At 41.3% G+C, this 57,671-nt stretch carries 60 protein-coding genes (1 of these 60 only partly in view); 38 read left to right on the top strand and 22 right to left on the bottom strand.

Annotated features, from left to right (window positions below; translation table 11 throughout):
- On the bottom strand, positions 1–43 hold the start of the coding sequence (locus R0K30_RS13680) for a cation:proton antiporter (protein ID WP_230030966.1). 1,181 nt of this gene lie to the left of the window's left edge; only the first 43 of its 1,224 coding nucleotides appear in the window; it begins with the start codon at positions 41–43; the stop codon falls past the left edge of the window.
- 3 nt (positions 44–46) lie between these two features.
- On the bottom strand, positions 47–544 hold the full coding sequence (locus tag R0K30_RS13675) for a cation:proton antiporter regulatory subunit (protein ID WP_099728552.1): 498 nt from the start codon (positions 542–544) through the stop codon (positions 47–49).
- Positions 545–897: 353 nt separating this feature from the next.
- Here R0K30_RS13675 and R0K30_RS13670 point away from each other — a divergent pair, with 353 nt between their 5' ends.
- Positions 898–1,092 (top strand): hypothetical protein, encoded by a 195-nt coding sequence (locus tag R0K30_RS13670; RefSeq protein ID WP_410611232.1) that lies wholly within the window; start codon positions 898–900, stop codon positions 1,090–1,092.
- A 23-nt stretch (positions 1,093–1,115) separates the two neighbouring features.
- Complete coding sequence (locus R0K30_RS13665; protein WP_410611230.1) at positions 1,116–1,889, top strand: enoyl-CoA hydratase; 774 nt, start codon at positions 1,116–1,118, stop codon at positions 1,887–1,889.
- 211 nt (positions 1,890–2,100) lie between these two features.
- Here R0K30_RS13665 and R0K30_RS13660 read toward each other — a convergent pair whose 3' ends face one another.
- Positions 2,101–2,289, bottom strand: coding sequence for a YhzD family protein (locus R0K30_RS13660; protein WP_099728548.1), 189 nt, complete (start codon positions 2,287–2,289; stop codon positions 2,101–2,103).
- Positions 2,290–2,460: 171 nt separating this feature from the next.
- Here R0K30_RS13660 and R0K30_RS13655 point away from each other — a divergent pair, with 171 nt between their 5' ends.
- The 4 genes from R0K30_RS13655 (at position 2,461) to R0K30_RS13640 (ending at position 7,834) form a co-directional block, all read left to right on the top strand.
- Positions 2,461–3,675 (top strand): metallophosphoesterase family protein, encoded by a 1,215-nt coding sequence (locus R0K30_RS13655; RefSeq protein WP_410611227.1) that lies wholly within the window; start codon positions 2,461–2,463, stop codon positions 3,673–3,675.
- A gap of 16 nt (positions 3,676–3,691) precedes the next feature.
- Positions 3,692–6,478 carry an ATP-binding protein gene (locus R0K30_RS13650; protein WP_410611225.1) on the top strand — a complete coding sequence of 929 codons (2,787 nt, stop codon included), beginning with the start codon at positions 3,692–3,694 and terminating at the stop codon, positions 6,476–6,478.
- Positions 6,479–6,540: 62 nt separating this feature from the next.
- Positions 6,541–7,488 carry a 3'-5' exoribonuclease YhaM gene (gene yhaM / locus R0K30_RS13645; RefSeq protein WP_099728545.1) on the top strand — a complete coding sequence of 316 codons (948 nt, stop codon included), beginning with the start codon at positions 6,541–6,543 and terminating at the stop codon, positions 7,486–7,488.
- Positions 7,489–7,603: 115 nt separating this feature from the next.
- Positions 7,604–7,834, top strand: coding sequence for a sporulation YhaL family protein (locus R0K30_RS13640; protein WP_041089925.1), 231 nt, complete (start codon positions 7,604–7,606; stop codon positions 7,832–7,834).
- A gap of 53 nt (positions 7,835–7,887) precedes the next feature.
- Here R0K30_RS13640 and R0K30_RS13635 read toward each other — a convergent pair whose 3' ends face one another.
- Positions 7,888–8,772, bottom strand: a complete 885-nt coding sequence (locus R0K30_RS13635) for a peptidylprolyl isomerase (protein WP_099728544.1) — start codon at positions 8,770–8,772, stop codon at positions 7,888–7,890.
- A gap of 161 nt (positions 8,773–8,933) precedes the next feature.
- Here R0K30_RS13635 and R0K30_RS13630 point away from each other — a divergent pair, with 161 nt between their 5' ends.
- Positions 8,934–9,020 (top strand): YjcZ family sporulation protein, encoded by an 87-nt coding sequence (locus R0K30_RS13630; protein WP_008361129.1) that lies wholly within the window; start codon positions 8,934–8,936, stop codon positions 9,018–9,020.
- A gap of 145 nt (positions 9,021–9,165) precedes the next feature.
- Positions 9,166–9,255: a YjcZ family sporulation protein gene (locus tag R0K30_RS13625; protein WP_017360317.1), complete on the top strand. Its 90-nt coding sequence runs from the start codon at positions 9,166–9,168 to the stop codon at positions 9,253–9,255.
- Positions 9,256–9,308: 53 nt separating this feature from the next.
- Here R0K30_RS13625 and R0K30_RS13620 read toward each other — a convergent pair whose 3' ends face one another.
- Both R0K30_RS13620 and R0K30_RS13615 read right to left on the bottom strand, forming a co-directional pair.
- On the bottom strand, positions 9,309–9,494 hold the full coding sequence (locus R0K30_RS13620) for a hypothetical protein (RefSeq protein ID WP_072368131.1): 186 nt from the start codon (positions 9,492–9,494) through the stop codon (positions 9,309–9,311).
- Between the two features lie 82 nt (positions 9,495–9,576).
- The gene (locus R0K30_RS13615; RefSeq protein WP_099728543.1) at positions 9,577–10,095 is read right to left on the bottom strand and encodes a DUF3267 domain-containing protein; all 519 of its coding nucleotides are present in this window, start codon (positions 10,093–10,095) and stop codon (positions 9,577–9,579) included.
- A gap of 230 nt (positions 10,096–10,325) precedes the next feature.
- Here R0K30_RS13615 and R0K30_RS13610 point away from each other — a divergent pair, with 230 nt between their 5' ends.
- Positions 10,326–10,670 carry a YhaI family protein gene (locus R0K30_RS13610; RefSeq protein ID WP_410611222.1) on the top strand — a complete coding sequence of 115 codons (345 nt, stop codon included), beginning with the start codon at positions 10,326–10,328 and terminating at the stop codon, positions 10,668–10,670.
- Here the strand turns inward: R0K30_RS13610 and R0K30_RS13605 are convergent.
- Both R0K30_RS13605 and R0K30_RS13600 read right to left on the bottom strand, forming a co-directional pair.
- Positions 10,648–11,268 (bottom strand): HTH-type transcriptional regulator Hpr, encoded by a 621-nt coding sequence (locus tag R0K30_RS13605; protein WP_099728541.1) that lies wholly within the window; start codon positions 11,266–11,268, stop codon positions 10,648–10,650. The genes R0K30_RS13610 and R0K30_RS13605 overlap by 23 nt on opposite strands.
- A 187-nt stretch (positions 11,269–11,455) precedes the next feature.
- Positions 11,456–11,812 (bottom strand): YtxH domain-containing protein, encoded by a 357-nt coding sequence (locus R0K30_RS13600; RefSeq protein WP_099728540.1) that lies wholly within the window; start codon positions 11,810–11,812, stop codon positions 11,456–11,458.
- Positions 11,813–11,940: 128 nt separating this feature from the next.
- Here R0K30_RS13600 and yhzF point away from each other — a divergent pair, with 128 nt between their 5' ends.
- Positions 11,941–12,132, top strand: a complete 192-nt coding sequence (yhzF, locus tag R0K30_RS13595) for a membrane protein YhzF (RefSeq protein ID WP_034321482.1) — start codon at positions 11,941–11,943, stop codon at positions 12,130–12,132.
- Between the two features lie 47 nt (positions 12,133–12,179).
- Here yhzF and R0K30_RS13590 read toward each other — a convergent pair whose 3' ends face one another.
- The 3 genes from R0K30_RS13590 to R0K30_RS13580 form a co-directional block, all read right to left on the bottom strand.
- Positions 12,180–12,698, bottom strand: a complete 519-nt coding sequence (locus R0K30_RS13590) for a tryptophan transporter (protein WP_230030961.1) — start codon at positions 12,696–12,698, stop codon at positions 12,180–12,182.
- A gap of 127 nt (positions 12,699–12,825) precedes the next feature.
- Positions 12,826–13,905, bottom strand: coding sequence for a 3-phosphoserine/phosphohydroxythreonine transaminase (gene serC, locus R0K30_RS13585; RefSeq protein WP_230030960.1), 1,080 nt, complete (start codon positions 13,903–13,905; stop codon positions 12,826–12,828).
- 159 nt (positions 13,906–14,064) lie between these two features.
- Complete coding sequence (locus R0K30_RS13580; RefSeq protein WP_410611218.1) at positions 14,065–14,493, bottom strand: HIT family protein; 429 nt, start codon at positions 14,491–14,493, stop codon at positions 14,065–14,067.
- Between the two features lie 467 nt (positions 14,494–14,960).
- Here R0K30_RS13580 and R0K30_RS13575 point away from each other — a divergent pair, with 467 nt between their 5' ends.
- Genes R0K30_RS13575 through R0K30_RS13565 form a run of 3 tightly spaced genes read left to right on the top strand, consistent with a single transcriptional unit; the run spans position 14,961 to position 17,669 of the window.
- On the top strand, positions 14,961–15,701 hold the full coding sequence (locus tag R0K30_RS13575) for an ABC transporter ATP-binding protein (protein WP_099728537.1): 741 nt from the start codon (positions 14,961–14,963) through the stop codon (positions 15,699–15,701).
- Entirely contained in the window at positions 15,694–16,914 is a 1,221-nt protein-coding gene (locus R0K30_RS13570) for an ABC transporter permease (RefSeq protein ID WP_256499438.1), read from the top strand. Before R0K30_RS13575 ends, R0K30_RS13570 begins: the two co-directional genes overlap by 8 nt.
- A 53-nt stretch (positions 16,915–16,967) precedes the next feature.
- Entirely contained in the window at positions 16,968–17,669 is a 702-nt protein-coding gene (locus R0K30_RS13565) for an EcsC family protein (RefSeq protein WP_099728535.1), read from the top strand.
- 31 nt (positions 17,670–17,700) lie between these two features.
- On the opposite strand, the gene R0K30_RS13560 is transcribed toward R0K30_RS13565, so the two are convergent.
- Entirely contained in the window at positions 17,701–18,888 is a 1,188-nt protein-coding gene (locus tag R0K30_RS13560) for a M20 family metallopeptidase (RefSeq protein WP_410611214.1), read from the bottom strand.
- Between the two features lie 501 nt (positions 18,889–19,389).
- A complete protein-coding gene (locus R0K30_RS13555) occupies positions 19,390–19,875 on the bottom strand; it encodes an antibiotic biosynthesis monooxygenase family protein (protein ID WP_099728533.1) in 486 nt (161 codons plus the stop codon).
- Between the two features lie 127 nt (positions 19,876–20,002).
- Here R0K30_RS13555 and R0K30_RS13550 point away from each other — a divergent pair, with 127 nt between their 5' ends.
- The 7 genes from R0K30_RS13550 to R0K30_RS13520 all read left to right on the top strand — a co-directional run bounded on the left by R0K30_RS13550 (position 20,003) and on the right by R0K30_RS13520 (position 30,050).
- The gene (locus R0K30_RS13550) at positions 20,003–22,138 is read left to right on the top strand and encodes a transglycosylase domain-containing protein (RefSeq protein ID WP_367308139.1); all 2,136 of its coding nucleotides are present in this window, start codon (positions 20,003–20,005) and stop codon (positions 22,136–22,138) included.
- Positions 22,139–22,262: 124 nt separating this feature from the next.
- Positions 22,263–23,321: a uroporphyrinogen decarboxylase gene (gene hemE / locus R0K30_RS13545; RefSeq protein ID WP_099728531.1), complete on the top strand. Its 1,059-nt coding sequence runs from the start codon at positions 22,263–22,265 to the stop codon at positions 23,319–23,321.
- Positions 23,322–23,353: 32 nt separating this feature from the next.
- Complete coding sequence (gene hemH / locus R0K30_RS13540) at positions 23,354–24,292, top strand: ferrochelatase (RefSeq protein ID WP_230030958.1); 939 nt, start codon at positions 23,354–23,356, stop codon at positions 24,290–24,292.
- Between the two features lie 22 nt (positions 24,293–24,314).
- Positions 24,315–25,727 carry a protoporphyrinogen oxidase gene (gene hemY / locus R0K30_RS13535; protein ID WP_410611210.1) on the top strand — a complete coding sequence of 471 codons (1,413 nt, stop codon included), beginning with the start codon at positions 24,315–24,317 and terminating at the stop codon, positions 25,725–25,727.
- A gap of 175 nt (positions 25,728–25,902) precedes the next feature.
- On the top strand, positions 25,903–26,481 hold the full coding sequence (locus R0K30_RS13530; protein ID WP_410611208.1) for a TetR/AcrR family transcriptional regulator: 579 nt from the start codon (positions 25,903–25,905) through the stop codon (positions 26,479–26,481).
- 64 nt (positions 26,482–26,545) lie between these two features.
- Positions 26,546–28,855, top strand: a complete 2,310-nt coding sequence (locus tag R0K30_RS13525) for a YhgE/Pip family protein (RefSeq protein WP_410611206.1) — start codon at positions 26,546–26,548, stop codon at positions 28,853–28,855.
- A gap of 145 nt (positions 28,856–29,000) precedes the next feature.
- On the top strand, positions 29,001–30,050 hold the full coding sequence (locus R0K30_RS13520; protein WP_099728526.1) for a M42 family metallopeptidase: 1,050 nt from the start codon (positions 29,001–29,003) through the stop codon (positions 30,048–30,050).
- A gap of 219 nt (positions 30,051–30,269) precedes the next feature.
- On the opposite strand, the gene gltT is transcribed toward R0K30_RS13520, so the two are convergent.
- A complete protein-coding gene (gene gltT, locus R0K30_RS13515) occupies positions 30,270–31,559 on the bottom strand; it encodes a glutamate/proton symporter GltT (protein ID WP_099728525.1) in 1,290 nt (429 codons plus the stop codon).
- A gap of 339 nt (positions 31,560–31,898) precedes the next feature.
- Complete coding sequence (gene yhfH, locus R0K30_RS13510; RefSeq protein ID WP_008359029.1) at positions 31,899–32,036, bottom strand: protein YhfH; 138 nt, start codon at positions 32,034–32,036, stop codon at positions 31,899–31,901.
- Positions 32,037–32,192: 156 nt separating this feature from the next.
- Between yhfH and R0K30_RS13505 the strand changes: the two genes are divergently transcribed.
- From R0K30_RS13505 to R0K30_RS13495, 3 genes are all read left to right on the top strand, one after another.
- The gene (locus R0K30_RS13505; RefSeq protein WP_410611255.1) at positions 32,193–32,936 is read left to right on the top strand and encodes an MBL fold metallo-hydrolase; all 744 of its coding nucleotides are present in this window, start codon (positions 32,193–32,195) and stop codon (positions 32,934–32,936) included.
- A 2-nt stretch (positions 32,937–32,938) separates the two neighbouring features.
- On the top strand, positions 32,939–33,928 hold the full coding sequence (gene lplA / locus R0K30_RS13500) for a lipoate--protein ligase (RefSeq protein WP_099728523.1): 990 nt from the start codon (positions 32,939–32,941) through the stop codon (positions 33,926–33,928).
- A gap of 173 nt (positions 33,929–34,101) precedes the next feature.
- Positions 34,102–35,655, top strand: coding sequence for a fatty acid--CoA ligase family protein (locus R0K30_RS13495; protein WP_410611203.1), 1,554 nt, complete (start codon positions 34,102–34,104; stop codon positions 35,653–35,655).
- 214 nt (positions 35,656–35,869) lie between these two features.
- Here R0K30_RS13495 and R0K30_RS13490 read toward each other — a convergent pair whose 3' ends face one another.
- Positions 35,870–36,286 carry a YhfM domain-containing protein gene (locus tag R0K30_RS13490; RefSeq protein WP_230030953.1) on the bottom strand — a complete coding sequence of 139 codons (417 nt, stop codon included), beginning with the start codon at positions 36,284–36,286 and terminating at the stop codon, positions 35,870–35,872.
- A 177-nt stretch (positions 36,287–36,463) separates the two neighbouring features.
- On the opposite strand from R0K30_RS13490, the gene R0K30_RS13485 reads away from it, so the two are divergent.
- Complete coding sequence (locus R0K30_RS13485) at positions 36,464–37,750, top strand: M48 family metallopeptidase (protein ID WP_230030952.1); 1,287 nt, start codon at positions 36,464–36,466, stop codon at positions 37,748–37,750.
- 41 nt (positions 37,751–37,791) lie between these two features.
- Here R0K30_RS13485 and R0K30_RS13480 read toward each other — a convergent pair whose 3' ends face one another.
- The 4 genes from R0K30_RS13480 to R0K30_RS13465 form a co-directional block, all read right to left on the bottom strand.
- Positions 37,792–38,937: a serine alkaline protease SapB gene (locus tag R0K30_RS13480; protein WP_230030951.1), complete on the bottom strand. Its 1,146-nt coding sequence runs from the start codon at positions 38,935–38,937 to the stop codon at positions 37,792–37,794.
- A 389-nt stretch (positions 38,938–39,326) separates the two neighbouring features.
- On the bottom strand, positions 39,327–39,911 hold the full coding sequence (locus tag R0K30_RS13475; RefSeq protein WP_410611200.1) for a histidine phosphatase family protein: 585 nt from the start codon (positions 39,909–39,911) through the stop codon (positions 39,327–39,329).
- Between the two features lie 61 nt (positions 39,912–39,972).
- Positions 39,973–41,334 (bottom strand): globin-coupled sensor protein, encoded by a 1,362-nt coding sequence (locus tag R0K30_RS13470; protein ID WP_370461122.1) that lies wholly within the window; start codon positions 41,332–41,334, stop codon positions 39,973–39,975.
- Between the two features lie 25 nt (positions 41,335–41,359).
- The gene (locus R0K30_RS13465) at positions 41,360–42,892 is read right to left on the bottom strand and encodes an FAD-dependent oxidoreductase (RefSeq protein ID WP_410611198.1); all 1,533 of its coding nucleotides are present in this window, start codon (positions 42,890–42,892) and stop codon (positions 41,360–41,362) included.
- 141 nt (positions 42,893–43,033) lie between these two features.
- Between R0K30_RS13465 and R0K30_RS13460 the strand changes: the two genes are divergently transcribed.
- Entirely contained in the window at positions 43,034–43,894 is an 861-nt protein-coding gene (locus R0K30_RS13460) for an SDR family oxidoreductase (RefSeq protein ID WP_099728166.1), read from the top strand.
- A 62-nt stretch (positions 43,895–43,956) separates the two neighbouring features.
- Here the strand turns inward: R0K30_RS13460 and R0K30_RS13455 are convergent, their stop codons facing one another.
- Positions 43,957–44,187, bottom strand: coding sequence for an IDEAL domain-containing protein (locus tag R0K30_RS13455; RefSeq protein ID WP_003210924.1), 231 nt, complete (start codon positions 44,185–44,187; stop codon positions 43,957–43,959).
- Positions 44,188–44,476: 289 nt separating this feature from the next.
- On the opposite strand from R0K30_RS13455, the gene R0K30_RS13450 reads away from it, so the two are divergent.
- The 6 genes from R0K30_RS13450 to R0K30_RS13425 all read left to right on the top strand — a co-directional run bounded on the left by R0K30_RS13450 (position 44,477) and on the right by R0K30_RS13425 (position 49,332).
- Positions 44,477–45,055: a competence protein ComK gene (locus R0K30_RS13450; RefSeq protein ID WP_410611195.1), complete on the top strand. Its 579-nt coding sequence runs from the start codon at positions 44,477–44,479 to the stop codon at positions 45,053–45,055.
- A 171-nt stretch (positions 45,056–45,226) separates the two neighbouring features.
- Entirely contained in the window at positions 45,227–46,333 is a 1,107-nt protein-coding gene (locus tag R0K30_RS13445; RefSeq protein WP_410611193.1) for an alanine racemase, read from the top strand.
- A gap of 30 nt (positions 46,334–46,363) precedes the next feature.
- Entirely contained in the window at positions 46,364–47,035 is a 672-nt protein-coding gene (locus R0K30_RS13440) for a helix-turn-helix transcriptional regulator (protein ID WP_249705419.1), read from the top strand.
- Positions 47,036–47,062: 27 nt separating this feature from the next.
- A complete protein-coding gene (locus tag R0K30_RS13435; protein WP_099728123.1) occupies positions 47,063–48,172 on the top strand; it encodes a threonine synthase in 1,110 nt (369 codons plus the stop codon).
- 19 nt (positions 48,173–48,191) lie between these two features.
- Entirely contained in the window at positions 48,192–48,551 is a 360-nt protein-coding gene (locus R0K30_RS13430; RefSeq protein ID WP_230030949.1) for a cupin domain-containing protein, read from the top strand.
- Between the two features lie 301 nt (positions 48,552–48,852).
- Complete coding sequence (locus R0K30_RS13425) at positions 48,853–49,332, top strand: hypothetical protein (protein ID WP_099728124.1); 480 nt, start codon at positions 48,853–48,855, stop codon at positions 49,330–49,332.
- A gap of 233 nt (positions 49,333–49,565) precedes the next feature.
- Here the strand turns inward: R0K30_RS13425 and pdxR are convergent, their stop codons facing one another.
- Positions 49,566–51,005: a MocR-like pyridoxine biosynthesis transcription factor PdxR gene (gene pdxR / locus R0K30_RS13420; protein ID WP_410611189.1), complete on the bottom strand. Its 1,440-nt coding sequence runs from the start codon at positions 51,003–51,005 to the stop codon at positions 49,566–49,568.
- 146 nt (positions 51,006–51,151) lie between these two features.
- On the opposite strand from pdxR, the gene R0K30_RS13415 reads away from it, so the two are divergent.
- From R0K30_RS13415 to R0K30_RS13385, 7 genes are all read left to right on the top strand, one after another.
- On the top strand, positions 51,152–52,321 hold the full coding sequence (locus tag R0K30_RS13415; RefSeq protein ID WP_367308133.1) for an MFS transporter: 1,170 nt from the start codon (positions 51,152–51,154) through the stop codon (positions 52,319–52,321).
- 65 nt (positions 52,322–52,386) lie between these two features.
- Entirely contained in the window at positions 52,387–52,662 is a 276-nt protein-coding gene (locus R0K30_RS13410) for a barstar family protein (RefSeq protein ID WP_099728168.1), read from the top strand.
- A gap of 168 nt (positions 52,663–52,830) precedes the next feature.
- Positions 52,831–53,781: an ABC transporter permease gene (locus tag R0K30_RS13405; RefSeq protein WP_410611186.1), complete on the top strand. Its 951-nt coding sequence runs from the start codon at positions 52,831–52,833 to the stop codon at positions 53,779–53,781.
- Positions 53,774–54,724, top strand: a complete 951-nt coding sequence (locus R0K30_RS13400) for an iron chelate uptake ABC transporter family permease subunit (RefSeq protein ID WP_099728127.1) — start codon at positions 53,774–53,776, stop codon at positions 54,722–54,724. Before R0K30_RS13405 ends, R0K30_RS13400 begins: the two co-directional genes overlap by 8 nt.
- Positions 54,715–55,473 carry an iron ABC transporter ATP-binding protein gene (locus tag R0K30_RS13395; protein ID WP_099728128.1) on the top strand — a complete coding sequence of 253 codons (759 nt, stop codon included), beginning with the start codon at positions 54,715–54,717 and terminating at the stop codon, positions 55,471–55,473. Before R0K30_RS13400 ends, R0K30_RS13395 begins: the two co-directional genes overlap by 10 nt.
- Before the next feature lie 22 nt (positions 55,474–55,495).
- The gene (locus R0K30_RS13390; protein ID WP_099728129.1) at positions 55,496–56,440 is read left to right on the top strand and encodes a siderophore ABC transporter substrate-binding protein; all 945 of its coding nucleotides are present in this window, start codon (positions 55,496–55,498) and stop codon (positions 56,438–56,440) included.
- Between the two features lie 140 nt (positions 56,441–56,580).
- A complete protein-coding gene (locus R0K30_RS13385) occupies positions 56,581–57,537 on the top strand; it encodes an LCP family protein (protein WP_230030945.1) in 957 nt (318 codons plus the stop codon).
- Positions 57,538–57,671: the final 134 nt, after the last annotated feature.

Genomic DNA, 57,671 nt, shown 5'->3' with positions numbered 1-57,671 from the left:
TGAGAATCAGCGCCGTCCCAACTTCAAAGACTAAATGATCCATTCATCACTCTCCCCCTCTAGAAAGAAAATCACGTATCAATCGCTTCAAGTGTTTTCTTTCGCCTGAAATGACCATCGTATCATTTGCTTGAATAATCGAATCAGCGCCCGGGTTGAGTAATTTTTCATTTGTATGTTTAATGATTGCAATCACGGTTACTTCATAATTTTGTCTCACATCTAAATCACCGAGTGTATGTCCAACCGCTTTTGCGCCTTTTTCCACCTTAAACCATTCAATGATCAAGTCATTGAAGGCCATTTCAATGGTTTCAAGGGCCTGCGGCTTATACACCATACCGCCGATAATCGCAGCGATTTGCCGGGATTCAGCATCATCGAGAGAAATGGTGGACAGAACTTCCTCTGGATCATCATCGTCAAAGCGATAAATCTCCCGTCTGCCATCATCATGAATCACAATCGTCATCTTTTCTCTATTTCTCGTTTCAATTTCAAATTTCTTTCCGATCCCTGGAAGATCATTTTCTTTAATGTTCATTTTATCCCTCCGAATATGATAGGTTGTGTTTTTCATATAGTGAATACGGATGAAATAAAATGAATCAGTAGAGGTAATTTGATTGACACATAATGGGGATCGCACACTTCATTTCCAAAAAACATAGATCAATGGATAATGCTGTTGATGGAGCTCGCTTTAAAAGAAAAGCTTTTGGATCAACCATTGATAATCTGTGCTTTAACAGAATAGATTAGGCATGTTTTTTTGAAAATGGAGGTGTCTTCACTGCGTTTATTTCTTCATCATAGATGGATGGAGAAATAAAATGGGATGTGCTCGCTTCTGCCTGTGAAGCAAAAACGACATTTGAAAAGGGAGAAAACATGACGATGAAGCTAACCAATATGAGTATGGAACACCTTATCAATCATCCTCCCCCTTTCAAATCATTTTTTTTTCTCATTTTACTATATAAAAATATATTTCTTGTTTCAACAATTATGCTTATTTTAGTATCAATTGATCTTGAAATTTTTTATTCAGATGAAAAGGAATTACTCGATGGAAAGGGAAGTAAGTCATAAGCTGATAAGAAAGAGGGGAATGGATGATGACATATATCAATTGTCAGTTAGACGGGGATATTTTTGAAATCGTTTTCAATAGGCCTGAAGCTTATAATTCATTTCATGTTGACATGTTTGCTGAATTGAAGGAAGCATGTGATACAGCGGGGGAAAGCAGTGCAAAAATCGTTGTGATCAAGGGAATGGGAAAAGGGTTTTCGGCCGGCGGAGATATTGGAATGATGCTGAAGCAGGATCGTGAAGAAGATTTTCATCGTGTGATGGATTTGATCGAGGGAATTACACTATCTCTAGCCCGAATGAAAAAAGTGACGATTGCGCTTGTCCACGGGGCAGCGGCGGGCCTTGCTTTTAGCTTTGCTCTAAGCTGTGATTATTTGTTTATGCATCAGGATGCAAAACTCGCCATGAATTTTAATGGAATAGGCTTAATTCCAGATGGCGGAGGACATTTTTTCCTCACAAAAAGAGTAAGTGAACAAACTGCCAAACAATTGATTTGGAGCGGACAAAAGCTGTCGGCTCAAGAAGCGCTCGAGCTTCGTCTCGCAGATGGCGTGTTTCAGGATGAGGTCGATACGTATCAAAAAATGTGTGTGAAGCCGTTTATAAACATGCCGCTTCAAGCTTTTATTGAAACAAAGATGATCTATTTCCAGCAGTCAGAATCACAGCTGTTAGCAGTTCTTCAAAAGGAGCGGGCGGCACAGGCAAGATTGAGGCAAAGTCATGATCACAAGGAAGGCATCCAGGCCTTTTTAGAAAAAAGACGTCCTGTGTTTCAGAAAGTATAAACGAATGCCGGCTTCAGCGTGTAGACAAACCCTCGCATTCGGTGTCAGTCCTGCGTGCCGGTGCTCACGAATCTCAAATTCGCTCCGCTCCGGTACTCGTCCTTCCTAGACTGCAAAGGTTTTCTATCACGCTGAATAGAAGACAAAGGGCTAAAATAAAGATCATTTTAGCCCTTTGTCAACAATGTGAGGCCGGCGAATGCCGGCTTTTTTAACGTTCAAATAAAAGAAGTTTGCCTGCATCATCAACGAGACGATGAGAATGCTTCGTGTATTGCTGTTCGATTAAGCGATGACGCCCTAATTCCTTCGCCTTTTCATCACTATCTGTTGTGATTTTTTCATTTAATAAGGTCTCACCTGACCGATCAAATACGGTTAAAAAGTATGCTTTTTCCATTCTTCATCTTCCTTTCCTCTGTTTTTTAATGTAATTAAACAAGGGATAAGACAAAACCTCTTTTTTGCCTTTAAAAATGTGTTTTTTAGAAAGAGAGTGATAGAACGTGCATTCGCAAAAATGGCGTGATAAAATATGGACAACTACAGTATCGGACAAGGAGATAGACGTTTGACTAAGCTCACCTTTATTCATGCCGCAGATCTTCATTTAGACAGTCCATTTGCGGGAATGTCGCATATACCAAGCCAAATATTTAAGCGGCTCAAAGAAAGTACATTTCAAAGTGCCAAGAACATGTTTGAACTCGCTATTGATCGAGCAGTAGACTTTGTGCTGCTGAGCGGAGATTTATTTGATGAATCAAATCGCAGCCTGAAAGCACAGCTTTTTTTAAGACAGCAGTTTCTAAGGCTGCAAACACACGGGATTGAAGTCTTTATTATTTACGGTAACCATGATCATTTAGGCGGTGAATGGACACCGATTGAGTGGCCAGAGAATGTTCACGTTTTCTCGAGTCATACGCCAAGTGAGCAATCTTTTTATAGAGGGGATCAGCTTGTCGCAAGTATTTATGGGTTTAGCTACAAAGAGCGGGCTGTCTATGAAAATATGACATCTCATTACGTTAAAACGACAGATGCTGCCTATCACATCGCCATGCTTCACGGCACATTAGCGGGTCAAGAAGGACATGATGCGTATGCGCCATTTCAGCTTCAGCAGCTCCTTTCGCGGGATCTCGATTATTGGGCGCTTGGACATATTCATAAGAGAGCCCTTCTCCATGAAGACCCATTTATTATTTACCCTGGGAACATGCAGGGCAGACATATAAAAGAAACGGGAGAGAAAGGCTGTTACTTTGTTCACCTCTCCGAAGATTCTGAGACAGCGGAGTTTATTTGGTGTGCAGATGTCATCTTTGAGACATTGACAATAGACATCACAGAAACGGTTCATATGACGGACTTGGTGACGCTTGTAGAAAGAAAGATCAATGAACTGAAAGCGCAGGGTGTTCCTCATTTTGTGAAAATTGAATTGACTGGTGATGCGCCTGCTTACTTTGAGCACACGCAGCTTGAGGTGCTCGAGGAGCTGATGGCTGTTCTTCATGAGCAAGAAGAAGATGAAGACGTGTTCGTTTGGGTGATGTATATTGACTGCCGAACAAACGAGGATGTCGTCTATCCAGAAGATTTCTTTTTGAAAGAACTGACATCAGAAATTGCACAGTTTGAGGCATATGAAGAGCTGCTCTCACCGATCAAGCGTCACCCAACCTATAGGAAGTCAGGGAAAGTTCTCACAAAAGAGGACGAAGTGGATATAAAAGAAGAAGCACAAAGATTGCTGACAGAACAGCTGAAGCAATTATGAGAAAAGGAGAGGCATGATGAAAATACGTTCACTCCATATTGCGAATTTCGGGAAATTTTCAAATCGAACCTTTCACTTTTCTGGCGACGGTTTTCAGCTAGTTTATGGCCTGAATGAATCGGGGAAAACGACATTGAAGGCGTTTATTGAATCGATGTTATTTGGTTTTTCAAAAAGCAAGATGTATAAGCCGAAGCAGGGGTCTTTTTATGGTGGATCTCTCACTTGTGTAGATGAGGAGTTAGGTGTCATTCATATTGAGAGAACGTCCGATCAAGGCGGTCAAGCACAGGTGTTATTACCAAATGATGAAGTGAAAGGCGAAGCTTTTCTACGCACTATTTTAAAGGGAACGGACCGCAGATTATTCCAATCAATTTATTCATTTGATGTGTTTGGACTGCAAAATGTCCAAGCCTTAAGCCAAGATCAAATCGGTGAATTTCTACTCTTTTCAAGTTTATTTGGTTCAGATGCGGCCTCAAAGATGGATAGCAGGCTGCTAAAGCTGCAGGAGCAGCTATTTAAACCAAATGGACGCAAGCCGGAATTAAACCAGCAGCTTGATCGTTTAAAAGAGCTGACAGGCCAGCTGAAACAAGCCAAATTGGTAGAAGGCCGTTATGCCGAAAAGAAACGGGAGCATTCTGAATTAACGGAGAGTATAGAAAAGCTTCAAAATGAAATGAAACAGGTAGAAGAAAATATTCATCAACTGACGGAACACATTCGACTGTATCCCATGATAGAGAACAAGGTGGAGCTAAAAAAAGAATTGGGGCATTATCCAGAACGAGTCAAACGATTTAAACAAGAAACAGAGCATGAACTTGATAAACTAGAATCACACCTTCACCCGAAAAAAGCGCAATTGACGGCACTGAAGCAGAAATTAGATCAATTGCAAACCTCGCTGGCCCAAATGCAACCACTCTATGAAAATGATACGTTAATGGAGATGAAACGTGTCGTCGATGAATCGTCTGAGGCTGAGCTTGTGATGAAGCGCTTAGCAGAAGGTAAAGCAGAGCGTGATTCACTGAAACAAAAAATAGAAGAAGCGACAGCGAAGCTGAGGTGGCAGCGTCCAATTAAGCTGGATCAGATTGATGACTCACTTGATTTTGAGTGGGAATTAAAGGAGGCTGTCAGCCAATACGTTCGTTTAATGGATAGAAAAGGGCAGCTGGATGACCGATTTGATCAAGCAAGACATGAGCTAGAAGAAGCGGAAACCGCTCTAAAAGGATTAAAGGAACAGCAGGTCAGGCAGCAGGGCACAGAAGATGTCAGAGGAACAAGAACGAAAGAGAAACAGGTTCATTCCCGGGCGTGGTTACTCCCGGTCATGTTTATGTTTGATGCGGTGATCCTGCTCGTATTATTTTTTTTAGCAGAGTGGTGGGTGACATTCCTCTTTGCAGTGTTTTCTGTTTTTGTCTTCATTGCCATTTATCCATTCATTAAACTTTCTCAAATGAGGCGAGGAAGCGGCGGAGAGACCTCTGATTCCTTTCAGGTCCAAGCAGCTTCAGCTGAAACGCTTGTGAGGCAAAAGGAGCTTCTGTACGAAAGAATCATCCGGCAATATGAAGACTGGGAGCTAGAGCTGGAACCGGTCCAACAGCAAGTAGAGGAAATGAAAAGACAGCTGGGCTTGTCCTCAGAGCTTTCTTTCCTCGTAGAAGCCTTCCATATCCTGAAACAATTAAAAACGAACACAGCAGCATATGAGGAGCTTACTCGGGAAATAGACGTGCTCGCCGACCAGCATTCAATCTACGAGCGTAGAGTGTTAGCGTTAAGCAGCATACTTCAAAGAAATGAAGGAACCATTCAAAAGAACATCTCAGCCTTTCAAGAGATATTGAAAGATGAGGCGAAAAGAGAAAAAGAACGCCAGGCATTGAACGTATCCATTCAACATGTGGAGCAGCAGCTGACAACGCTAGAAGGGGAAATTCAATATTACGAAAAACAAATTGGCGAGCTTTTTCGTCAAGTAGAAGCGGAGTCAAAAGAAGATTACCAAGTACTTTCCCATCTATCTAAAGAATACCGGGAGCGGCTGTACAATTTGCAGCAGCTGAACCAAGAGCTGCATAGAAGCGGCAGTTTTAATGAGGAAGAATGGATTGCTCGGAAAGGATTACGCCTCCTTGAGGAGGAATGCGCAGAAGCGAAGCAGCATCTACATGACATTCAACTGAACTTGAGGAATATGGAAAAGCGCTTAGCAGAACTAGCAGTGGACATCCGGCAAATAGAAGCATCAGGTACGGTGTCTGATTTGACTCATCAGCTTGCAGCCGAGCAGGAACATGCAAAGCACCTTGCGAAAAAATGGGCAGCTATTCAGCTTGTCCGCTCCGTCATTCGAGAAAAATTGAATGAACATAAAGAAACAAGGCTGCCAGCGCTCCTTCAAAGAGCTTCCAGCTTTATTCAGCCGTTAACAAATGATCGATATGAAGCCATTTTATTTTCAACTGAAGATGACCGGCTGATTGTAAAAAGGGTGGATGGACGAATATTCCGCCCAGAGGAGCTTTCGCAGGCAACATGTGAACAAATCTATCTCGCGATTCGTTTTGCGCTCGCTTTGTCTCATCAGCAAGATTGTCAGCTCCCATTTATGATGGATGACAGCTTCGTTCATTTTGATCATGTTCGCCTAGGAAGAGTGCTGGAGATGATGAATAAAATGACTCGTTTTGAGACACAGCTGTTTTATTTCACCTGTCATCATCATATGAAGCAAGCAGCAGAAGAGAGCCAGATTACGAGTTTAGCAGTTGAATGATTGACAAATAATGACTTATGTTATACTTATATGAGCAGAAATATGGAAGGAGCTTTTATTGAATGGCTAAAGGGATCATGACCTATGATGTCGGCGAACAAGTTGACCTGCATTTATTAATTAAATCATCTACTAAAGGGATTGCAAGTAATGGCAAACCATTTTTAACATTAATTCTTCAAGATCAAAGTGGGGATATTGAGGCGAAGCTATGGGATGCAAAGCAGAATGATGAACTCACATATGCCGCGCAAACCATCGTGAAGGTAGTAGGTGACATTCATCATTATCGCGGGAGGAATCAGCTGAAGCTTAGGAATATACGCCCTGTTGCTGAAAACGAGCAAATTCGAATTGATGATTTTCTCGAAACAGCTCCTATTCCAAAACACGATATGATGGATACGATTATGCAATATATCTTTGATATGAAAAACCCTAATATTCAGCGTGTCACACGGCATTTGCTGAAGAAATACGGACAGGAATTTGCTGATTATCCAGCAGCGACAAAAAATCATCACGAATTTGTCTCAGGTCTCGCCTATCACGTGGTGTCCATGCTGCATTTAGCGAAATCAATTGTTGACCTATACCCATCACTTGATCGAGATCTTTTATATTCTGGCATCATTCTTCATGATTTAGGGAAAGTAAAAGAGCTTTCGGGTCCAGTCTCAACCACATATACAGTTGAAGGGAATTTAATTGGACATATTTCGATTATGGTGACAGAAATTGCGAAAGCTGCAGAAGAGCTTGGCATTGATTCAGAAGAAATTCTGATTTTACAGCACTTAGTACTGAGTCATCACGGAAAAGGAGAGTGGGGCAGCCCGAAACCACCAATGGTGAAGGAAGCCGAAATTCTCCACTATATTGATAATTTAGATGCGAAGATGAATATGATGGATCGTGCGCTTGAGCATGTGAAGCCAGGAGAATATACAGAACGTATTTTTGCTCTAGAGAATCGTTCATTTTATAAACCAACCTTTCATGATCAATAACAATGTCAAAACGTCCGTTTATGCGGGCGTTTTTTTCATAACTTGTCTTCTTCTCGCATAAGCATGTAACACAAAGGAAGAGAGAGCAGTTCTGAAAAAAGGAGGCGATGAAAAAATGTTGTTTTTTCCATGGTGGGTGTATGCATGTATCATTGGCATTATTTTCTGTGCGTATAAATTAATGACAACGGCCAAAGAGGAGCAAGAAATTGATCAATCCTTTATTGAAAAGGAAGGAGAAATTTTTATCGAGCGAATGGAACAAGAAAGAGAGCGCAGACGTCAAGATCAGCAAGTGAAAAGATCACAGGATACGGCGGCACATGAAGATCACTCGATTGCTTAATCAGGTCATATAAAAACCCCTCTGCACGATCACGGCAGAGGGGTTTTTTGTGATTACTGGTTTTGTTGAGGTTGTTGATTTTGTGCGGGTTGTTGAGACTTTTCTTTGAATGTGTTTTCAAGTTCTTTATCTTTTACTTTCACATCGGCATCTTTCACCAATTTGTTTAAGATCGTTTGGATTTCATTTGTGTCTGCTTGTTTTTGATTAAGTAGTTCTTTTTTCAAGTCTGCTTTCATGTCATCGTATTTACCGCGTTCTTCGGTCTTTTTAATGATATGGTAGCCAAATTGTGATTTCACTGGTTTGCTGATTTCATTCACCTTTAGTTTGAAAGCAGCTTTACTGAAGTTCTCGTCCATTTGACCTTCTTTTGCGAACCAGCCTACATCGCCGCCTTGTGCTGCTGAAGCCGTGTCAGTTGAATATTCAGACACAAGGGCATCCCATTTTTCACCTTTATCTAATTTCTTTTCCACTTCGTCAGCTGTTTTCTTATCAGCTACTAAAATGTGGCTCGCGCGGATTTTTCCTTTTAGGTCATCGTAATACGCTTTTACTTCTTTATCAGTGATTTTGATGTTAGCTTTGGCAGCCTTTTGAGTCAGCAGCTCATATTTTACTTGATCTTTGATGTAATCTTTTCCGAATTCATCTTGAAGTTGTTTTAAACGATCTTCACCAAGTGTCTTTTTATATTCTTCCATTTTCTTATCAATTTCTTTATCTGATACTTTGTATTTGTCAGCAAGAACCTTTTGTTGAACAAGTAGGTTTAAAGCATCTCCACCTGCTTGTTTCTTAAGAGTTGTATAAAGTTCTTCTTTTGTGACATCTCCTGATTTTGTTGTTGCGATTACATCTTTATCACCGCTACTGCATGCGCCAAGAGTTAAAACACTTACTGCTGTTACAGCTGCTAAAGCCATTTTTTTCATTCAAAAAACACTCCTAATCTTTCCAATTTATTTATCATTGTTTGTATCATAACATATTGTGACACGCTGTAAAAAGAAATGCAAATGGGAGGGCATTCGTCTAGTCAAAAATTTGCGCGCCACATACACATATAGTGATCACAAAAAGGAGGCTGAATTATATGGGAGCAGGATATTCTAATGGGTTTGCTTTATTGGTCGTGCTATTCATTTTGCTGATCATCGTTGGTGCAGCATATCTTTACTAATTAAATCGCTGTTACAGAAAGGAGCCGTCCTGTCATGCGTGCGGGCGGTTCTTTTTTCAAACGATGACAGGTGCCTAAACGTTTTCAATTTTTCTGCATACACTGTGCTTAGAACAGAGGAAGAACTGGCAGGAGGTGTTTTCACATGGGAGGAGAAGTCTTTGCTGGCGGTTTTGCACTAGTCGTCGTGTTATTCATCTTATTGATCATTATCGGTGCATCTTGGATTTGCTAATAGATCATAGAATACAAAAAGCTGCCCTCAAACTGGCAGCTTTTGCTTTGATCTTAAATAGAAATGGTAATTTCAACAAATGATGAGATAAGTAAGATCAGTATCGATACATTGATAAAGCGAAACACCTTATCTTGCCGTTCTTCAGGAATCTCTCTGACAAGGCATAATGTATTAGTAAGCCTGTTTATTGAATACACAATAAACGCGGCAAAGACGATGAAGTAAAATAAAACTATCGGAGATCCCCCCTCTCTATGCTATTCCCATACTACATTACCAAATTTTTTATGAAAAAGATAGAAGTTGGCTTTAAAAACCTCATGATGAGGAAGTTTGGTCAACTAAAATATCAAACTCGTCTTGGGCTTGATCAATGATACAGGATTTTGGTGCTTTTAGCAGTTTCCATGCAAATAAAAAATCAGGCAAACAATAGCCTGCATGAATACTTGCAATGATGATAAAATAGTGTGCGTACATTGGAAACGCCATGCCTAAAAAAAAGTAAACAGGTGAGATGACACAAAACGGGCTGAGCAGTGAGAAAAGCATCACTCTCTTTGGCACGCGCTGCCAGCAATTTCGTTTAAATAACGTCATTTTTTTCTTGTTTTTCATCACTGGAATCAAGTGAACCACACGGTGGACAAGCAATGTCGCAAGTAAAAGCACAGCAAAAAGCGGTGCATTGTGACTGCTTAGTCTCGTTTCAGGATGAGTCAGTTGAAAACATAAAAAAGCCATAATGAAAAAAAGTACAGCAAGACTTATAGCTGAAATCACCATTCTCGTATAACCATAATCCTTTTCAAGATTAATGGTCTTCCAACAATTCATTTTCATCCTTCCAATCTAAAATCTAATTGAATATCTCCAGATAATTTACTCTTCCTGAGGATAAAAATCAATGGTTTTTATGAAAAAAAATAAAATGTTGCATTCATATGGAATAAAGAGAGGAAACTTTGGATTTTTCAAGAAAAAAAGACATAAGGGGGAGGTTCGTCTCTTTCGTCAATGAGTCATTTCGGCTAAAATAGAAAGACTAAGAGAAAGAGGGAACGTACATGAGTATTGAGGAACGAATGAGCCAACTCGAATATTATATGGAACTTTTACTGACGGCGACAGATATGAGCCGTTATCCATATTATGCGCTATTGATCCTGCAGCGTGTATCGAAAGAAGAAGCAGAGGATATTGAGCGTATTTGTGCTGAGCTTTCAGATGAAATGGACAAGCAAAAAGCACAAGGCTATGTCATGTTTGACGATCTCCTTGCGCTTTTTGCGGGACAGTTAATTGAAAAGCTGGATGTTCATGAGACAATATTTGCTTTACATGATCAAGGGCTGTTTCAGCCGTTAATGAATGAATTTATAAAGATCATTAAACAATTTGATTTGATTTAGCCGCTTTTTCTGCTGCCTCAGCTGAGTCTTCGAGTTCCTCAGGCTTTTTCGTGATTTTTCCACGCTCATTCAAAAAGTCCTTCTCAATGTTTGAAAACGATTTCTCAAAAATCTCCATGAAGTCCTCACCATAAATGTTTCGGATAATACACATCATTTCTAAAATTTCAGGGAACTTTCCGTAAATGTCATGAAGCGGCTGTGCGCCTTTGACAATACCAGTTCGGGCCGGGTCGAAATCTTCGAGTAGTTTATGGAATGTCTCTTCGCCTTTTGGCGTTAGCTCAATATACGTATTGCGTTTATCGTTTAACTTTTTAGAAAATTTCAAAAATCCTCTTTCTTCCAGTTTTTTGGAGAAGTTAAACGCAGTTGATACATGCATGACGCCAAACTTTGCAATTTCTGATATTGAAGCTCCTTTTAATTGATACGCAATCCACAAAATATGATGTTCATTAATATTCAGGTTATACGGTTTGATCCACTGCTGCCAGTCTTTCTCAATGGATTTCCAAAGAGCTTTGCTCAATTGGGCCATTCTTTGACTGAATAAAAGTGCTTCTTTTACATCGAAAGGCTGTTCCGAATGATTCATCCATTTCACCTACTTCTCTTTTTCTTGTAATTCTATTATGCCAATAAAATAAAGATTAATAAAGCTGAAAATTCAAGAATTTTTAAAAGTCATGAAAAACATTGACAAAATAACCTTTTTTCAACAAAAAAAGTGCGGGATACGCACCCCGCACACTTTTGTAAACGAATATTTATTTGTGAGTATATTAGTTTTGTAAGGTTTTCTCCAGTTGTTTAAGCTTTTCCTCAATTTCCTGAATTTCCTTTTGTAAGTCCTGCTGATGAGGTTTGATTTCTTCGCGCCATTGCTGAATAGATGTTTGCAATTCAGTCCCAACCTCTTTAATGACTTCTGCACTTTCTTTTGCCGTTGCAACAATTTGCTCTTTTAAAGCTTGTCCGTCTCTTTTTAATCTTGTCAGCGTATCTTCGAATTTGTCATAGCTGTCTTTCATCTTTCCGCGTACATCTCTGCCAGAAGAGGGAGTCGTCAGGAGCACTGCCGCACCTCCGAGGAGACCGCCTACAAATAATCCTGTTAATAAAGAACGTCCACTAGCCATTCAAATCACCTCTAGTCAAATTTTACACATTCGCATGTTCTCTCTTAGCTGATGATCAGCTTCATTGAACTTCCATACATAGCTTGCTTTATTTTAGCATACTTTTGAAGAAAAGGGAGGGGAGAAGGTTGTCTGTCTTTCTGTTCGTTTTTACGTGTATCGGTGTCGTTTTCACAGGTGGTTCGATTCATTATGCAAGACAGCTTGGGTATGCAGGGTCTTATCCGCCAAAACATGTATTAAAGCAAAAAGCACTTGTGTGTGCGGCAGGTGCAGGGATTTCGCTTCTCGTTTTGCTGCTTACCCTTTTTCTTTTATAAAAGCATGAAAAAACCTCTTCATCTGACATGAAGAGGTTCGTTATGCGTTATGCAACTTCTATCATTCTTGCACGCCTTAGAATGGACTGAGCAATTGGGAAGACAAATACCATGGCAATGGTATTAATCACAACTGCTGGCAGGACAACACCCACAAGAAGTGCTGGTAATGCAGCTGGCAGTCCTGTGATCAGTAAAGCGGCAGATAGGAAAATCACGCCGGATACGGCGGTTCCAATAGCTGTTAGCACAGCGGTCAGCACGATTTTGTTCTTCATCTTCTGGCAAGATAAGAAAAGGGCTAGGAAGATAAAGGCTGTCACTGGTTTATCAATCATATTTGGAATTTGTCCGCCTGGGAAACCCGTTGTCAAAGCGGAAATGACACCAGTCACTAGGGCAATCACGACTACATGCTGTACCTTAGGGAAAAGGATGATGCTTAAAAACATCATGACCAGCATCATATCAGGTTTCATTCCGAAAAAGATGGGCGGGAAAATCGTATGCAAAACAGCTCCCATTGCTGCAAGCAATGACATAATCACTAATTCTTTTGTTTTCATTTCTATGCTCTCCTCTGCTAAGCTCTTATAGGACTCTCCAATAATATGGCTCATCATTTATTGCAAGAGTCATCATTTGATAGTTCTCGTTATTATAACAAATTGATTTCATGATAGAAAAGCCTTTTTACTCATTTTCTTGCTGGAACTTTTTCATAAAGTCCGCAAGCTTTTGGCAGTCTTCAATTGAAACCGCATTGTAAATAGATGCTCTGCATCCACCGACAGAACGGTGTCCTGCAAGTCCAACCATTTGTTCTTGTTTGGCTTTCTCCACAAATGATGCGGTGAGTGTGTCATCACGAAGGGTAAACGTGACATTCATATGAGAACGGCTGTCAGCGCGGGCATGCCCTTTGTAAAAGCCGCCACTTTGATCAATCGCCTCATAGAGAATGCCCGCTTTTTGTTCATTGCGTTTTTCCGCTGCTTCTACGCCGCCAGCGTTTTTGACATGCTCAAGGACAAGAGACAGCATATAAATCGCAAAAGTCGGTGGTGTGTGATAAAGAGAGTTGGCTTTTGCGTGTGTTGAATATTTTAATATTTTAGGCGTGCCGCTTTTTTCTTTCTCTAAAAAACGTTTGCGCGCGATCACAATCGTGATACCAGAAGGTCCTAGGTTTTTTTGTGCACCGGCGTAAATGAAATCAAATGAAGAAACGTCTATTTGTTTGCTGAGAATATCGCTGGACATGTCCGCAATGAGCGGCAATGAATTGTCCGGGAACGTTTTCCACTGTGTGCCGAAGATCGTATTGTTTGATGTGATGTGCAAGTAAGCACCGTCTGTTAAACCGGAAGCATCTACATCTGGAATATACGAATAATTGTCATCTTCACTTGAGGCAAACACAGACGTTTCACCAAATCCTTTTGCTTCTGACAATGCTTTTTCTGACCAAGCGCCTGTTTGAATGAAATGAGCGGTTTCACCTTCATGTAAGAAGTTCATTGGAATCATCGCAAATTGAAGACTAGCTCCGCCTTGTAAAAAGAGGATCTCATAATCTTCTGGAATGTCCATCAGCTCCACTAAAAGCGCTTTTGCTTTATTGTGGACTTCTTCATATTCACCGCTGCGATGAGAAAGCTCCATCACAGACATCCCAGTTTGTTTAAAATCAACAAGTTCTTCCTGTGCTTTTTGAAGCACTTCTAGCGGCAGTGCCGCCGGACCAGCATTAAAATTCGTCGTTCGCTTCATCACAATCTCTCCCTATTTCTCGCGTTAATGGATCAAAAGATAAAACCATCCTATCACAAATTTGAAGCATTTGGACAAAAAATTTGAATCGTTCTAAATATCTTACTATTAAGAAATGAAGGGGATAAAAAGGGGTAGAAATGAGAAAAACCTCATCTATTAAGATGAGGTAAGCCGCGTGTGGATGGCAGAAGAAATCTCTTTTAAATCCTCTGACGTGTATTGGTCTTGATGTGATTTCCATACGGCACCAAAGCCATCGCCTTTGCCGTAACGCGGAATGATATGCATGTGGTAATGGAACACAGATTGTCCGGCTTTTTCGCCGTTGTTGTTCAGGAGGTTTAAACCAATTGGTTCAAATTCCTGTTTGATCGCCCTTGCAATTTTCGGAATCGCTTTGAAGTAGTGATTAGACACTTCTGGTGTCATGTCATAGATGTTTTCTTTATGTATTTTCGGGATAACAAGGGTATGCCCTTTTGTTACTTGGCTAATATCAAGAAAAGCCAATACATGCTCGTCTTCATATACTTTTGCACATGGAATGTCTCCATCAATGATCTTGCAAAAAATGCAGTCGCTCACGCCGTGTCACTCCTCATTATTTTTTCCTTTATCGTATCACAAAAAGAAGCAAAAAAGAAAACAGGACAAGCGAACTCCTTTGGTCGCTCATCCTGCTCCTGCAGAAGAAATGCTGATGCTTTCATTCGATATGCCTTTTGAATTCTCTATTTACTGAAATAAAGAATTCATATGCCTGCTATTTCTGCCGTAAACACCTCATTTGACGATTGTATAGGACACAAAAATCAAGAATCAGTGAAGCAAAACAGAAGCTAAGGTTTTTAGATGAAAAACCAACTTGTCATGCGGTACTTTGCCTTTAACAAACACCTCATTTACTTATTGGTCATCAAGTTCATTTCTTCTACATACATTATGATGACCAATGCGCCTATTTTTTATTCAGGCTCGTCTATAGGTAAACATTTCAAATTACCTTTCGTTTTTGGTACTATAAAGGAAAAAAGAAAGAAAGGAACGAACTCATGTCCCTTTTAACTGTAAAAGATGTAACGGGTGGATATACGAAGAATCCCGTTCTAAAAAATATTTCATTTGAATTAGAAAGAAATCAAATCGTCGGTCTCATTGGCTTAAATGGAGCGGGGAAAAGTACAACCATTCGTCATATCATCGGTCTGATGAAACCACATAAAGGTGTCATTGAACTGAATGGACGAACATTACAAGAAGATCAAGAGGCGTATCGTTCGCAATTCACCTTTATTCCGGAAACACCTGTCTTATATGAAGAGTTAACACTAAAAGAGCATTTAGAGCTGACAGCGATGGCTTACGGTCTTTCAAAGGAACAACTAGAAGAACGTCTACCATCATTGCTGAAAGAATTTCGAATGGAGAAACGGTTGAAATGGTTCCCTGCTCATTTTTCTAAGGGTATGAAGCAGAAGGTCATGATTATGTGTGCGTTCCTTGTTGAACCAGAGCTGTATATCATCGATGAACCGTTTTTAGGGCTTGATCCTCTTGCGATAAATGCACTATTAGAACGAATGAATGCTGCAAAGACAAGCGGCGCTAGTGTCCTGATGTCAACGCATATTTTGGCGACAGCTGAACGTTATTGTGATTCCTTTATTATTTTGCATGAAGGTGAAATCAGAGCGAAAGGAACACTGACAGAGCTAAGAGAGCAGTTCAACATGAGAGATGCGACACTCGATGATCTTTATTTGGAATTAACAAAGGAAGAAAACTATGAGTAAAACAACGCAAACCATTTGGAAATCACGATTAGAGGAACACATGCAAGACACAAGAAAATATTTAAAATACATGTTCAATGATCATCTTGTCATTGTGCTGATTTTTTTCCTTGCAGGCGGGGCGAGCTGGTATAGCGGCTGGCTCAAACATATTCCAACTCACTTCCCTTCGTACTGGGTCATGGCAGTTGTTTTCTCATTGGTGCTGACAAGCTCTTACGTACGTACGTTGATCAAAGAGGCAGATCTCGTGTTTTTGCTTCCTCTGGAAGCGAAGATGGAGCCTTATTTAAAAAACGCTTTTAACTTTAGCTTCCTTTCTCAGCTGTTTCCTTTGATTGCCGTATCGATTATCGCACTCCCGCTTTATTCGGCTGTATCTTCAGGAGATCTCATGCTTTATGTGCTGGTTTTGGCGCAAATGATCTTGATAAAGGGCCTGAATACAGCGATTCAATGGAGAATCACTTATTTTCAAGGAAAGCATGTCAGATGGCTTGATGCAGTGTTTCGTTTTCTATTGAATACATTTCTGATGTATACCGTTTTACAGGCAGCCTATGCGATTGCAATCGTTCTTTATCTTATATATGCCGTCTATCTTATTTACTTAACAAATGCAGTGAAAAAACAGCCTTTTCAATGGGAATTGCATATTTCTGATGAATTAAAACGGAAACAGCGCTTTTATCGCTTGGCAAACTTATTTACAGATGTGCCTCATTTAAAGAAACAGGTGAAAAGAAGAGCGTACATGGACTGGATCTTGCAGTTTGTTCCTTACGAGCAGCGTAAAACTTTTTCTTACATGTATGTGAGGGCGTTTTTACGTTCAAATGATTATTTTGGTCTTGTGTTTAGATTAACGGTCGTGTTTGTGCTGATTATTCTGTATACAGGCGCAGCAGACTGGGTGGGCGCGTTACTTGTCTTGTTCACAGTATTTATCACTGGTGTACAGCTTGTTCCGTTAACGAAGCACTTTGCGCATCTTTCGTTACAGGCACTATATCCAGTTTCTCAGCAAGAAAAGGATCGTAGCTTCTTTGTTCTCGTCCGTAATGTGCTCATCATTCAATCGATTTTGCTGAGCTGCGCGGTACTCCCAGCAGGAGGATGGAAGGGAAGTGGACTTGCTCTTCTCATTTCATTGACATTTGTGCTTGTTCTATTCAAGCCTTACGTCCAAAGTCGATTAAAAAAGATGAGATAAGTGGAAATCTATTTTTTTCAGCGAGCGTATGATGACATCAAGGAGGGAACCGGATGAATGCAGCTGAACGGGAGTTGTATGATGAGGCCATTCTTTTTCAAACGCGATTTTTAAGAAAACCTTCAAAGATCGAACGATTTTCAAAAGGAGTTCAGCAGCAAGTGAATCGCCGAATACCTGCGAGATTTCATCAAGTCATCACAAGTGCGGTGAAATCAATGGTCGAATCCACCGTATCAGGGACGCACTTCACTTCATTTTCAGTGATCGATGAACAATTAACGATCGTAGAGCGAAATGAGCTGGCAAAGGATAAAGTGAAGTATTATCAAAAGGCGGCGGCGATCGAAGGAATTGGAACAGGGGCAGGCGGTGTATTCCTTGGAATGGCGGACTTTCCGTTGCTGCTGAGCATTAAAATGAAATGTCTTTATGAGCTGGCATGTATTTATGGCTTTGATTTGTCTCAAAAAGAGGAAAGACTCTTTTTGCTCTGTATTTTTCAACTCGCCTTTTCAAGCAGTGCACATCGTCAAAAGATGATGAAGGTCATTGATGATTGGGAAACAAGCCGGGAGGAAATGGATTGGTACAGCTTTCAGCAGGAGTACCGAGATTACATTGACCTTGTGAAGCTGTTTCAATTAATGCCAGTCGTCGGTGCGGCTGTTGGCGGGGTGGCCAATCATCAGCTGACAGGACAGCTCGGAGATGTTGCACGCCATGTGTTTCACTTACGAGTATTGAAGAAATGAAGTGAAAAAGCCGCTGATCAGCGGCTTTTCTTCATTCATCATAGGAAAGAACGGCGTGAGCGAGTACCTTTGCTGCGACTGGCATTGCTTTTTCGTTGATATCGAATTTCGGATGATGATGTGGATACATATCCTGGCTGTTTTCTGGCATGGCTCCTGTGTAGAAGAAGGTGCCAGGAACATGCTGTAGGTAGTAAGCGAAATCTTCTCCGCCCATTTGGGTTTCCGCTTCTTTTACTTCTATGACACCTTCTGTCTGTCTTGCTATTTCAGCAATATATTCAGTTGGCTTTGGGTGATTTTTGACAGCAGGATATCCTCTCACATATTTATATGTGTACGATGCATCATGCATGTGGCAAACCCCTTTCACCACCTGTTCAATTTCACGTTCAATGATATGACGTGCATTTTCTTCAAAGGATCGTGCAGTGCCGGTTAAAACTGCTGAATCTGCAATGACGTTAAAGGCATTCTCAGCCACAAAACCTCCAACCGATACAACAGCTGAATCAATTGGATTGACTTTACGGGCGACGACCTGCTGCAAGTTTGCGACAATTTGTGAACCGATGAGTACAGCATCTTTTGTTAGATGAGGCTGGGCGCCGTGTCCGCCTTTACCTTGGACTTGAATAGAGAAACGGTCGGCGGCTGCCATAAAGTTCCCGCTTTTATACAGAACGGTGCCACAAGGCTCTGATGACCAAAGGTGAGTACCGAATATGACATCGACTCCGTCTAAACAGCCGTCTTCAATCATCGGCTTAGCACCGCCTGGAGCATATTCTTCAGCGTGCTGATGAATGAGGACGATTTTCCCTTTTAATTGATCACGAAGCGCATGTAAGATCTTTGCTAATACAAGAAGGGTCGCTGTGTGCCCGTCGTGACCGCATGCATGCATCACACCTGGTTTTGTCGATCGATAAGGCACATCCTTTTCATCGTGGATGGGCAGTGCATCAAAATCAGCTCTGAGGGCAATGGTCGGCCCTGGGGAAGCTCCTTCAATAAAAGCAAGAACACCATGACCGCCCACCTGAGTACGTGTAGGTATATGTAATGTTTCATAGTAATTCGCGATGAAAGCGGCTGTTTCTTCTTCCTGAAAAGAAAGTTCTGGATTCATATGGAGATGGCGTCTAATTTCAACCATTTCCTCATAATGTTCATCAAGACGTTCATTGATGCTTTTTTGTAAAGTGGATATTGACATTGATCCGAAAACCTCCTTCATGCTCTTTTACTGATTGTATGGTAATTGTTAGAATCTTTCAACAGAAGAGGATTTCGTGTTCAACATCAAAAGGTCATTTTACATAAAAGTCGAAGGTTGATATGAAACTGGAAAAAGGGGGAAGTGGCATTGGGGAGCTGTCCAAATTGTTCAAAAGCATTTTCTTTCGTTGAAAAGTTTCATTTATCACATACGAGAATGATGATGTGTCCAAGCTGTCGGCACCAAATCAAAGAAACGTTTGTCTCAAAGATGAGTTTTTTCATGATCTGCTTGATTCCGCTATTGGTGCTGCTTATTCAGTTGAAAGGCGCTTCACCTATGTTGAAGTGGCCGATCTTATTAGGGTGGATATTGCTGAATTTCTATGTGCTTCAGCCTATCATTCATCGGTACGAGCTTAAGTGAAGATAATGAAAAGAAGAGCCCGGCTAATGGGCTTTTTTTTATGAAAAAAGAAGTGCTAAAAGCAGCACTTCCTTAATTGTCTGTGACGGCATGGTAGGATGTGAGATAGGCAGGACGAGAGAAGATGGAGCCTGTATCCTCGTGCGGCTGAAAGAACGCTTCTGATTCTTGAAAGTCTTGAAATAAATCCTCTGATTCCCAAAGTGTCAAAATCAGATAGACCTCTTCATCTTTTTGTGGTCTTAAGACACGCAGAGCCTTGAAGCCGCGCTGATGCTCTGAGATGTTTGTTTTCTTCTGAAAGGTGGATTCAAAAAGTGCTCTGCTTTCAAGCTTAACAGGGATATGATTCAAGGTGACGAAGCCAGATTGGACAAGCTCGCCTTTCGCATAAATCACATCATAGGCATGAGGGGCTTTAAATACGGTCTCTCCCTCGGTTTCATGAAAAAGAGCCGCTTGTTCTTTTCCAACCATATAAAGTAGATTTTCCAGATGGTGTTTCTTTGCGATTTTATGCAAGAAATCTGCTGTTCCATATGTAATATAGACATTCATCTAAACCGCCTCCTGCTTGATAGTATAACAAAAGAATGATATATAATTCTTTGGTAGTCAATCCATAAAACATATTATGAAGCAATACATCCCATACTATCCGTATAAAGGAATGAGGTGACCTAATGTGAAGAAAAAGAAGATAATCATTCCGTTAGTCATTGCAGGAAGCACACTCGTGCTTTCATTTATTGGCTATCTGACCATTTTATTTTTAGGACATTATGTCATAGATGAGAAGAAGCTTGTTTTTCACGCTTCCTCAAAAATCATTGATCAGAATGGAAAAGAACTCACAAGTATGTATTCAGAAAATCGGGACCCTGTGTCATTAAAGGAGATACCTGATAAAGTAGCGAAAGCTTTTGTTGCTGTCGAGGACAAGCGTTTTTATGAGCATCATGGAATTGATGCACAATCTATTTCAAGGGCGGTTTATCGAGATATATTAGCAGGAGGAAAAGTAGAGGGCGGCAGTACGATTACCCAGCAGCTCGCAAAAAATATTTTTCTCACAAACGATAAAACCTTTCTTCGAAAAACAAAAGAAGTCATTATTGCTATTAATTTAGAAAGAGATTATTCAAAGGATAAACTGCTTGAGATGTATTTGAATCAGCTTTACTTCGGCCATGGCGTCTATGGGATTCAGGCGGCAGCCAATTATTATTTTAGTAAAGATGTCAAAGATTTAACTGTCAGCGAAGGTGCTACACTTGCTGCTATGCCAAAGGCACCGTCTTCTTACTCGCCTGTTTTACATCCTGATAAAAATAAAAAAAGGCGAGATACCATCCTGAATTTAATGAATGAACAAGGATATTTGTCATCCACAGAAACAGTAGAAGCAAAAGGGAGGACACTAGGTATCCATTTGAAAAAGAAATCAGAAACGCCTTGGGTGGACAGCTATGTCGATCTCATCATTAAAGAAGCGGAATCAGAGTATGCCATTTCACATGAGCAATTGCTTCAAGGCGGCTATACCATTACCGTCCCGATTGATATGAATTTGCAAAAAGTTGCCTATGATGCGATGAAAAACAACCGTTATTTCCCGGGAAAAAGCGGGTCTCCGGAAAGCAGCGCCGTGTTTATTGATAACGAGTCTGGTGGAGTAAAAGCAGCCATTGGAGGACGAGAATATCAGGCAAGGGGCTATAACAGGGTAACGGCTGTTAGACAGCCTGGATCTGTTTTCAAGCCGATTGCGGTGTATGGTCCGGCGATGCAGGAGAAAAAATTCAGACCTTATTCACTGCTTGAAGACAAAGAAAAAAGCTATGACGGCTATTCACCAAAGAATTACGATGGGCAGTATGAAGGCAGGGTCACGATGGTGGATGCCCTGATGAAGAGTAAAAATACAGCTGCTGTGTGGACGTTAAGTCAGCTTGGCATTGACACCTCTAAATCTTATCTTGAAAAAATGGGAATGGAGATTTCGGATAAAGGACTTGCCATGGCACTTGGCGGCTTAGAAAAAGGGGTTTCTCCATTGCAGATCGCTGGAGCCTTCCATACATTTGCAAATGAAGGCGTGTATAAAAAGCCTTTCTTTATTCAGAAAATCACCAATGATGAAGGGGAAACTGTTGAGAAGAATCGAAACAAGCAAGAGCGAGTGTTTAGTGTGCAAAACGCATGGAATATGACGAGAATGCTTCAGCAAGTCGTCAAAGGCGGGACAGCTCAGAGCGGTTCATATGCTGGAGATTTAGCAGGTAAAACAGGAACAACCACCTATTCAGGTGTGAAAGGTGCAACAAAAGATGCTTGGTTTGCCGGCTATACGCCTAGTATAACGGGTGCGATTTGGATGGGATATGACAAAACTGATAACAGCCACTATTTAACTGGCGGCAGTCAGTATCCAGTGCAGCTGTTTAAAGATATTTTAACGACAGCCCAAATCACCAATGAAACATTCAAAAAGCCAGAGGGGATTAAAGAACTTCAATCACCGATCCATTTAGAAGGGCTATCAGGATTTGAAGCCCGCTATGCCTTTAAAATCAAAGGATTGTTTACATTGGAGCTGTCTTGGGGCGAACAGGAGGATAAACGGGTTGAATATCGCATCTATGAAAAGAGAAATGGAAGCGAGACGCTGATCGACTCAGTGACAGGCGTGGGCAGCTACACAATGCCGTATGCCAATGTGTTTTCAGATGCGCAGTATAAGGTTGTTCCATACAATACCCAAACAAAAGAAGAAGGCGAAGGCAGTTCTTATGTCAAGCCAGAGACTTTTGGACGTTAATATTCGGCGATTTTTTGAACATTGAGCCGCTTTAGTATACCGTGCCTTGAAAAAGCGGTATAGTAAAAGCAGTGTTTGAGCCTTATACAAAGAGAGTGTGGGGCGAAAGGTGGAATGAAAGGTAATGGGAAAAACGAAAGCTTTTAATGACACGTTCTTAAAGGCGTGCAAAGGGGAAAAAACAGACCATGTACCTGTTTGGTACATGAGACAGGCAGGACGCTCGCAGCCTGAATATCGTGCCCTCAAAGAAAAATACGGGCTATTTGAAATTACGCATCAGCCAGAGCTATGTGCTTATGTAACAAGACTTCCTGTAGAACAATATGGTGTAGATGCCGCTATTTTATATAAAGATATTATGACCCCGCTTCCGGCTATTGGAGTGGACGTTGAAATTAAAAATGGAATTGGACCTGTGATTGATTCACCCATTCGGACAAAAGCAGATATAGAACGTCTTGGAGAACTTCATCCTGAAGAAGACCTGCCATATGTGCTTGATACAATCAAGCTTTTGACGAAGGAGCAGCTAAATGTTCCGCTCATTGGTTTTGCCGGTGCACCATTTACGATGGCAAGCTATATGATTGAAGGCGGTCCATCTAAAAATTATCATAAAACGAAGGCACTCATGTACAGTGAGCCAGAGACATGGATGATATTAATGAATAAATTAGCTGATATGACGATCACGTACATACGGGCGCAGGTAAAAGCAGGAATCAGTGCATTTCAAATCTTCGACTCTTGGGTTGGCGCTTTAAATGCAGCAGATTACCGGACATTCATTAAGCCTGTCATGCAGCGTATTTTCACAGAGCTGAAGTCTGAAAACGTACCGATGATCATGTACGGAGTTGGTGCGAGTCATCTGGTGAAAGATTGGCATGACCTGCCGCTTGATGTCGTTGGACTTGATTGGCGTATGAGTGTAGACGAAGCGCGAAAAGAAGGACTCACAAAAACGATACAAGGAAACCTTGATCCAACCATCTTACTTTCTCCATGGGAAGTCATTGAAGAAAGAGCAAAAGACATTTTAGATCAAGGGATGAAATCAGATCACTTCATCTTTAACTTAGGTCATGGGGTATTTCCTGATGTTTCACCAGAAACGTTAAAGAAGCTGACAAGTTTTATTCACGACTATTCGGCTAAACATAAAAAAACATCCATTTAAACTATTTCAAATGATCTGAAGGAGTGTTGGTTGTGGAGAAAAAGAAAATGGGACTTCTTGTCATGGCATATGGCACCCCATATAAAGAAGAAGACATTGAGCGTTACTATACACATATCCGTAGAGGCAGAAAGCCGGAGCCAGAGATGCTGCAAGATTTGAAGGACCGCTACAAGGCAATCGGCGGTATATCTCCTTTATCAAAAATTACAGAACAGCAGGCAAATGGTTTGTGTGATCATTTGAATGACATCCAAGAGGACATTGAATTTCATGTCTACATTGGCTTAAAACATATCGAGCCTTTCATTGAGGATGCGGTTGCTGAAATGCATCGAGACGGCATCACAGAAGCTGTGAGTATCGTCCTTGCGCCGCACTTCTCAACATTTAGTGTGAAATCGTATAACAAACGTGCACAAGATGAGGCAGATAAGCTTGGAAATCTGAAGATCACTTCTGTTGAAAGCTGGTATGATGAACCGAAGTTTGTGGACTATTGGGTGAAACAAGTGAAAGATACGTATGCATCCATGAGTCAAGAAGAAAGAGAATCGGCTGTGCTTATTGTGTCTGCACACAGCCTTCCTGAAAAAATTATTGCAGCAGGAGATCCATATCCTGATCAATTAGCACAATCTGCAAAGATGATTGCAGAGGGAGCAGGAATTGAACATTATGAAATTGGCTGGCAAAGTGAGGGTAATACGCCTGATCCGTGGCTTGGACCAGACGTGCAAGACCTAACCCGGGATCTATTCGAACAAAAAGGCTATAAAACGTTCGTATATGTGCCTGTTGGATTTGTCGCTGATCATCTGGAAGTGTTATACGACAACGATTATGAATGTAAAGTCGTAACAGATGAAATCGGTGCAGCCTACTATCGTCCAGAAATGCCAAATGCGAAACCAGCATTTATTGATGCGCTGGCAACAGTCGTGTTAAAGAAGCTTGACGAAAGCAAGTAATCATATAAAAGAAGGCGATCCTATGCATGACAATCAAAAACACCTTGTCATCATTGGCGGTGGCATCACTGGTTTAGCCGCCGCCTTCTATTTGGAAAAGGAGATTGAAGAAAAAGGTCTCCCTATCCAAATATCTCTTATTGAAGCAAGTCTTAGGCTGGGTGGAAAAATACAAACATTATATAAAGATGGCTACATTATTGAACGTGGTCCTGATTCATTTTTGGAAAGAAAGGTCAGTGGACCGCAGCTGGCAAAGGATGTCGGTCTGTCCGATCAGCTCGTCAATAATGAAACGGGGCAAGCATATGTATTAGTCAATGAAACACTTCATCCGATGCCAAAGGGCGCTGTCATGGGCATTCCAACTCAAATCAGCCCTTTCATTACAACTGGTCTTTTTTCAGTAGCAGGAAAAGCGAGAGCGGCGATGGATTTCGTTTTACCAAAAAGCAAGCAGACAGAAGATCAGTCGCTTGGTGAATTTTTTAGAAGACGTGTGGGCGATGAAGTCGTTGAGAATTTAATCGAGCCTCTTCTTTCAGGTATTTATGCAGGTGACATTGACCGCCTTAGCTTAATGTCTACCTTCCCGCAGTTTTATCAAACGGAACAAAAGCATCGCAGTTTGATTCTTGGGATGAAAAAATCACAGCAGCATGCGAAAGCGCAGCAAGTGACAGCGAAAAAACAAGGACAGTTCCAAACAATCAATCAAGGACTGCAAGCCCTTGTTGAAGCGGTAGAAAGTAAGCTCAAGCTGACGACGATTTATAAAGGGACAAAAGTGAAGCAGATTGAAAAAACAGATGGAGGCTATGGCGTACAATTAGACAGCAGTCAAACGCTTTTTGCAGATTCAGCTATTGTCACTACGCCGCATCAATCGATCTATTCCATGTTTCCAAAAGAAGCAGGGCTTGATTACTTGCATGACATGACATCTACTTCTGTTGCAACAGTTGCACTTGGCTTTAAAGAAGAGGATGTTCATAATGAATATGATGGGACAGGTTTTGTCATCTCAAGAAACAGTGATTTCTCTATTACAGCCTGTACGTGGACGAATAAAAAATGGCCGCATACAGCTCCTAAAGGAAAAACGCTATTGCGTGCGTATGTAGGGAAAGCTGGTGACGAATCGATTGTCGAGCAGTCTGATCATCAAATCGTCAGCATCGTGCTGGAAGATTTAAAAAGAATCATGGATATTAAAGCAGATCCAGAACTGACAACGGTGACTCGCTGGAAAACCAGTATGCCGCAATATCACGTTGGTCACCAACAGCAGATTTCGAATATGCGTGAAACGTTTAAGCAATCATATCCTGGTGTTTATATCACAGGTGCTGCTTTTGAAGGTGTCGGAATCCCTGATTGTATTGATCAAGGAAAAGCCGCCATCTCTGAGGCAGTATCTTACCTATTTTCATAAAAATAAACTCCCTTTTCTGTCATGGAAAGGGAGTTTTTCATGTTCGTATGATAAGAAAAGAGTTGTGAATAATAAAAGTGAACAAAGTAGTTGCATCTGTAGAAAAGGATATGGTATATTACTTTCTGTACTTAATGACCAAAACGTTCAAATAGTCATTTTCGGGAGTGAGATCATGAGTGTTGATAGGAGACAAATGATTTTAGATGGGGCCACGAAGGCATTTACTCAATTCGGGTATAAAGCCACGACAATGGACCTTGTAGCGAAGCTTGCCAACGTCGGAAAAGGAACCATTTATACCTTTTTCAAAAACAAAGAAGAGCTGTTTGATGAAATTTTCACTTCCCTTTTAATGGAGATGAGAAAAATTGCTGATGATTCAATTGATGAGAAGAATAGTTTCTCTGAAAACCTTCACTTAGCACTCTTTGCAATATTGGAATTTCGAAAAAACCACCAGCTCACAATAAAAATCTTTCAGGAAAATGCGGAGCTTGGCACGTCCGCGGTCAAGGAAATGATTGAAAAAATGGAGCAAATGATCATTCGCTATATTAAAACAAAAGTAAAAGAAGCGATTGATAAAGGCGACATTAAGCCTTGTGATCCTGAATTGACTGCATTTGTGATGGTGAAACTATATATTGCACTTATTTTTGATTGGGAAAAGCGATACGAGCCTTTAACAAAAGGAGAAGTAGCCGAATCGCTCGAGCTTTATGTACTAAAAGGGCTTTCTACAACAGCGTAATTTTTTTTAAGTTCAAATGACCAAATTGTCAATTTAGTCATTCATCTATGGGAGGAAAACAGCAATGAATTTAATTCGGAATCAATGGAAAGACATTGTGACGAGCAAAAAACTACTGATCCCGATTTTAGCTGTCTTATTTATTCCGCTGATTTATAGTGGTGTATTTTTAAAGGCTTACTGGGATCCATATGGTACAGTTGATCAATTACCTGTAGCGGTTGTCAACTTGGATGAAGGCAGTCATTATGATGGCAAAACACTTCAAGTCGGCGATGATTTGGTGAAGGAATTGAAGAAGAACGATAGTTTTAAATGGCACTTTGTCGATAGTGAAGAAAAGGCCGTCAAGGGATTAAATAACGAGGACTATTATCTCGTCGTAGAAATACCGAAAGATTTCTCTAAAAATGCAAGTACAGTGCTAGACAAACATCCGAAAAAATCGAATTTGAAATATTATACGAATCCAGGCGCAAACTATGCTGCGTCACAAATTGCGAATAATGCCATTATCAAATTAAAAGATTCGGTTTCAAAGGAAGTCACAGAAAACTATGCAGAGGTCATCTTTGATAACTTCAAAACCATTGCAAAAGGATTAGATCAAGCAAGCGATGGTGCGAAGAAAATTGATGACGGAACAAAAAGCGCAAAAGATGGCAGTAAAAAGTTAAAAGACAATCTGGCGAAATTGGCTGAAGGAACGTTAACATATAGTGAAGGCGTTCATCAGTTCGCAGGAAAAATGGGTGAACTGAACACAGGGATCCATTCTCTTGACAGCGGGCTTGGTCAGCTCTTAACGGGCTATCAAACCATCGATCAGAAATTTGGAGAGCTTGGCACAGGGATTGATACGTTGACCGAAGGGTTAAACACAAGCCTTGAAGGACATCAGCAGCTTGCTTCTAAAATGCCGCAATTCACAGCAGGCATTGAGCAGCTAAACAATAAAGCACAGTCATTTTCGGAAAAAATTGCAGCAGTAGAAAAAGTATTGTCTTCACCAGAATTAGCGAATCTTGAAAAGATGGCGCCTAAACTAGATCAGGTGAAAAAAGACGCACAAACGTTCAATACAAAACTTGCTTCATTAAAAGAAGCACTGTCTAATCGAGATGCAAAAGTGAAAAGCATTATTCAAAACAGCTCAATGACAGACGAAGAGAAAAAGGCGGCAATGGATCAGCTCGAAAGCCTTCCTAAAATTGAACTGCCTGACCTTTCTGGACTTGAGCAAAGCTTAGCAGCCTTGCAGGAACTACCCGATGCTAGTGAAGTTCAATCTGCGGTTGCTTCGGCAAAAGCACAGCTGCAGCAAGTAAAACAGCTGCCAAAGAAAACAGAACAGCTATACACATCTACAGTCGCGATACAAAATGCCATTGATCAAATGACATCTGGTACGAATAAATTGTATCAAGGTGCACTTAAGCTTCAAACAGGTCAAGGGCAATTACAAGAAGGCCTGCAAACAGCAAATGGAAAGCTTGATACAGCGAAAAGTGGTGCGGATAAGCTTGCAAATGGTTCAAGCCAGCTTAGCGCAGCGTTAAATAAGCTAGAAAGTGGTTCAACGAGTATCCAAAGCAACTCATCTAAACTTGCTGAAGGCTCAAAATCGCTTGATAAAGGATTAGGCGACTTAAAGAGCGGTACAGGGAAGCTGTCCGATAAATTGAAAAGCGCCGCGGATGAAACAGGTGAAATTGATGCGGATCAGGACAATTACAATATGATTGCGAGTCCAGTCAAAACAGAAAACGATACAGCAAAAAAGATTGATAATTACGGAACAGGGCTCACGCCTTATATCTTATCCATGGGACTCTTTGTAGGAGCTCTCATGCTCACCGTTGTATTCCCAATGAAAGACCCTGCTGGACGCCCTAGAAATGCGTTTGAATGGTTTGTCAGCAAATATAGTGTGCTCCTGCTTGTCGGTATCTTACAGGCAGTCATTGCAAGCTCCATGCTCATCTTTGGACTTGGTCTTGAGGTGGAGAGTCTCTGGCGCTTCTATCTCTTTGCGATCGTCGTCAGTCTGACGTTCCTAGCGATCATTCAGCTTCTGGCGACAACAACGGGGAACCCAGGGCGCTTCATCGCTGTCATTATCTTGGTTCTTCAGCTTGCAGCAAGTGCGGGTACATTCCCGCTTGAGCTCGTCCCAAAATTCTTCCAAGTCATTCATAGTCTGCTTCCAATGACGTATACAATCAACGGATTTAGAACGATCATTGCAAGCGGTGATGACAGCTATTTATGGCACCAAGCAGCGATCCTTGGAACAGTTGCCATCATCATGATGGCCGCAACAACAGCATACTTTGCTTGGAACGTGAGAAAAATGAAACAAGAAGAAGCGTAATGAATGAATCCTTTCTCTTCATAGAGAAAGGGTTTTTTCTATTAGAAATTAGACATCAGGAACCCGAAGCGATATATTTTAAGAAGAGATGCTGAAAAAGGCATACATGGAAAGAATTGCTTTCAGACAAAGGAGGAAATGCCGAATGACGACTGAAGTAAACGAAACAATTCAACTTATTCAAAAGCTCGTATCGATCCCAAGTCCATCAGGGAATACAGAAAAGGTGATCGGCTTTGTTGAACGTTTTTTACAAGATCTGAATATTGAGACAAAGCGTAATCGAAAAGGCGGATTAATTGCCACAATAAAAGGAGCAGATGACGAGGAACACCGTATGCTGACAGCGCATGTCGATACGCTCGGTGCAATGGTAAAGGAAATTAAATCAAATGGCCGAATTCGTCTTGCACTCATCGGGGGCTTTCAGTATAACTCAATCGAAGGCGAGTATTGTGAAATTGAAACAGCATCAGGTCGTACATATACAGGAACAATCCTCATGCATCAAACGTCAGTTCACGTATATGAGGATGCTGGAAAAGCGAAACGAAACCAAGAAAATATGGAGATTCGTCTCGATGAAAAGGTGAAAAAGGCAGACGATGTCAAAGCACTTGGGATTCAAGTAGGGGACTTTATCTCGTTTGACCCTAGAGTAGAAGTGACGTCTTCAGGCTTTATTAAATCAAGACACCTTGATGACAAGGCAAGTGTGGCGTTATTGCTGCGTTTAATTCACCGGATTCAAACGGAAAACATCACTTTGCCACATACGACACACTTCTTAATTTCAAATAATGAAGAAATTGGATACGGTGGAAATTCGAATATTCCAGAAGAAACGGTGGAATATCTAGCTGTCGATATGGGAGCGATCGGTGATGGTCAATCAACAGATGAATATAGTGTGTCGATTTGTGTGAAGGATTCAAGCGGTCCTTATCATTATGGTTTACGCAAGCATTTAGCAGCATTAGCTGAAGCAAATGAAATTGATTACCGTCTTGATATTTACCCTTATTATGGCTCTGATGCATCAGCAGCGATTAGAGCAGGGCATGATATCATTCATGGACTGATTGGACCTGGCATTGACTCTTCACATGCTTTTGAAAGAACCCATGAAGATTCACTGATTCATACAGCCAATCTCCTTTACGACTATGTTCAATCCAAATTAATCACAGCATAAAAAAAGAACCTCGACTATTGGGGTTCTCAGCGTGTAGACAAACCCTCGCATTCTGTGTCAGTCCTGAGTACTGGTACTCACGAATGTAAAATTCGCTCCGCACCCTAGACTTCAAAGGTTTTCTATCACGCTGAACAGAAGACAAAGGGCGAAAATAAAGATCATTTCAGCCCTTTGTCAACAATCAAAAAGAACCCCATCTATCGGGGTTCTTTTTGATTAGCTTGAAAGCTGTGTTGGCTCAGGAACATCTTGTCCAGTCATCACACGATGTCCTTTTTCAGGGTCATATTGCCCTTCCCATTTAGACATCACGACAGCTGCAAGTGCATTACCTGTTAAGTTGACAACAGTTCGCGCCATATCCATGATACGGTCAACACCTGCAATAAATGCAAGACCTTCAGCAGGTACACCGATCGTTCCTAGTGTTGCGAGTAATACGACAAATGAAGTACCAGGAACGGCAGCCATTCCCTTTGATGTCACCATCAGCACAAGAACAAGTGTGAGCTGCTGTACGATCGTGAGGTCAATGCCATATACCTGTGCAAGGAAAAGCGCAGCGATGGCTTGATACAAGACGGAGCCGTCCAGGTTAAACGTATAACCGATTGGGATAACGAAAGAGACAATTCCTTTTGGACATCCGATGCGCTCCATTTTATCCATGACTCTTGGTAAAACTGTTTCAGAGCTTGATGTACTAAAGGCAAGAAGCATTTCGTCTTTCATGTAAGCAAGAAATCTGAAAATATTGACGCCGATCATCTTTCCAATAATTCCGAATACAACGATAAGGAAGAGAGCCAGCGCAAAATAAACAAGACCTACAAGCTTACCTAATGAAATAAGAGATTCAAGACCAAATTTTGAAACTGTTACACCAATGAGTGCGAAGACACCAAATGGTGCAGCTTTCATCACAACATTGACGACATGGAACATGGCATGTGATACACCTTCAAAGAAGGCGAGCACTGGTTTACCGCGTTCACCAATGGCTGAAACGCCGAGTGCAAATAAGACAGTGAAGAAAATAATCGCAAGCAAATCACCTTCCGCCAATGATTGGAAGAAGTTCGTTGGAACGATATGAAGGAACGTATCAGCAACTGATTTACTGCTTTGCTCTTTTTCCGTTTCAACATACTGGCTAATATCTTGTTTTTCCGTATGTCCAAAGTCAACGCCCGCACCAGGTTGAACAAAGTTAGCAAGTACAAGACCAAGGATAATCGCAAATGTTGTGATAATTTCAAAATAAAGAATGGTTCTAAAACCGAGCTTCCCTACTTTTTTACCATCACCGGCACCTGCAACACCTAAAATTAAGCTAGAGACGACAATCGGTATGACAATCATCTTAATGAGTCTTAAGAAGAAGTCTCCAATTGGTTTTAAGTATGTCTCAACACCTGGGTTACCGAAAAAGATCGCACCAACAACGACGCCGAGAATAAGACCGATTAGGATTTGTGTAGCTAATCCGAATTTTAATTTTTTCATAGATTTCCTCCCTAACTTATTCATTAAAGGAATATTCCCATCATATTAAGTTTTAATATATGAATTAAAGTATAACTAAAATTAAAGAGGTTCGTCCATGATTAAATTATATTGAGAAAATACAAAATTGTTTGAAAAAATGAATACTTCGAACCTCCTCCGTTGTTTTAAGTCAATAAAAAGTGTCTTCAGAACTAAAAGTCATCATATGAAAATACTAAAAAACCCTTTTATGACAAGAGTTTTACCTTTTTACCTATTTTTCTGAAAAAATAAAAAGCACTTTTGACTCCAACTGACGACGGAAGAAAAAAGTGCTTTTTTATTCAATTTATTCCCTTATTTAAGATAACTTACTTGTGAGCATTCCTCACATTCATTACCGTAACACTCGTGCTGTTCCATTAAATCATTTCCACATTTTGTGCATTTCTTTGAGGGCAAATTTCTAAAAAACTCAGTGATTTTTCCTAGCATTTGTCATCCTCCAATACATTTTGTTGCTATCATTGTATTATAACAGATTAATAATTGTCAATCTGTTTTGTAACAATAGGCAAGAAGAATGCTTTTTTCATGAAAAATGGGTATATTGTAAGAAGGGGATTTTTACAAAAGGAGGGAAGAATGACGATGAAATTAACCGTGATTGGATGCTACGGAGGGTTTCCAGCAGCCGGTGAGGCGACATCAGGTTATCTTTTTGAATCAGATGGTTTCCGGCTGCTTGTAGACTGCGGGAGCGGTGTTCTTTCTAAGCTTCAGCAAACCATTGATATAGAAGAACTAGATGCTGTTCTCCTTTCTCATTATCATCACGATCATATTGCTGATATAGGACCTCTCCAATATGCGAAATTAGTGGGTTATCATTTAGGGAAAAGCAGCGGTCCGCTTCCGATCTATGGACATACTGGTGATCAAGAGGCATTTGATCGGCTTTCTGATCATGTACATACAAAAGCAAAGCCTTATCATCCGGCAGAAGGCATGCAAATCGGCCCATTTCAAATTTATTTTTTGAAAACGGTTCATCCGGTAGAATGCTATGCTATGAGAATTGAGACAGATGATGCTGTGGTGGTGTATACAGCAGATTCAAGCTATCAGGACGCTTTTATCCCGTTTAGTAAAAATGCAGATCTACTGATCGCCGAAAGCAATTTTTACGCAGGACAAGACGGATCAGGTGCAGGACATATGAACAGTACAGAAGTGGGGAAGATTGCAAATGAAGCAAAGGTTGGGGAGCTCATCATCACTCATCTCCCTCATTTCGGACGGCATAAAGACCTAGTCAATGAAGCGCAGACACTATATACTGGCAGTATACAGCTTGCCCATTCAGGGCTTAGATGGAACAAGGAAGGAAGATAGAGATGCTGTTTATCGATAACGAACAACATGTTGACCCAATGATTAATCTGGCAATTGAAGAGTATTGCTTAAAATATTTAGATCCAGAAGAAACGTATTTGCTGTTTTACATCAACCAGCCGTCGATTATCATTGGAAAGAACCAAAATACAATAGAAGAAATCAATACAAAGTATGTGGAAGATAATGGAATTAAAGTCGTTCGCCGCCTATCCGGCGGTGGTGCAGTTTACCATGACAAAGGAAACTTAAACTTCAGCTTTATTACAAAAGATGACGGGGACAGCTTCCATAACTTTAAAAAGTTCACGGAGCCAGTCATCAAAGCACTTGAAAAGCTAGGAGTCAAAGCTGAATTAAGCGGCAGAAATGACATCATGGCAGATGGACGCAAAATTTCTGGAAATGCCCAGTTCGCCACACGAGGACGTATTTTCAGTCATGGCACACTGCTATTTGATTCAGAAATTGAACATGTCGTCTCTGCATTAAATGTGAAAAAAGAAAAGATTGAATCTAAAGGCATTAAATCCATTAGAAGCAGGGTCGCGAATATTAGCGAACTAATGGATCAAAAAATGACAACAGAGGAATTTAGAAAAATTCTTTTAAGCTACATTTTTGATACGGATGGGGACGTGCCTCGATATCAACTGACTGAAAAGGATTGGCAAAAGATCCATGAAATTTCCCAGGATCGATATCAAAAATGGGAATGGAACTACGGCCGTTCACCTAAGTTTAATTTGCAGCACTCTAAGCGGTTCTCAGCTGGCTCGATCGATCTGCGTTTAGAGGTGAAAAAAGGCATGATCCAAGACTGCAAGATCTTTGGTGACTTCTTTGGTGTGGGGGATATTGCCGATATTGAAAAAAGACTGATCGGACAGCAATATGATCGTAAAACCATCAGCGACGTATTAGAAGATATGGATATGCGCCACTATTTCGGCAACGTATCGAAAGAAGATTTTCTTGATTTGATTTATTAAGCGGGGGACAAGCACGGCTAGAGATAGCGGTGCTTTTTTGATTAAAAGAAATGAAAGCGATTAACATTTGATCTTGTGGATTTTTTCGATTGTCTATTATAATAGAAAGGAGGAATGCTTGGCCATAAAATGAATGGCTATTCATTCATTAACGACGCATAAGGGGTGGGAGAATGGAATTGATCAAAAATCTTGAGCAGACTGCGATGACCAAGGGAGAAAGTATCGCACTGGTCTTTGAAGGAAAGAAGTGGACCTATCGAGAGCTGATGACAAGTGTCGAGCGTTTTGCAGATGGCTTAGTCAACGAAGGGTTTCAAGCTGGGGAACATATCGCGCTTATTTTAGGAAATTCACCGCATTTCGTCATTTCTTTTTTTGGTGCATTGAAGGCAGGGCTTGTCGTTGTACCTGTCAATCCAACATACACGCCAAGTGAAATTGGATATATGCTGATCACAGGAGATGTAAAAGGCATTGTTGCACCTGATCAGCTTTTGCCAGTATACGAGCAGGTGTATGAACAGCTTCCGGCTATTGAACGAGTGATAATTTGTGCAGAAAATGAATCGGCGTGCAGATCAAGTTTTAAGGAAGTATCTAATCGTCTTGTCTTCTTTGGAAAGCTTGTGTCTGGACATGCGCCAGAAACGACACATCCTTCCATTCAGCCTGACGATACTGCGGTTATTTTATTTACATCTGGCACGACAGGAAAACCAAAGGGTGCGATGCTGACTCATTTCAACCTTTATTCAAATGCCAGAGACATTGCTGAGTACCTATCGATTGATGAAAGGGACAAGGTCATTGCTGCTTTGCCCATGTTCCATGTATTTTGTTTAACGGTCTGTATGAATGCACCGTTGATTCATGGCGCGACCATTTATGTCCTGCCGCATTTCAGCCCATCTGAGCTTTTGCGCATGATGGAAAAAGAAAAACCCACGCTATTTGTTGGTGTTCCAACCATGTATAACTATTTATACCGCCAAGACGGTCATGATGAAGCGATGACATCAGTGAGGATTTGTATATCAGGTGGTGCCTCGATGCCTGTTGCTTTACTACACGGTTTTGAGAAAAAGTTCGGTGTCACGGTGCTGGAGGGCTATGGATTATCAGAGGCTTCCCCAGTGACTGCTTTCAATCCTCTTGATGGAAAAAGAAAACCGGGTTCAGTCGGGACCGACATTATGAATGTGAAGAATAAGATCGTGAATGAGCTTGGAGAGGAAGTCGGTCCGAATGAAGTCGGAGAACTCATTGCAAAAGGGCCAAACATCATGAAAGGCTATTATCAAATGCCAGAAGATACTGAAGCTGCATTGCGGGACGGGTGGCTGTATACAGGTGATCTGGCGAGAAGAGATGAAGATGGATATATTTATATTGTCGATCGAAAAAAGGATATGATTCTCGTTGGCGGTTATAATGTCTATCCAAGAGAAGTAGAAGAAGTGCTTTATCAACATGAAGCTGTAGCAGAAGCCGTCGTCATCGGTGTGCCAGATCCAAACACAGGTGAGGCTGTCGTCTGTTACATTTCCCCTAAGAAACATGCTCACATCAATCAAGAAGACATCATCATACATTGTTCACGCTATTTAGCGAAATATAAGCAGCCCCAAACGATCCATTTCATAGATGATATTCCAAAGAACACAACAGGTAAAATTTTAAGAAGAGCGCTAAAGGACAAGTATCAAACAGAAGAAAGTAAATAAAAAAGGGGAGTCTCTTATGAAGAAGCTCCTCAGCGTGAAGATAAACCCTCGCATTCGGTGTCAGTTCTGCGTGCTGGTGCTCACGAATATCAAATTCGCTCCGCGCCAGTACTCGGCCTTCCTAGACTTCAAGGGTTTTCATATCACGCTGAAAAGAAGACAAAGGGCTAAAATCAAGATCATTTTAGCCCTTTGTCAACAATCTGGGAGTCTCTTATGAAGAGACTCCCTTTTGAATGGCTTCTTTTAACTGTTTCTGAAAAGAATTTGACTGTTTTTGATTCAGTTCATAATACGTGCCATCTACTAAAAAAACGACCTGAGAACGGTTGGTCCATAGCTGAAAGGTGGTGCCGTTTGTTCGTCCAAACATCACCTTGGCAATATAATCAGGTTTTTTTATATTTTTCTTAAGATGATTGCTTGTTTGTTTGCCTTTGTTTAATTCTTCAATTAAATCTTCAGCTGTGTCTTTATCATCTATTTCATAAGAAATGGACTGATTCGACGGTGAAAGCAATAATTTTTCTGCTCGATTCTCATCGAAAATGTCACTAGTCCTGCTGAACACATAAAAGAAGGTGATCAGTAAAAGTCCAAAGATCACAATTCCTGCAAGAATTTTCTTCATTTTGATCCTCCAACTCACTGTTTTACCTATAGCTTCCCCGGTTTTTTAGAAGCATAATCATTTTTTCCGCTCAAGCTTTTGCAGATGGGGCATGCTATGATGGAGGCAAATGAGACAGGTTCTAAACAAAAGTGTGCGTGATTAGAATAAAGAGAGGGATGGAAAGGAGGCTGACCTGTGCGTGTACGTAAATGGGTAGCTCTTGCAACGTTAGCATACATATTGTACGGTCTGTTTATTTATTTTTATTTGTTTCTAATGGGTGATTCATCTGTTCCTGAAAGTGTGAAAGGGACAAGTGCAGACCCGCATACCTTTATGACAAGCCATGAGCTTGTCATCAGCGAGAATTTCTCGAAAATACGTAACCTGCTGTACTTTATGACAATCCCGTTAGATTGGTACGTCTTTTTCCTTTTGCTCATTTCAGGGTTTTCACGGAAATTAGCAGACTGGAGCTTTGCAGCAGCTCGTTTCACATTCTTAAGTAAACTTGTTTATGTCTTCGTGCTGTCACTTCTAACGATGCTGGTTTCATTGCCGATCAAGTGGATTGGCTATCAGCTGTCTTTACACTACGGAATATCTGCTCAAAGCACAGCAAGCTGGTTAAAGGATCAAACGCTGGATTTCTGGATTGAATATCCGCTCCTTTCCCTATGTGCCCTTGTGTTCTTTTGGCTTATTCAAAAGAGAAGGAAGTTATGGTGGCTGTATGGCTGGTGTTTGACAGTCCCAGTCACACTCTTCCTCTTCTTTATACAACCGGTCGTCATTGATCCGCTATACAACGATTTTTACCCATTAAAGGATCAAGCACTTGAGAAAAAGATATTAACGCTTGCAGAAAAAGCGCATATCCCGGCAGATCATGTATATGAGGTCAATATGTCTGAGAAAACAAACACGATGAACGCTTATGTAACAGGGATTGGTGAAAATAAACGCATTGTCTTATGGGACACGACGCTGCAAAAGCTAAAGGATCAGGAAATTTTATTTATCATGGCGCATGAAATGGGCCATTACGTCATGAAGCATGTCTATATTGGCCTAGCTGGATATTTAGTGCTGTCACTAGCAGGATTTTTTGCAATGGACCGCCTTTATTTTTACCTTCATCAAAAGGGAGCTGCCTCATTTCGGCTGAAGGGACCACAGGATGTCGCTGCTCTTCCGCTTCTTTTGATCATTGTATCCATGCTGTCATTTGCAGCTTCCCCTTTTACAAATGCTGTTTCAAGGCATCAAGAACGGGCAGCTGATGAATATGCAGTGAACCTGACAAAAGATGGGGAGGCGGGGGTGACATCTTTTCAAAAACTTGCAAAATCAGGTCTGTCCCAAGTCAATCCGCCGCTTCTAGTGAAAATATTCCGCTATGGACATCCTACGATGATGGACAGAATCACGGATATGGAAAAGGCAGCAAAAAAAGAGGGAACGTCAAATAGCAGTAAATAAATAAAATCCGGCTGGGTCAGCCGGATTTTTTGCACACTTGTTTAGTTAGAAGCCGCTTGAACGTTAATTAACCCTTTTCCGTAATAGAAGGAGTTACCAAGCGGTGTTGCCGTGTTTTCTAAGCGCTGGCGAACCTGTGAATTTGATAGATTCGGGTTCTTAGAAAGAATAAGCGCTGCTGCTCCTGCTACATGAGGAGAAGCCATAGACGTTCCAGTATAAGAGGTGTATCCACTGCTTGGTACTGTACTTAAAATGGAAGTACCAGGTGCGGAAACATCTAATTCAGGACCTGCGCTAGAAGATGAGTTTCTTACATTGCTGCTGTTCACATTGGCAACGGCAATTGTAGAATCATATTTTGCTGGATAGCCAACAGTACTTGTAGAGCCAGTGGAGCCTGAATTACCTGCAGCAGCAACAACAACGATTCCGCGGTTGTTTGCTGTATCAACAGCATTTTTAAGCGCTGTTGAACCGCTTGGTCCGCCTAAGCTCATATTGATGACATCCATGTTATTGGCAACAGCCCATTCAATACCGCTAATAATCCAGCTGTATTGTCCATCGCCATAACGGTCTAACACTTTAACAGCATACAAGGAAGCGCTTGGAGCGACACCAAGAACACCAATTGTATTATCAAGAGCAGCAATGGTTCCGGCTACGTGAGTTCCGTGTGATTGAAAGTCTTGGGTGGCATTTGGCTCTGAAGGGACGAAGCTAGCACCGCCTGCAACATTTAAGTCAGGGTGTGCAGCGTGGATACCAGTATCAAGGACAGCTACTTTGACGTTAGCACCTTTATAACCTTGAGCGTGTACAGCTGGAGCTTTGATTTGAGGGATACCATAAGGGACGGTTTGTGCATATGCTTCTGCTTTGTGGTCTTCTTCTACATAAGCAATGCTAGGGTCATGCTCAAGTTTTTTTGCGGCTTGTTCGGACATCTTCACTTGTGCAGCATTAATGAGCCGATATTGCTTTTCTAGTTTTCCACCATTTTGAGTCACCGCTTGTTTTTTAGAGCTGTTTGTGGTGGCAGAAGCTTTAAAGCCAACGATATAGCTTTTTTCACTTTCTGACTTTGAGGCAGTCTCGGCATTTGCCATCGTGCCTCCAAACCCTGATGAAAACAGAAGAGGGACAGCCAATAAAACACTTGTCATCACATTTTTCTTTTTCACGCACATTCCACATCCCTTTTTTCTTATTTCAGAATAATCATCCGTAGTCTATAAGAATGAAACGTTTGATTATTCTGTATTTTCAGTTTAATAGAGGTAGGCAAATAAGAGTAGACCTGAATTTTTGTGAAAGTCCTAGCGGAAATTAGGGAATTAAGTCGCTTGTAATAGGTGGTGAATTATGTTTATTTTAGTTTTTCTGCGTTTTCCTATTAAAAAGGAAGTGTGCTTTTTTTCTCATGATCAATTTCAGGACAAACATTCGATACCCGAAAGGTCATTAAATAGGTAGAAAAGGCTAGCATCTATTTCGAATTTCGATATAAAAAAATATTATTTTATCATTGTTTCTGTCATAAAAAAAAGAACCTGCTAAGATCACAGGTTCTTTAAGAAGGAGAAGATTGAGTTAAATGGCTGACCACGTTGTAATCACGAACCTTCCATTTACCATCTTTCCATTCAACATAATTTAAGCAAGCATTGACAAGTCTCGTGTTCTGAAGACCCATATGTTCGTCAGCTAAAGCGGTGAGTAAGGCGTGGATGGCAGCACCGTGCGCCACGATCAGGACATGTTGATCTGGATAGGCTGCTTTGACCTTTTCAATCCCTTCTAACATTCGATCTTGAATCGTCTCAAGTGGTTCCATATTTGGATACTGCTTATCTGGAAACAGCTTCTGGCGCTCCTCAATCGACATGCCTTCAGCGTCACCATAATCACGTTCAATGAAATCGTCCATGATGACGAGAGGTGCGTGTACATGTTTTAAAATCAAATGAGCTGTTTCTTTAGCCCTTGATAATGGACTGGAAATGACAACATGCCAATGGACATCCTTTAAGTAAAGTCCAGTTTGTTCAGCCTGCCATTTACCTGTGTCGTTTAAAGGGATATCTGTTCGCCCTTGAATTCGTTTCGCTGCATTCCAATCTGTTTCCCCGTGTCTGACTAGGCAAATTGTTGTCAATCAAATCCCGCCTTTTCTATCTTTTCTTCTATTATACTAAAGCAGAAGAAAAATGACTGGATTAGCGATTTGTCAGACTCGTTAAGGATTCAACTGAGCTGGCCACTTGGGAAACCGTTTGTTTGACTTCCTTCAACTCGTTTAGGAATGTTTGGAGATCTATTTCAATTTTTCCGTTTTGGTTCTTACTTAAGTTCATGCTGCTCACGATATCATCGAAAAGAGAATTGATTTGAGTCATTTTTTCTTTACTGTCAGTCACAAGTAAATTCACGTCCGCAATATGCTGTGACACAATGGCGATTTGTGAATTTGTGTTGTTGACAAGCTCTGACACAGTTGAAACCGTTTTCTTTGTGTCCTCTGATAATTTACGAACCTCGTTTGCGACGACAGCGAACCCTTTTCCATGTTCACCTGCTCGAGCAGATTCGATTGAGGCATTTAAAGATAACAAATTCGTTTGCTCTGCTATGCCTGTGACGATCCCGAAAATTTGTTCAATTTGTTTTGCAATTTCTTCTAAGCGTTTAATTTCAGTTTCAATCTTTGTCATGCTGCCATCAATTTGATTCATTTGTGTTTGCTGAATTTCTAATTCTTTTTTACCGCCGATTGATTTTTCTTCGACCTGTGCTGATATTTTCGTTCCAGCCTGTGACATATCCGCCATCTCATCAGATTTTGATACAAGCTTGTCCACTGCACTTGTTGTGTTGGAGAAGAGAGAAGCAAGCGAATTTGAGGTTTCTGTAATTTTTGTATGAAGCTCTTGCTGTTGTTCTTCCGCTTCATCACGAATTTTAGAATATTCATTTTGGAACGTATCTAGGACAAGCTGCTGCTCTAAATTTAAGATTTTCGTCGTCGCTTTGACTGCCGTCTGATATTCTTTAAAATCTTGGATATGCTGTGCAAATAAATCCATAATTGAAAGCAAAAGGTCTTGGAATGCCGCCATATACCATTTAGGCTGGAGGCCAATCCGTAAATGAACTTGTGCAATCTTAATTCTTTTTGCCACGTAGGCATCGTCAATCACACCTGCAAACATTTCGCTAATATGAATGCGGAGTGTTTTTTTCAAACGTTCGACAGAACTATTATCTTGAATAATATGCATCAAGGAAGACTCTACTTCTAAATTTTTATAAAATTTATCAACGATATGTGCAATATCATCTTGAACGATTGGATTCAGCTGTTTCAATATAAAAAGGTCTTGCTGCGTCAAATCAATCATTTTAATTTGCTTGGCAATGTCCGTATTCTCCGAAAAGTTGATTCTTTTTATCCCATCATCCTGCTGTGTGAAAAAAGCAGTGTTTTTTCTTTTAGTATCTTTTTTAAATAACAATGTTATTGTCCCCCTATAATCATCACAAATATCAGACTTTATGTTTTTTATCGGATAATATTGGATTTTTTAAAGGGGAAACAGTGAAATTTTACTGTTCTTTATATGACCTTTTTAGTGGTTTCTTTGCTGGGCCTTCTACTACTTCTCCAGTAATTGAAAAACGTGAACCGTGGCAAGGGCAATCCCAGGTGCGGTCACTATTATTCCAAGCGACTTCACAGCCTAAGTGAGTACATGTTGTATCGACAAAAAAGACATTCCCATCCTCTGATTTAAAGGCACCGCATTTCTTATGTTCATAAGATACAATGCCGCCTTCGCCTGGTTTTAAATCATCAATGGTTTGATCAGTTCGTTTTAATTTACCGCTGATCAGCTTGGCAGCGACATTGGTATTTTCTTTCATAAAATCTTTGATGAATGAGTCAGAAACAAGTCTTGATGGTGTAAAGATCGATTCGTAGGGATTCGATTTCTCCTCAATTAAATCACCGATAAGAGTCGCTGCGACATGGCTTGTGGTCATGCCCCATTTTCTAAAGCCGGTAGCAACAAAGATATTCGGATGATGCTTGGTCAGGTGGCCAATGTAAGGGATTTGATCCATAGTGACCATATCGTGCGTCGACCAGCGATAAAGAACCTCCTCAATTCCAAGTGTATCGTTTCCGAACTTTTCTAGTGCTTCATAGTGTGCGGATTCATCACCGCCTTGTCCGGTTTTATGGCCTTCTCCTCCGATGAGAACCACTTCTTCACCGTGAAGTTCTGCCGTTCTTAAAGAGTGAGCGGGCTGGTCGATTCCTAAGTACATGCCGTTTGGAAGCGGCTTGGTTGTTTTGGCTGCTACTACATAAGATTGCTCGGGATGAATTCGAGTGAAATAAAGTCCTTTGCCATCATAAAAAGGAAAGTGTGAACAGGTAATGATATAGCGGCCTATCAGATGATGCCCACTTTTTGTGACGACAGCAGGCCGTTTCCCTTCTTTAACATCGACTGCGGTTGTCTGTTCAAAAATACGCACACCTCGCTCAATGAGCTGGTCGATCAGTGCATTTAGATAATGAAGGGGATGAAACTGTGCCTGCTGCGTCATCGCAAGGGCAGCTTTTATGTCAGTGTCAAAAGGAAGCTCTGTTTTCCATTCTCGGTCAATGCCTAGCTGTTTGTAGGCATCTAATTCCTTTTTTAACTTTTTTATGCCGCTTTCTTCCTTTGTATAAAGGTAAGCATCTTTTACCTCTAGCTGACAATCGATTTCGTGCTCTTTAACACGTGCTTGAATGAGATCTTTTGCTTTCTCATTTGCTTCTACATACAAACGGGCTTTTGGCATGCCAATTTGCTGAATCAGCTCATGATAGTACACATCGTGCTGTGAGGTGATTTTAGCTGTCGTGTGTCCGGTCGTGCCTTGCAGTAATTGATCCGCATCAATGATGATGACATCGAGCCCGCGTTCTGTCATTTCAAACGCAGTAGCGATACCGGTGATACCGCCGCCTACAATAATCACATCTGCTGTGAGATCCTCACTTGCAGAAGGAAAAGAATGCTTCTGACTCTCCGCTAACCATAACGATTTTGCCTGCTTCATTCCTTTATGTTCTTGTTCCATGTTGTCGCCTCCAGTTACTTGTTGTGTATAATTTTTCCACAATGCAGAAAATCATACATCTGAAAGGAAACAAGCATGACATACATAAAAAAATAGCCAACACATAAAAATAAACAAGATAAAAGGAAGGAGTGGACTGACGTGTCAACAAAGCAGCCGAAGAAAACATTGCCGCCTCAGCATCAGAATGAACGTCCGGGTCTTGAATATAAAATGAACCCTAGACCTATTTTTGATCGAGAGGTGCAGAATAAAAAGCTAGCGGGGAAAACGGCCATTGTGACAGGTGGAGATAGCGGGATCGGAAGAGCAGTCTCTGTTTTATTTGCAAAGGAAGGAGCCAATGTAGCCATTGTTTACTTGAGTGAACATCGTGATGCAGAGGAAACGAAGGACTATATTGAAAAGGCGGGAGGCCGCGTCATCTTAATTGCAGGTGACTTAGGGGATGAGGCTTTTTCAAATGAGGTCGTTAAAAAAACAAAAGATGCTTTCGGTTCCATTGATATTTTGGTAAACAATGCAGCAGAACAGCATCCGCAAAAAAGCATTGAACAGATTACCTCGCATCAGCTTCTTCGGACATTTCAAACGAATATTTTTGCCTTGTTTTATTTAACAAAGGCTGTGCTCCCTCATTTAAAGAAAGGAAGCAGTATCATTAATACAACCTCCGTCACAGCCTATAAAGGGCATGAAACCTTAATCGATTATTCATCGACGAAAGGGGCGGTTGTGACATTTACTAGATCATTATCCTTATCGCTCATTAAACAAGGGATTCGAGTGAATGGGGTCGCTCCGGGGCCTATTTGGACGCCGCTGATTCCATCAACTTTTACGGAAAAGGAAGTCTCTGAATTTGGTGGAGATGTCCCAATGGAACGGCCTGGTGAGCCAGTAGAGCTTGCGCCAAGTTATTTATTTTTAGCGAGTGAAGACTCGTCTTACATGAATGGACAAATCCTGCATGTGAATGGCGGAACCATTTTAAATGGGTAAACAAAAAACTTGCGGTAAAGAGACGAGTTGCTGTCTCTCTGCCGCAAGTAAAATCATCATGATTAATGTAAGCAGTGTTCTGCATATTGAGCTGAAAGGTCATTGAATCGCTTTTCATCTCGCTGATCCAGTGCCTTATCAATCTCTTCTCTAAGGAAGGTTAAGCGCTGTTTATAAAGCGCCTCATCTAAAACCATTTGAATATAGATGTCTAAAATAGTGACGCCGTTTTCTTCGGTTTTTTGGGTGTTGCGGGACTTCATGAGCTCAGCGTACGTTTTTTTCTCTTTCATAAAGAATCCCCCCGATGCCTTTTTTATAGTATATGGATTGGCAGAGAAAAAATCAACAAGAATTTATAATTTTTAGACAATTTATTTTTGAGCAAAATCGACACCTCTTGTCCAATCGACAGGATATGATATACCTTTAAAAATGACTTTTAGATAGATCGAATGTACTAAAAAATATGATAAAAAGATGATTTTAAATAAATTTTGAAAAAATCCTGTCGTTTCTTATACGTTGGTGATAGATTAATAGTATCTAAAATAACCAAAAATTAACACAGGAGGAAATGAAGTGTCAGGAATTAGAAAAACACCTTTAGATTCATACGTCATTAATCAAACAACGATGGCGGTCCTTCCAATTGAAGAAGGAAAAAGAGTATATTCAAAAGTCATAGAAAGAGAGACAAGCTTTTACGTCGAATTAAAGCCGCTGCAAATCATTGAGCGCAGCTGCAGATTCTTCGGCTCAAGCTATGCAGGCAGAAAGGCGGGAACATACGAAGTAACAGGTATTTCTCACAAGCCTCCGATCGTGATTGACTCATCCAATCATCTGTATTTCTTCCCAACCTATTCATCCAATCGTCCTCAGTGCGGCTGGATCTCCCACAAATATATTCATACCTTCCAAGAATCATCCCTCGGGGACACGATGGTCACGTTTACAAATGAGCAAACGGTCAAATTAGATGTCTCATATAAATCATTTGAGAGTCAGGTACACCGGACAGCGTATCTCCGAACGAAATTTCAAGATCGTCTTGATGGAGGTCTTCCTAAAAAACAAGAATTTATGCTGTATCCAAAGGAACAGCAGCTCAATCTTGTATACGATTTTATTTTAAGAGAACTTCGTAACAGATATTAACCAAAAACCAGCGGCAGAAAGCCGCTGGACTCCTCAACCTTCGCGAGCTTAGCACATCGTCATTTCTTCCTTGTAGAAAAAACAATTGATATTCGTATAAAAAATTATATAATTTAACTGTATCGTATAAAATTTTATATATATCTAATGGCAGTGAAAGGGGATATGATGATGACTTATGATGAACTGGATACGCCGGCGCTATTAATTGATAAACGGGTGATGATGGAGAATATAGCCGTTATGCAGCAATATGCTGATGGTCAGCAAGTAAAACTGCGTCCTCACACGAAAACGCATAAAACGCCTAGGCTTGCCAAAGTGCAGGAGGAGATGGGCGCATCTGGCATGACCGTGGCGAAAGTAGGAGAAGCTGAAGTGATGGCATCTCATGGGCTGACAGATATTTTTATCGCAAATCAAATTGTAGGCGAGACAAAACTAAAGCGAATTCGAAAGCTGGCAGAGTCAATACATATCTCCTTCGGTATTGATTGTGTAGAGCATGTTCATCAAATTGAAGATGTCTTTCGCAAAGCAGAGAAAAAAGCTCAGGTTTTAATTGAGATAGAGGTTGGAGAAGAAAGGTCTGGTGTCATTGAAGAGAGTGATTTCCGTCAAATCTTACAAGCCATTCAGACATGTGAATTCGTTCATTTAAAGGGAATTTTCTCTCATGACGGACATACATACAAGGCGGAAAGTAAAGCACATTGTCAGGCATTATACGAAGATGCTGTGAATCGAACGCTTCAGTTTGCACAGGTAGCAGAAGAAGCAGGCATGGTGCTAGAGGTAGTGAGCATTGGGTCAACACCTCCATTCTTATTTCAATTTGATATTCCAAAGGGAGTAACCGAAATCAGACCAGGCACGTATATCTTGATGGATGCTTCCCAGTCCAATGTGCTCGGCACATTTTCACATTGTGCGGCAACCGTGCTGACGACGGTGATCAGTAAACCGACAAAGTCCCGGGTCATTACAGATGTTGGAGCAAAAGGGCTGACGGCTCAAACTCGTACAAAAGGGCTGACCAAAACAAAAGGATTAGGCAAAGTGAAAGAATATGATGATGTATTTGTTTCAAGTGTATTTGACGAGCATGCCATCATCTATCATGAAGACTTCCGCCAAAGTGTAGAGATCGGTGAGAAGGTACAAATTATTCCGAATCACATTTGCCCTGTGGTCAATCTTCATGAAAAAGCATACCTCATTCAAGATGGTGAAGTGGTAGAAGAGCTTGTGGTTGCTTGCAAAGGAAAACTTCAATAAATCAACTGATAGAACAATGGAGTGAAAGAAATGTCAGAAGTGAAATATCAATTCAATCGCTACATACCAATCGCTAAAACGATTGCGCATATGTTTGGCCCTTCTTGTGAAGTGGTCATTCATGATCTGACCCAGCCGCAATCGTCTGTCATTTTTACGATCAACAATCATGTAACAGGGAGAGAGATCGGACAGTCCTTTGATCATCTAGTGAAACAGGTCCTCTTGTCGGATGAATTTGGCGAAGATTATTTAGCCGGCTATGAAATAAAAACAGAGGATGGAAGAACCATCAAAGCGTCTACAACGCTGCTCCGTGATGACAAGGAGCAGGTGATTGGTGCGCTGTGTATCAATTACGACATGAGTGCAGTCAGTCATGTGAAAGAATTGATTGAAGAGCTCGTCCCTGGCTTATCAAAAAAGGTGCCGGCAACGCAGCGTAATGAAGACAAGGATTCACTGCAAAGTGTAGATGAAATTGCGGATCGCCTCATCGAACAAATTATTTCTCATCAAAAAGGATCATTAAAAAAACGTCAAGAAAAAATTGAACTCATACGTTTTATGGATGAGAAAGGTATTTTCCTCATGAAAGGCTCTGTGGATAAAGTAGCGGAGCGTTTAGGTATATCAAAGGTGACAGTTTACAGCTATTTAGACGAATTGAAGAAAATAAAAGAATCAGAGGAAACATCGTAAAGCTTTGAATTCAGTAGGGGGCTGGCTATGTTAAAAGAAACCTATGTTTGTGCTTCATGTCACGCAGTCTATCCAAGTACACCTGATATTTGGAGATGTCCGTGTGGCGGTTTATTGAATGTAGACTGGGAGAGGCCAGCATTTTCAAAGGAACATATTCGAAGTGAATGGCCTGGGATGTGGAGGTATGCGGGCGCACTGCCTTTTCATTCTGAAAACAGTGTGTGGAAAGAGATCACAATGGGAGAAGGATATACGCCGCTTGTGCCGTTATCCCAAGAAGATCCGCATACATTTGTGAAAGTCGATTACATGATGCCTACGCTTTCTTTTAAAGATCGAGGAGCAGCTGTCCTGATCGCAAAGGCGAAAGAGTGGGGCGTCAAAAAGGTCATTGCTGATAGCAGCGGAAACGCAGGAACATCTATTGCCGCCTATGCGAAGCGTGCTCAGGTGGAATGTGATATTTTCCTAGGGGCAGGCACTTCACCGAAAAAAATCGCTCAAATAAAGGCACATGAAGCGAATATTCGTATGGTAGATGGAACCCGCGAGGATGTGGCAAAGGCAGCGCAGCTCGCAGTTCAGCAAGAAGGTACGTTTTATGCTAGTCATGTATTTAATCCGTACTTTTATGAGGGAACAAAAACGTACGCTTACGAAATATGGGAACAGCTTAGAGGCGTGCCGGATACCCTGATCATTCCTGCCGGTAATGGTACACTCTTATTAGGTGTGTACCAAGGTTTCTGTGAACTGTTAGCGGAAGGTCTCATAGAGGTTTTGCCAAAAATCGTCGCGGTTCAAGCAGAAAACTGTGCTCCACTTGCACAAGCTTTTCATGAGCAGTGTCTTGAGAAAGTAACGGTTCAAAATAAAGGAACGATCGCTGAGGGCATTGCGATTGCAGCACCTGAACGTGCAACACAAATCCTTCACGCCATCAAGCAGACAAATGGATATATCGTGACAGCAAACGAGAAAGAAATCAAAGCGGCGCACACAGCACTTGCGGCAAAAGGGTTTTACGTTGAACCGACAACAGCTGCCAATTATGCTGGCTATTTGAAGCATGAAAAAGCGGCACAAGAACTGATTGTGATGCCACTATGCGGAGCGGGTTTAAAAGCAGTTTAAATCAAAGGGGGATCACAGATTGAAATCAATTCATCTAAAAGACAAACTCACAACATTTACTGAGCACTGGTCACCGAAGGTCATCGCAGAGATGAATGATGTGCAATTTAAGCTAGTGAAAATACAAGGGGAATTCGTTTGGCATCAGCATGATGATACGGACGAAGTGTTTCTCGTCATTGATGGCCAGATGGGAATTGAGTTTAGAGATGGCAAGGTCGAACTGCATGCAGGAGAAATGTTCGTGATCCCAAAAGGAAAAGAACACAAACCATACGCCAAAGAAGAATGTCATGTCATGCTGGTTGAACCGCGGGGAGTTGTCAATACAGGGGATGCCTCTTCTAAGCTGACAGCAGAAAATGATGTGTGGATTTAATGCAAAGCGAAAAGACGCCGAAAGGGGTCTTTTTTTTTAGAAAAAATCATGAAAATGACATACACTGAAACCAAATATATCTCTCTAGTCGTCTATTGACTGTATCGGCAGGATGTCAATGAAATGACAGGGAAATGTGGATCATTCGACGTCTTTTCATCCATTTGCTCATAAATCACAGAAGTGACACGAGCCGTCTGTTACAATAAAAGAAATCATTTCTTAAAAGTGTTCGTATGAGGTAAAGGATACTCATAGTTGACCGATATGAACGAATGGGAATTAGAAATGGAGGCTCTGTATGAAAAAACGATTGCATTTGATGCTGCTATTCACCGTGACAGTGACATTACTAGCAGCCTGCCATGAAGCAGGTCAGTCGCCTTCAAAACAAGACACAAAAGAAGCTGCGTATGAACAATGGGTTCAGCGTTATATGGATGAGTTAAATGAAGCATATGAAAACATGACAGACCAATTCATTTCAGATGGACATGGAAAGATTCAAGCAAATGGAAAATTGGCAAAAGCGACGAAAGCATTTGATCGTGTGATTCAAAAAGGACTTGCTCATCAAGAAGTTCCAGCTGCGTACAAACAGGCTGACAAACAATTAAAGACAGGCCTTGCTTCATTTGAAAAAGGGATCGATAAGGTGGAGCAGCTGTTGAAGCATCCTGATCACGAAAAGCTGTTTATTTCCGCTACCCATCATTTACAAGATGGTTTGCAACAGATAGCTGCATTTATTGAAGAAGTAGGTCACATACAGCAATCATGAAAAAAGATTGGAAGTTCACTTCCAGGCTTTCGGATTGTTGGCAAAGGGCTAAAATGATTTTTATTTTAGCCCTTTGTCTTCTTTTCAGCGTGATAGAAAACCTTTGAAGTCTAGGAAGGACGAGCACCGGAGCGGAGCGAATTTGACATTCGTGAGCACCGGCGCGCAGACCTGACAACGAATGCGAGGGTTTGTCTACACGCTGAAGCTTGGAAGTTCACTTCCAGGCTTTTTTAGATGTGAAGTGTTTGCTTTAAACGGCGCACGCCCTCTTGAATCATTTCTTCATCTGTACAGGCGAAACCAAGCAGCAATCCCTTTCTATTGCTTTGATAACAATAGGGGCTTAATGGATAAATTCCGACACCAGCGTATTTAGCAGCCGCAATACTGCCTTTTTCATCAAAGTGTGGCGCTCCTTCTAAAAAGACATGAAGGCCAGTATCGGTTCCATATAAGTGGAAGTGTTTGTCAAATTGATGTATCAAAAGGGCTTCCATCATAGCCGCCTGCCTTTTTTTATAAAGCTGTCTCATTCGCCTGACATATCGCGTGAATTCTCCTTCTCTGAAGAATGAAGCAAGTGTAATTTGTTCCATGATCGGCAGCTGTCTTTGGATGAGTGATTGCAGCGCAGCGATTTCTTTGATGACAGCTTTGGAGCCGATGATTGCAGCAAGGCGTATGCCGGGTGCCAGCACCTTTGAAAAGCTTAAGATGTATAACACATGATCGGGTGCTTCTGAAAATAAGGAAGGAAGCGGCCCGCCATGATAACGATAATCCCCATCAAAATCATCCTCTAATATATAAGACTGGTGGCTGACAGCAAACTGTATCAGCTGCTGTCTTCTGTTTACACTCATACATACACCTGTTGGACGCTGATGGGAAGGCGTCACTGCGATCAGCTTGGTTCGTCCGGGCAGTGCGTTCACAATCATTCCTTCTTCATCTACTGGTGCGGGGTGAATGTTCATTTCACGATGTAAAAACGAAAGCCTTGCCCCAGGAAAACCTGGATCTTCAACAGCGACCGTATCGCCTTTTTTGAGCAGGACTTGTGAAATCAAGTCAATGGCTTGCTGCGTGCCCCCTGTTAACACCATTTGATCTTCTTCTACATCGATTCCGCGTTCAACAGATAAATATTGGCGTATTTCTGAGCGTACTTCCCATAATCCGTGCGGGGAAGAATAGCCCCAATCCTTCAAGTCTAAGCGCTGTAATGCTTTCATAAGCGAGCGTTTCCATATGTTTTGAAAATGTTCGTCGATGGCTGGCTCTTGATGGCGAAAGTCGATATCGAGCTTCTCATGAAATTGATTGGCCGAGAGCCAGTGCTCCATTTGTTTTTCAGCCTCGTCAAAATGAGGCCTAACGGGAAGTGCAAAGGGCGGCTCACTTTGATGGGGAGTGGAAGCGGCGTATTGGTCACTTGAGATAACCTTTGTCCCGCCTCTTCTAGATGTGCTGACATAGCCTCTTGCCAGCAGTTCATCATAGGCAAGCTGTACGGTTGATCTTGATACGTTTAGCTCCTGTGCTAACACGCGTGTCGGCGTTAACTGATCGTTAGGATTCAGTCTTTGTGAATGAATTTTTTGAATGATACCAGTCACGATTTGCTGCCATAGCGGGGTAGAGCTTGAGCGGTCTAAATGAATATACATGAGGCACCTTCTCTCTTTGTCACGTCATCATATGATGATGACACGGAATTATGGACTGGTCAATAGAGTTATTTTTGGATGTAGGAAGAAAGCCAAATGGTGTGTAAACTGTTGTCAGATGTTATTTACATAGAGGAGAGAGTCAAATGATTCCTGCATCAAAAGAAGAAACGGCACAACGATCCATGATCCCGTTTATTTTCGTTTTATTTGGTCTTTTCATGATTACGACCGCTGTGAATCTGCAAGTGCCTCTTTATACGGCGTATGCAGATCAAGCGGGGTATGGAAAGGCGGCAACAGCACTTGTGTTTGCTGCGTATGTATTCGGACTTATTCCAGTATTGCTTTTTCTCGGCGGCATTTCTGACCGGGCTGGACGCAAACCCATTTTATTGGTCGCGCTTTGCTTTTCATTATGTGCCACCCTTTTGATGGTCGTGCATCCTTCCATACAGATGCTCTTTGCTGCCCGGATGCTGCAAGGAGTGGGTCTTGGTCTAAGTGTTGGAACATGCACGGCCTATTTGATTGCTTTATATCCAGAGAAATCAGGCTGGATACCAACTTTTATTGCATTATGTAGTTCGGTTGGATTTGGGGGAGGTGCTCTTTTTACAGCGCTTCTTTCTTTTCAAAGTGTGTCGCTCACACCGCTTAGCTATTGGATTGTTTTGGTCTTTTTGATGCTGACGATTGTTGGTGTATTCTTTTTTGTGCCGCCTATACAAGGAAATGCGAGTAAACCGATGATGAATATGCCAAGGTTTCCAAAAGGGACGATGCCGGCGAACTTGGCGATTGCCATCGCATGGTCAGTGTGTGGGCTTGTGATTTCTATTTTGCCAGCACAGCTGAAATTAAATGGATATGAATTATGGGTAGGGCCGGCGCTGTTTTTTATTAATATAGCAGGTGTCCTCATGCAGCCCTTTGTTCGTAAGATGAACAGCAGCGCAGCGCTCCGGGTGGGTTTTATCTGTCTTCCGTGCGGATATGGCCTGCTGCTGTTCGGCGCAAATGGCGGGTCCATCTTCCTTGTACTTGCCGGGACCATGCTTGCGGGCACTGCTTGCTATGGATTTACTTACTTAGGTGGTCTTCAGCTGATTGTCGAGCGAGGGAAGAAGGAGGCGGCTAGAGCGGTTGCAGGATATTACTTGTTTGCTTACTTAGGTCTTGGCATTCCGAGTGTTTTTGTCGGTCTCTTTGCTGATATGTACGGTACTCAGACGGTGTTAACCCTCTTTTTCTTGGTCGTTTTGGCCGCCTGTCTCATACTGTTTATCTCAGGTTTCAGACGGAAACAAAAGTGAAATGTCCATCTTTCTCTTTTTTGATCAATTCGTTTAAAATAAAGGCAAGAGGGGGGAAGATGAATATGAAAAAAGTGCGGCTGGACGGTGCGATATGCAGGTCGCAAGAGGAGCTTCATGACCAACTAAAAACAGTTTTGCACCTTCCTGACTACTACGGGAAAAACCTTGATGCCCTTTGGGACTGTTTAACAGGAGAAGTGAATCTTCCTGTAGAGCTTACATGGGTGAATTTTCAAACAAGTAAAGACGCTCTTGGCCATTATGCAGAGAGCTTGCGGCAGTTATTTCAAGAAGCAGAAGAGGAACTGAAGGGACAATTTCAAGTGAACATTCAATAATTGGGGAAAAAGCAGCTGATACCGTAGGCTGTTTTTTTTATGAGCTTCGGTCCTTTCTCATTACGGTATTGAATATTTCACTAGATGTGATAATATATGAATTGCTGCTTAATTGATAATGATAATCATTTATAGCGGAGAGAGCTTGATAGAAAGTGAGAAACCTGTATGAAGTTGTATCAATTAAGTTTGTTATTTGTGTGTTTGGCATGTGCATCACTGTTTGTCGGTGTACAGGATCTGTCTATTTTACAGCTGTTTCATTTAACAGATGGACAAATGCATACCTTATTGTCAAGTCGCATCCCACGGCTGATGAGTATTGTGCTTGCTGGCATGAGCCTTAGTTTATGCGGCTTTATTATGCAAAGCATGACAAGGAATAAATTTGTTTCACCAACCACAGCAGGAACAATGGATTGGGCCAAGCTTGGTATTTTAGCAGCGATGCTCGTTTTTACACATGCGAGCCCGCTCACGAAAATGGGCATCGCATTTTTATTTACTCTAGCTGGCAATCTCCTATTCTTAAAAATCCTTCGCCATATTAAGGTGAACGATACGATCTATGTACCGTTAGTCGGATTAATGTTTGGCGGGATCGTCAGTGCAATATCTACGTTTATCGCCTATAAATATGATCTGATCCAAAACGTATCTGCATGGCTTCAAGGGGATTTTTCTCTTATTGTTCAGGGGCGTTATGAACTGCTCTATGTGAGTGTTCCATTTTTGATCATCGCGTATTTATATGCTGACCGCTTTACAGTGGCTGGTATGGGCGAGAGCTTTGCTGTCAACTTAGGTTTAACGTATAAACGTGTGATGGCGGTTGGTTTGGTGATCGTTTCGATGATTACGTCTGTCACCATTTTAACAGTCGGAATGCTGCCATTTCTCGGCTTAATCATTCCTAATATTGTATCGATCTATCGAGGCGATCACTTGAAAAAAAGCCTCCCGCATACAGCCTTACTAGGTGCCATTTTTGTTCTGATTTGTGATGTGCTCGGAAGGGTGATCATTTATCCATATGAAATTTCAGTTGGGCTCATGGTAGGCATCATCGGAAGTGCGATCTTCCTGTACATGCTATTAAGGAGGAAACGCTATGCATAAGAAACGTATATTATTTCTCATTGCAGCCATTGCAGCCGTGCTGGTCGTGATCTTCATCACCTTTCAAATGGGATACTGGCAGTACACAGTCCCGAGCCGTTTAAAGAAAGTGCTTGCGATGACATTGACGGGAGGCGCTATTGCCTTTTCATCTGTTGTGTTTCAAACGTTGACCAACAATCGAATCTTAACGCCAAGCATTTTAGGCTTAGACGCACTTTACTTGTTTTTACAAACAGCGATTATTTATCTTTTTGGATCGACCAATTTGATGATCGTCAATAAAAATCTGAATTTTTTCCTTTGTGTTGGGCTGATGATTCTTTTTTCCGTGCTGCTCTATACGGTGATGTTCAAACGAAAAAACAAGCACATTTTCTTACTTCTACTTGTTGGTATTGTATTTGGTACATTGTTCAAAAGTCTTTCTTCCTTTATGGAAATGCTCATTGATCCGAATGAATACCAGGTCGTACAGGATAAATCCTTTGCAAGCTTTAACCACATGAATACGGATATCCTACTCATTGCCTCTGTTTTATTTGTAGCGTTATGTCTTTATATTTGGACATTCCGCTCCAAATTAGATGTGATGTCCCTAGGAAAGGAACATGCTGTGAATCTAGGGATTGACTATGACGGCATCACAAAAAAGATGCTGATCGTGATTGCCGTCCTTGTGTCTATCGCAACGGCTCTTGTCGGACCTATTACGTTTCTTGGCTTACTCGTCGTGAATGTGGCAAGAGAGCTATTTCGTACATACCGGCATACGTACTTGCTATTAGGCTCTTTTTTCATCAGTGTCACTGCCCTTGTAGGCGGGGAGTTTCTTGTAGAAAAGGTATTTACTTTTCAAACGCCGCTGAGTGTCTTGATTGATTTAGTCGGTGGATTGTATTTTATTTACTTACTTTTAAAGGAGAGTCGTTCATGGTCGTGATGAAGGGAGTCAGTAAGACATATAACGGAAAAACAGTGCTTCACAAAACAACTGTCAGTGTGAAAAAAGGACAGCTGACCTCTCTCATTGGTCCAAATGGTGCGGGCAAGAGCACGCTTTTGTCCATCATGAGCCGCCTGATTCAGCCAGACACAGGTGCAGCTTATTTAGAAGACAAACCATATAGTGCGTATCCTCCGCAGGAGCTTGCGAAAAAGATGAGTATTTTAAAGCAGTCCAATCACATGAGTGTGCGCCTGACCGTACGGGAGCTTGTCAGCTTTGGCCGTTTTCCTTACTCACAAGGCCATCTGACAAAAGAGGATGAGAAGATGATCGATGTGTCTCTTCAATACATGAGGCTCGTCGATATTCAGCATCAATACTTAGATGAACTAAGCGGCGGACAAAGGCAAAGAGCCTTTATTGCGATGGTACTGGCTCAGGATACGGATTATATTTTCCTAGATGAGCCTTTAAACAATTTGGACATGAATCATTCTGTTGAGATGATGAAGCTGTTTAAGCAGCTCGTCCATGATCTCGGGAAAACGATTGTTGTGGTTCTCCATGATATTAACTTTGCATCTGTGTATTCTGATCATATCGTCGCCTTAAAAGATGGACAGGTGATCCAAGAAGGCGGAGTAGATGAAGTGATTCAAACAGATGCACTTGAACAAATTTATGACATGCGCATACCGATTGAAGTCATTCGTGGTGAGCGTATTTGCTTATATTTTTCTTAAAAAAATGAAGAGGTGATCAAGCATGAAAAAATGGATATGGATGATGACTGTATTAACAGCGATTGTTGTACTCGCTGCCTGCGGTAACCAAGGGAAAACAGAAGGAACAAATGAGGAAACCGTGACGGTAAAAGACATGTTGAATAAAGATGGCGTGAAAATCAAGAAAAACCCGAAAAAAGTCGTTGTGTTTGATATGGGAAGTCTTGATACGCTGGACAAACTAGGTGTGAATGTGACAGCTTTACCAAAACAAGTCGTGCCAACATATTTATCCAAATATGAAGGTGGCAAATATGAGAATGTCGGCGGCTTAAAAGAGCCGAACTTTGAAAAAATTGCAGAGCTCAAGCCGGATTTGATCATTATTCAGCACCGTCAAGCAGATGCATTCGACGAATTTACTAAAATTGCTCCTACGATTTTGATGGATGTAGACACTGCCAACTATATGGAATCATTTAAAAAGAATGCCACGACGTTAGGGAAGATTTTTGATAAGGAAGATGAAGTCAAAAAAGAACTTGCAGCCATTGATCAAAAAGTGGATGCATTAAAGAAACAAGCAAAAGAGTTGAAACAAAATGGGTTGGTGATCATGGCGAACGACAGCAAAATGACTGCCTTTGGATCTAAATCAAGATATGGTCTCATCCATGATGTGTTTGGTATCACACCGGCAGATCGAAAGCTTGAGCCATCTGATAAACACGGCCAAAGCATTTCGTATGAGTACATGGTCAAAACGAATCCAGATTTCTTATTTGTCGTTGATCGAGGCGCAGCGATCGGAGAGGAAACGTCTGCGAAACAGCTTGTTGAAAATGATTATGTGAAATCAGTTAAAGCGATCAAAAACAATCATGTGGTGTATTTGAACTCAGATATGTGGTATTTATCTGGCGGCGGCCTTGAATCATTGACTGCCATGATTGATGAAGTGAAGCAAGGAATTGAACAAAAATAATGGATGAAAAGCTGCTCGTCTTGAGCGGCTTTTTTAATTGTGGATTCATAAAAATATGTTGCGTGCAGGAAACTTTCAGTAAAATATGTTATAGTGGAACCTACATTGATAGACTAAGATAGAGTGAGGGTTCGGAAAGGATGAAGGAGAAAACAAGATCAAAAAGAAGGCTGAGACCTTGGGTGAAAGTCGTGCTGTTTATCATGGCATTTGTCATGTTGATGGCGGTATCTGTGACAGGATACGCATATTATAAAATTTCAAAAGCGTCGAATAAGGCGCAAGTCTCGTTAGAAAGAGGAGACACCTCGCAAAAGCGTGTGAAAGCTTTTGATCCAGGGAAGGATAGCTTTTCGGTGCTGCTGCTTGGAATTGACAGTCGTCCAGGTGAAACGGTAGATGAAGCAAGAAGTGATGCGGTCTTACTGGCGGCGGTGAACCGAACAGAGAAAACCATCAAGCTCCTCAGTATTCCTCGTGATTCTTATGTAGATATTCCGGGAAGAGGATATGATAAAATCGCCCACGCCCATGCGTTTGGGAGTGCAGATTTGTCAGTCAAAACGGTAGAAAACGTGTTGAATATTCCGGTAGACTATGTGATTTCAGGAAACTTTAAGGCGTTTCAAGACATTGTAGACGAGCTAAATGGAATTGAAGTAACGATTGAAGATGAAGGCATCGCCAAACAAATGGAAAAGGATTCAAAGGGGAAAGTTCATGTGCAAACAGGCACACATACACTGAATGGCGAAGAAGCATTAGCCTTTGTGAGAACGAGAAAGGCAGATAGTGACCTCATGCGTGGAAAGCGCCAAATGGAAGCACTTCAAGCCATCTTTGAAAAATCTAAATCCATTTCTTCGATCCCGTCATATGACAACATCATTGATACACTCGGTGATAACGTCTCAACCAATTTGTCCATGAAGCAGTTTATCGGACTTTTCCCGTTACTAAGCTCATTGAAATCAGTGGAGACCATTCAGTTAAAGGGACATGATTATCAGCCTGGGAATGTGTATTACTTTGAGTTAGATGGAGCAGGGTTGGAAGAAGTCAGAACAGAGCTGAGAGAACAGCTTGAATTATCATAAATAAGAATGAGCCTGCCGCCGCGGCAGGCTTTATTCTTTTAATAGTAGAGGGTTGCAGGCATCGTTGGGTACCACACGCCATTTAAAGCAAGCACCCAGCCATCGATCAATTCGGCAAAAATCGAAGGGCCCCT

Source organism: Bacillus sp. SIMBA_154, assembly GCF_046536015.1.
Taxonomy (GTDB): domain Bacteria; phylum Bacillota; class Bacilli; order Bacillales; family Bacillaceae; genus Bacillus; species Bacillus pumilus_P.
The sequence above is the reverse complement of the archived record's forward strand: the minus strand, read 5'-3'. Positions and strand labels throughout refer to the sequence as shown.

Excerpts from the sequence above, each read along its gene's own strand:
- R0K30_RS13490 (WP_230030953.1), bottom strand. The coding sequence starts at position 36,286 with ATGAAGAAAATTCTTGCAGGAATTGTGATCTTTGGACTTTTACTGATC.
- R0K30_RS13525 (WP_410611206.1), top strand. The coding sequence starts at position 26,546 with ATGAATTTAATTCGGAATCAATGGAAAGACATTGTGACGAGCAAAAAA.
- R0K30_RS13615 (WP_099728543.1), bottom strand. The coding sequence starts at position 10,095 with ATGAATTGTTGGAAGACCATTAATCTTGAAAAGGATTATGGTTATACG.
- gltT (WP_099728525.1), bottom strand. The coding sequence starts at position 31,559 with ATGAAAAAATTAAAATTCGGATTAGCTACACAAATCCTAATCGGTCTT.
- R0K30_RS13605 (WP_099728541.1), bottom strand. The coding sequence starts at position 11,268 with ATGAATCATTCGGAACAGCCTTTCGATGTAAAAGAAGCACTTTTATTC.
- R0K30_RS13600 (WP_099728540.1), bottom strand. The coding sequence starts at position 11,812 with ATGGCTAGTGGACGTTCTTTATTAACAGGATTATTTGTAGGCGGTCTC.
- yhfH (WP_008359029.1), bottom strand. The coding sequence starts at position 32,036 with ATGCTAGGAAAAATCACTGAGTTTTTTAGAAATTTGCCCTCAAAGAAA.
- R0K30_RS13575 (WP_099728537.1), top strand. The coding sequence starts at position 14,961 with ATGTCCCTTTTAACTGTAAAAGATGTAACGGGTGGATATACGAAGAAT.
- R0K30_RS13445 (WP_410611193.1), top strand. The coding sequence starts at position 45,227 with ATGACTTATGATGAACTGGATACGCCGGCGCTATTAATTGATAAACGG.
- R0K30_RS13630 (WP_008361129.1), top strand. The coding sequence starts at position 8,934 with ATGGGAGCAGGATATTCTAATGGGTTTGCTTTATTGGTCGTGCTATTC.
- R0K30_RS13425 (WP_099728124.1), top strand. The coding sequence starts at position 48,853 with ATGAAAAAACGATTGCATTTGATGCTGCTATTCACCGTGACAGTGACA.
- R0K30_RS13590 (WP_230030961.1), bottom strand. The coding sequence starts at position 12,698 with ATGAAAACAAAAGAATTAGTGATTATGTCATTGCTTGCAGCAATGGGA.
- R0K30_RS13390 (WP_099728129.1), top strand. The coding sequence starts at position 55,496 with ATGAAAAAATGGATATGGATGATGACTGTATTAACAGCGATTGTTGTA.
- R0K30_RS13640 (WP_041089925.1), top strand. The coding sequence starts at position 7,604 with ATGTTGTTTTTTCCATGGTGGGTGTATGCATGTATCATTGGCATTATT.
- R0K30_RS13465 (WP_410611198.1), bottom strand. The coding sequence starts at position 42,892 with ATGGAACAAGAACATAAAGGAATGAAGCAGGCAAAATCGTTATGGTTA.
- R0K30_RS13410 (WP_099728168.1), top strand. The coding sequence starts at position 52,387 with ATGAAAAAAGTGCGGCTGGACGGTGCGATATGCAGGTCGCAAGAGGAG.
- R0K30_RS13565 (WP_099728535.1), top strand. The coding sequence starts at position 16,968 with ATGAATGCAGCTGAACGGGAGTTGTATGATGAGGCCATTCTTTTTCAA.
- serC (WP_230030960.1), bottom strand. The coding sequence starts at position 13,905 with ATGAAGCGAACGACGAATTTTAATGCTGGTCCGGCGGCACTGCCGCTA.
- R0K30_RS13505 (WP_410611255.1), top strand. The coding sequence starts at position 32,193 with ATGAAATTAACCGTGATTGGATGCTACGGAGGGTTTCCAGCAGCCGGT.
- R0K30_RS13395 (WP_099728128.1), top strand. The coding sequence starts at position 54,715 with ATGGTCGTGATGAAGGGAGTCAGTAAGACATATAACGGAAAAACAGTG.
- R0K30_RS13560 (WP_410611214.1), bottom strand. The coding sequence starts at position 18,888 with ATGTCAATATCCACTTTACAAAAAAGCATCAATGAACGTCTTGATGAA.
- yhaM (WP_099728545.1), top strand. The coding sequence starts at position 6,541 with ATGGCTAAAGGGATCATGACCTATGATGTCGGCGAACAAGTTGACCTG.
- R0K30_RS13650 (WP_410611225.1), top strand. The coding sequence starts at position 3,692 with ATGAAAATACGTTCACTCCATATTGCGAATTTCGGGAAATTTTCAAAT.
- R0K30_RS13570 (WP_256499438.1), top strand. The coding sequence starts at position 15,694 with ATGAGTAAAACAACGCAAACCATTTGGAAATCACGATTAGAGGAACAC.
- R0K30_RS13415 (WP_367308133.1), top strand. The coding sequence starts at position 51,152 with ATGATTCCTGCATCAAAAGAAGAAACGGCACAACGATCCATGATCCCG.
- R0K30_RS13435 (WP_099728123.1), top strand. The coding sequence starts at position 47,063 with ATGTTAAAAGAAACCTATGTTTGTGCTTCATGTCACGCAGTCTATCCA.
- hemE (WP_099728531.1), top strand. The coding sequence starts at position 22,263 with ATGGGAAAAACGAAAGCTTTTAATGACACGTTCTTAAAGGCGTGCAAA.
- R0K30_RS13495 (WP_410611203.1), top strand. The coding sequence starts at position 34,102 with ATGGAATTGATCAAAAATCTTGAGCAGACTGCGATGACCAAGGGAGAA.
- R0K30_RS13405 (WP_410611186.1), top strand. The coding sequence starts at position 52,831 with ATGAAGTTGTATCAATTAAGTTTGTTATTTGTGTGTTTGGCATGTGCA.
- pdxR (WP_410611189.1), bottom strand. The coding sequence starts at position 51,005 with ATGTATATTCATTTAGACCGCTCAAGCTCTACCCCGCTATGGCAGCAA.
- lplA (WP_099728523.1), top strand. The coding sequence starts at position 32,939 with ATGCTGTTTATCGATAACGAACAACATGTTGACCCAATGATTAATCTG.
- R0K30_RS13440 (WP_249705419.1), top strand. The coding sequence starts at position 46,364 with ATGTCAGAAGTGAAATATCAATTCAATCGCTACATACCAATCGCTAAA.
- R0K30_RS13635 (WP_099728544.1), bottom strand. The coding sequence starts at position 8,772 with ATGAAAAAAATGGCTTTAGCAGCTGTAACAGCAGTAAGTGTTTTAACT.
- R0K30_RS13455 (WP_003210924.1), bottom strand. The coding sequence starts at position 44,187 with ATGAAAGAGAAAAAAACGTACGCTGAGCTCATGAAGTCCCGCAACACC.
- hemY (WP_410611210.1), top strand. The coding sequence starts at position 24,315 with ATGCATGACAATCAAAAACACCTTGTCATCATTGGCGGTGGCATCACT.
- R0K30_RS13625 (WP_017360317.1), top strand. The coding sequence starts at position 9,166 with ATGGGAGGAGAAGTCTTTGCTGGCGGTTTTGCACTAGTCGTCGTGTTA.
- R0K30_RS13530 (WP_410611208.1), top strand. The coding sequence starts at position 25,903 with ATGAGTGTTGATAGGAGACAAATGATTTTAGATGGGGCCACGAAGGCA.
- R0K30_RS13555 (WP_099728533.1), bottom strand. The coding sequence starts at position 19,875 with ATGAATGTCTATATTACATATGGAACAGCAGATTTCTTGCATAAAATC.
- R0K30_RS13665 (WP_410611230.1), top strand. The coding sequence starts at position 1,116 with ATGATGACATATATCAATTGTCAGTTAGACGGGGATATTTTTGAAATC.
- R0K30_RS13675 (WP_099728552.1), bottom strand. The coding sequence starts at position 544 with ATGAACATTAAAGAAAATGATCTTCCAGGGATCGGAAAGAAATTTGAA.
- R0K30_RS13400 (WP_099728127.1), top strand. The coding sequence starts at position 53,774 with ATGCATAAGAAACGTATATTATTTCTCATTGCAGCCATTGCAGCCGTG.
- R0K30_RS13385 (WP_230030945.1), top strand. The coding sequence starts at position 56,581 with ATGAAGGAGAAAACAAGATCAAAAAGAAGGCTGAGACCTTGGGTGAAA.
- R0K30_RS13520 (WP_099728526.1), top strand. The coding sequence starts at position 29,001 with ATGACGACTGAAGTAAACGAAACAATTCAACTTATTCAAAAGCTCGTA.
- R0K30_RS13670 (WP_410611232.1), top strand. The coding sequence starts at position 898 with ATGAAGCTAACCAATATGAGTATGGAACACCTTATCAATCATCCTCCC.
- R0K30_RS13660 (WP_099728548.1), bottom strand. The coding sequence starts at position 2,289 with ATGGAAAAAGCATACTTTTTAACCGTATTTGATCGGTCAGGTGAGACC.
- R0K30_RS13610 (WP_410611222.1), top strand. The coding sequence starts at position 10,326 with ATGAGTATTGAGGAACGAATGAGCCAACTCGAATATTATATGGAACTT.